The sequence below is a fragment of the Vibrio sp. V23_P3S9T160 genome (genome assembly GCF_963886625.1).
GTDB classification, from domain to species: Bacteria; Pseudomonadota; Gammaproteobacteria; order Enterobacterales; family Vibrionaceae; genus Vibrio; species Vibrio anguillarum.
In genome coordinates this window covers 1-41,369 of sequence record NZ_CAWPDB010000142.1, presented here as the reverse complement: position 1 = coordinate 41,369, position 41,369 = coordinate 1, and the positions used below count along the sequence as shown (strand labels likewise).

The following is a 41,369-nucleotide window of genomic DNA, read 5'->3' as shown; positions in this document are numbered from 1 at the left end:
TCATTATATAGAGCAAAACTCATGGTGCAACCAAAGAATTCCTCTATTTCACTACGAGATATAGAGGTGTTGGGCAATAAAAAAACGACTCACAATTGTGAGTCGTTCAGTCGAAACTATGTATGCCGGATGCTTAATTTGATTCTTTAAATGCCTTCATCGCTTGCAAATGCTGTGAGATTTTCTTGAACTTATGGTTCTGGGTTTCATCCCAAATGATATCGTAATAGTTTTCAAGCTCTGCTGCTGTTTTGCTGTTGTCATGAATTTCATCTTCTTTAGATAAAATCACTAAACAGCGTCCTTTATTTTTTACCCTGTATTGCTCAACACACTTAGTCGCAATATCTTCATACTCTTCAGGGCGATCGATGCGTCCAGTCATGTTTGTTTCCGGATGCAAGTTGGGATTAAACACCACTTGCTTAATTCCGCATAAGAATCCAATCCGCTCAGACCAGAAGCCGCCGAGGCCTACGCCACAAATAATCGGATGTGGGTCATCAGACAACTCAATCACTTTATGCACTTCTTTTAGAAGATGCTGCATATCGTGTTTGGGATGCTGTGTACTGTAGTTAATAAAACGGACATCGCTGTCAATAAATTGCAATTGCAGTACTTTTTCATGGTTTCCTGGGCTTGTTGAATCAAAACCGTGCAGATAAATAATCATAATAACTCCCCACTCCTTGAGGTTTTTAATCTACCACGAAGATTGTGGTTTCAAAGACTTTAACCTTAATTTACTGCAACAAAACGACGAAACAGTGATCCTAGCTACATAATGTGCGTTTTAGATGTTCGGCTTGTTGGCGATAATAGTCATCACCCCATAATTGATGTGCTAACAAATACCATAACATGGCCATCATTGTTGCTCTTGGATGCCAAGCCACCACACCTTCGACCCAATCATCGCCCCCCACAATCTCACGCAATTGACAATAACGGTAGACCGCCTCTAATGGTTTTTCTTCTGCAACATCAATGCTTAAAGCCAGGTCGAGTCGGGGGTCGGCAATTGAGGCGTATTCCCAATCAATCACGCGGTTACCTTCATCGGTTTTAACCATATTGTAGCCAGCTAAATCAAAGTGACACAAAGTCTGACCAACATCAGCAAGGTTAGGTACGGTGCGCCAACGTTGATATAAAGTCGACAAGTCCTCACTTTTATACTCAGCTTTGAGCTGTAGCCAATAATGATCAACCCGAGCGATAAAACTGAAAGGGGCAACTGGGATGCGTGCTGTACTGAGATTATGGATCTTTATCTGTGTTTTTAATAGAGAATCGAAAGGTAAACCACCAGTAAGGGATTGACCATCAATCCATTCAACCAATAATCCTTGATCATTAATGGAAAGTGGCTTGGGGCCTAAGTGAGAAGATTCGATAGCAGAGAGAATTTGATATTCTTGAAAACGCGAAATGGAAAAGGCTTGAGTGATCGGCGTATTAGGCCGCCAAACAAAGCTGCGTTCCTCCGTGACAATTTTCCAACATCGGTTTGTTAACCCCCCTGTCAGCGTTTGTGCGTAGTCAGGGGGAGCAGAGAAGAATCCTTCTAGCGACGTTAAGGTACGATCAAGCTGACAAGCTTCACGCCAAGACATTCTCGCCATAAGGACCTCTTCTCTCAATTACTCAATTTTGTGATTAAAAACCGAGTAAACTTTTTGACTGCTGTTTACGAATTTCGGTTTCATCTGCCCATTCAATAAGGCCGCTTTGAAGATCCATTAAACGCATCGTCATTTTGTAATATACATCTTTATCACTGCTTGCGTTTTTCACAATACTCGACAAGTTGCCATACAGCATATATTGTGCGCCAACCATTTTGCCAAACTGAACGGCAGTACTTTGGTTGACCAACTCATCATTATTTTGGAAATTGAGCTGTTCGCGCACGGCCTCAACACGATCCATGTCGACGAAGCGGAACTTACCTGAATTCAACATCTTAGTACTGATGGTGTCAGTGATAGATTCAGTATCAATGTGCTCACTGGTTTTATTTTTGATTCGCTCAACAAACACGATAGGACGAGAATCACGGGTAATCGCTGCTACCGAACCTGACATCATCATGCTATCAACCATTTCCCCCGCGATTTTTTGTAAATCTGTTGAACCAAAATCAACTGTCGTCGTTTCAACGGATTGTGCATCTCCGTAGCTGACTTTATTTGAACAGCCGCCCAAAATGACAGCGAGTCCTAGCAATGCGATAATACTTTTGTTCATATTGGTTCCTTACTTTCCCAATTTAATTATTTGACCCACGGATCTGTACGCGAAACTGTTTTCCATTTGGATTGACAGAAATCTCCGACAACGACACCGTCTCCATCCCACTGATGATCTTTTGTTTCCAAGGACTTTGTCTGTTATTGACTTCAAGCCCATCATCGTCATACCAAGAAAAACGGTACTCGATAATTTGGTCACCTTGGTAATGACTCACTAAACGCACAAGTCCCCTCGTATGACCATCCACTTGGTTAGTTGCAATGTCTTCAACAACCAAGCGATTACCTAATACATTGTCGCCAAATAGCACTTTTTGCGAAGCGCCATCAACTCTTAATCCTGCGGTATTTTCAGCACATCCAATCAATGAGAATGTGACTAACAGTCCCAATATCCACTTTTTCATTACAATCTTCCTAGTTGTTTATGCCAGATGGTTGAATGACGTCCCTGACGAGAAACCCACACCAAAGTGGTGCCTTTTTCCGGTACAGAAAACTGATATTCTTGCTCTCCCACCCTTATCTGTTGCTCGCCTGCATTGACTTGCAGACTGGCCGTTTGCACCAGCCCTGGCAGCGTTAGCCAACTGCGCGTATCGGGCTGCTCTGTCAGCAGATTCCAAACGTTGAAGACTAAATTACCAACATTGTCATCTTTGGCCGCTTCCTTGCGCAATTGATCTTTCGCCAGCACTCTCAACACTTGCCTTATTACTATAGAGGGCATTTTCTCAGACAAGTTTCGACTTGCCATTAAATTCACATCCGTCAGAAAATGAGAAGTCAGTACTTTGTCATTCATCGTCAGTGATGAAAATGATTCAACGGGTGTATTCGGATAATAAGGTAAGGCGAGAGAATACAATGCGCCATTTCCTCTGCTGTCATACAAGGGTAAAGATTGACGCCAGCTATCTAAGGCTTTCACCACACTCTGCTCTTCTATTATAAGCACACGACCTTGAGAAGCAGTCAGTGAATGAGATTTCCCGTAGCGTTTCTCTAATTGGATTAGGTCTTCTCTCATCCCTAATCGTTTCGCAACGCGTAATGTCCCCTCTATAACCTCAATATTATCGGGAGTGACGGCCAAAGCGCGTCGATAGTCGACATAGGCACTGTTAACATCACCAGAGGCTTCATAAAGCAAAGCAGAAAGGTAAAAAAGGTAACCATTCTGCACCGCCTGCAAAGCTTTTCCTGCATCAGGGTAGTTTGCTAGTACGCTGCCTAAGTTTGGTGTCACACCTTGTGATTTTAGCTCTTTTTGCGCCTTTTCAAGTTCCGCTTCTCTAGCCTGCCTTGCTTGCTCTTGTACCTGATTCGCTCGCCGAACTTCAACCAGAGCTCCATCCAAATCATTCTGTTGTAAATAATTCAAACCGAGATAAAGATGTAAAAAACCGAGTTCATAATCCGCAGGAACGTATTCCATCAAGTTATCATTCACAGCCAACGCACCGACACTTGTCGCCGTATCACTTAGTGAAATCAATGCCTTATCTTGTTGAATTTTAACCGCAGAATCACTCAATTCGAAACTACGCTTACTGTCTACATAATTCTGGTTAAGAAAATGGACTCGCCCTTTTTCCAGATTGTCCAGAATGTCACCCGCGACAAATTCCGCAAGTTCATTCTCCGCATCTTGATACTGCCCAGATTTAACTGACTGATAGACAGCGCCATTTTGAGCACTGTAATGACTAAACAAGTTCCCCGCAGAAAAATTAGCACAGGCATTGAGAAAAAAAGGCGATAAAAAAACCGTAATATGTCGCACGTAACGCTTCACTCAATACTCCATATTTAACTCTAACCGTATCAATCGAGCGCCCAATAGTGACTGGGCAACCCATGCATTAGCTCATCAAAAGCGGACCCAACGGGCGACCGCCAACCAAGTGCATATGAATGTGGTAAACCTCTTGGCCACCATGAGCGTTACAATTCACTATCAAGCGATAGCCATCTTGTGTAATACCTTCTTGTTGAGCGATTTTTTTTGCCACTGTAAACATACGTCCCATAGCCGCTTCATGCTCAAGTTCAACATCGTTGGTCGTCGGAATAAACGCATTGGGAATGATAAGAATATGGCTAGGCGCTCTAGGGTTAATATCCCGAAAGGCGGTAACTAAATCATCTTGATAGAGGATATCTGCAGGAATTTCTTTACGGATAATTTTGCTAAAAATGGTTTCTTCAGCCATGAAATACTCCACTAGTAAATAGGCCTACGCAGTCACATCAAAGTACATTAGATCGAGATAAGTGGTTCAAGGCTAATACCTAAGTGGCCCACGACAACATATCGACAACCGATAGAACCGACACTAATTTGACCTTAATGCTACTGAATATAATAGGTGTGTAGTTGGATTTGAGTATGCGTGAACCCTGTCAAAAGCTCAATAAAAAACACCGTACGCGTAGCATAAATGACAGAACACTAATATAAAAAATGCGTTTTGCCAGGCCCGTCATAAAATGTACGTCTCACATTCAATACAATACTCATTATTTTGTTATTTTTTAAAACAAAACACTATTTTTCTAGGGAGAGGATTATGAAGGGTTCAGTGATTAGGCGAATGTACGCTGGTTTCACACTGATCATCATCATGTTTGCAGTAACGACCGCCATTATGATGGGAGGAATGAATCAAATTCATTCTAATTTCGAAAGTGTATCAACCACCGCCTTACCGCTCGTTTCTTTGTCAAACAAAACAAGTGTTCAACTGCTTTCTGCTGATAAATCTTTTAAGGACTTTTTGACGACACAAAACCAAGATCGCATGAATGTGATGCGTTCAGAATTTGCTAAAGCAAAACAAGATTTTGCTGACGTGCTAAACCAGCTCCAACAAGCAAGTGCAATGAACCCCTCTCTTGAAGAGCGGATAAGCCAACTTAAACAGATGGAACTCCGCTACTTTTCAGAAGCAGAACAAGCCATGAATAATTATCAGGCGATGTTTGAGGCGCAAGCTCAAGTGCAAAAATCAACTCGTGAATTTCAAAGACTTCATGCCGATTTAAGCACCGGAATGAAAGATTTTGTCGATGGGCAAAATAGTATTTCAGTTAAAGTCATGGCGAAAAGTTATTTCATTAAATTGAAAGATGCGGAATTAATCACTTCAGACGCTTTGTCCAGTTCGGATGTCGCCTTTGTTGACAAGGCCGTCACCATGAATAAAAAAGCGGTCACGCACCTCAACTACGCTTACCGAGGCTTATCGACCCAATTACCTGAACTGAAAAAAACATTTGACGATCTCGTCCAAAAATTCTCTCAAGATATTGGGCAAAAGGGTGGTGTGCTTGATCAACACAATAGTTACTTACTAGCGAAAACAGCCCTTTATGAAAACATTGCGAATTTGGCTATCGAGGTCGATAAAGCAATGACGATTTTAGACTCTTTTAACGATACTGCGACCGACGGTTTAAATGCCTCTCTGCGAGAAGCCGGGGAAGTCTATAAGCAAGGAGTTATTAAAGCGATCGTGATTGGTATTGCGGTTGTGCTAGTGGCTACGGGTATTGGTTACCACATTGCGCAAAGTGTTCGTGAGCCGTTAAATCGTATACTCAAAACGCTAGAAGGGCTGACAAAAGGAGATATGACACAACGCATTGAAATTCGTTACAACAACGAGTTTAGTCGCTTAAGTGGCCACATCAATTCGCTAGCAGATAATTTGCACCATATTTTGGTGCAGTTGAATGATGCTTCTGAAAATTTAACCAACACAGCTAACCATAACCAAACCACCTCTTCAAAAGCACAGTCACAGCTCAGCACCCAACGTGAGCAAACCGCGAGCGTGGCAACCGCAATGACAGAAATGGCTCATTCAGTACAAGAAGTAGCGCAAAGTGCTCAAAGTTCGCTAGAGATGGTGCAGAAAGTTGAATCGGCTTCTGAATCGGGCCGTAAAATTATGAGTGACAATATCACTACTATTAATCAATTGGAGACTCGCTTAAATCAATCGGTTGATGCTGTCGGTGAACTGCAAAAAATGAGCAGCCAAATTGGTTCTATCTTGGATGTGATTCGTAACATTGCAGAACAAACCAACTTATTGGCGCTCAATGCCGCGATTGAAGCTGCTCGTGCTGGAGAGCAAGGGCGCGGGTTTGCAGTCGTAGCTGACGAAGTTCGTGTTTTGGCAAAACGCACAACCGATTCGACGTCTGAAATTGAAAGTATGATCAGCAACTTGCAATCCAGCTCATCTTCTGCCAGTACTGTTATTGAAAGCTGCATGACTGATATGGAACTTTCTGTCGAGCAAGCATCAACGGCGAATAGCGCAATGGAAGAGATCCAAGCGTTAATTCTAGAAATCAGTCAGATGAGTACTCATATTACACAGGCGGCCGCCGAGCAAAGTGAAACAACTGGTGACATTGCACGCAGTATCGAGGATATTAATTTAATCGCAGATGGTAGCTATCAAGCCATGTCTCAAATTGCACAGGCAAGCGCCAACCTAACTCAGCTTGCTAATCAGCAGAATGAATTAGTCCATCGTTTTACATTATGAGTGACCGTTAACAAACTCAACCCCATTTGTAAGTTACATGTAAATTATGTCTCAAGGGCGGCTTTTAATCTAAAGTCGCCCTTGTTTTTTTGATGCCACATCGTTATATGATAACTATCGGCTTGCGCATTATTATCTACCTCCTACTCTTTGCAAGCCAAACATGAGGATGATCTATGGCTGTTCATGTTGGCATTATCGACCAAGACCCTATTCGCTTGGTTACTCCCCTGCTTGATAATCGAACGGTAAGTTCGCACATTGTCTTCATCGGTGATCAAGACCAAAAATCAATGTATTTACGTTTACACTCGGTATTGAGTCAGCGCGATATCACTTCTGAGTTTTTTGAAATCCCATCGGGTTCCAATACCTCAGCAATCAAACAAGCTATCCAGTTTTTAGCGGAAGATTTGAAAACCAGATACGACGAAGTCAAGCTGAACGCAAGTTGTGGTTTGAGACATCGTTTATTATCCGTTTATGAGGTGTTCCGTAGCTATCAATGGCCTATTTTTGTCGTCGAACCGAACAGTGATCAGCTGTGTTGGCTTTATCCCGATGGTCAAAATAATACCCAAGTGCAAGACCACATTACCATTTCAGACTACTTAACCATTTTTGGTGCACGGGGTGAATTTAGTGAGCATCATATTCCGCCACAACTTGACCAAAAACTTTACGAACTCGGCGAGCGCTGGGCAAGTAATGCATTAGAACTTGGTCCTGGTTTAGCCACATTAAACTATTTAGCGACGACGTGCCGCAAAGAGCAGCGGCTAGATGTTGCACTTTCAGAAAAACAACAAGGCTATCGTGAACTTCATATTCTGTTGACCGATCTGGTCGAAGCACAAATCGCCACCTATCAAAATGGCATTTTAACCTTCGCCAACGAAGATGCGCGCCGATTTTCCAATGGAGAATGGTTAGAAACATTAGTGCACAGTACAATAAGGCAGATCCAAGATGATATGCCAACCATTCAAGATCGCTCTTTGAATGTTCAAGTCTACCGTCAATTAGGTGAGCGAGAAGTCAGAAATGAACTCGATGTCGCTACAGTGGTGAATAACAAACTGCATATTATTGAATGTAAAACGAAAGGTATGCGTGATGACGGCGATGATACGCTTTATAAGCTAGAATCATTACGTGATTTGCTTGGTGGCCTACAAGCTCGCGCTATGCTCGTGAGCTTTCGCCCACTCCGCCATAATGACATTACTCGTGCAGAAGATTTAGGGTTGGCCTTAATCGGCCCAGATGAACTGAAAGATTTAAAATTACATTTAGCCGCTTGGTTTAAAGAAGCGGGTGGTAACGAAGATATCTAACCTACAAAAAAGCCCGTTTCATACGGGCTTTTTTTACAGTAAAACGAATTTTCTAATGATCATCTTCTGTAAAATTTGTCGGTAAAGTTGTTTTCATTTGATTCCATATGTGAGCGCTGTCAATGCCGTAATGACGGATCACAATCGGCAACTGCTCACGATTGCCACTTTCACATACTGCTAATAATTCACGGTAAAACCGCAAGGCTAACTCGCGTGCTTCTGGATTAGAGAAATAATAGCTGCCAACTCGGTCATATAATTTCTTTAGCCCATTAAAAATCAAACCATAAATTTGATTTCCTGAGTGAAACGCTAAACGCTGAAATAACATGTAATCGTAAAAGTTAAAGGTTTTCGCAATCAATATTTGCTGACGTTTATATTCGTCTTTTTCACCATCATCTTTAATATGCTGTTGGATTTTCTGTGCATAAGGAGATAACTCCATAAAAGAATCCCAAGATTTAGCACTTAATAGTGCTTCACAGCTTTCGATAACATTAGTAATAGTGCGTTCGGCAGGCTCTTTGTTCACCTTAAATGCATAACGCATAAATATGGGGCTAATATTTGTCCGAGCCGCAAGTAAGTCTTCCACAATACTGGTGGCATTTTCAGCATCGAGCGTCATTAATGTATCTAATATGTGTAAACCGGAAGTTTCCATAAATTGGTTTACTTTTGTTGGCTTACCATGCTGTATAGTCAACCAACCATCACGGGCTAAGCGTTGTAATACTTCTCGAAGCGTTGTACGTGTTACACCAATTAATTCTGAAAGTTCGCGCTCTGCAGGTAAGATAGAACCCGGTGCAAAGCGACCATTCCAAATGCTCTCAATTATGTATTTTTCAGCAAAACCTGCTGGGCTTTTTGCCTTAATGACCATTAAGTACTTATCCAGTTTTCTATTTATTTGGGTCGAATGGGACTCATCATACCACTAGTTGAACGTTATCGGAAACAAACCATCCGCGAAGTTATCACAAACAAAATAGAGCTTAAACTCTAATTTAATCATCTTGTTTATGAACAATACCGAGTCAATGAAATAGTAATTTCTAGCAGTTCTTCAAAAGGAAGAACCCATAAGAGTAGAAAAAATAAAGAGATATAACTCACATTAATAAACTTAAAATAATCAATTTAAGCTTGCAAAATTCGCTCTTTTTAGTCATTTAGATGCCTATTACCTTAACTCCACTTCAAAATACGGCTCGGCGTGAATTTTTCACAACTCTTATGCTATGCTTACCCAACTTTGATCGCGTTTTTGACCAAAATATCGGTAAGTGTTTTATCAATAACCTGATTATTATTGACTAAAAAAGCTTGCGGAGTAGAGTGACGGTCGAAGTAAGGATTGCTTGTCTCACTCAAGGAGTGTCTTGGTAAACCATAATCCCTAAACGGTTTGTTGTTTCGCTAGAACATTGCCGATAGATACTGTTTTCGTGTTTAACACGTTCTATTTGGCCACTTCACATAATGAATTAAAGATAAGCTGACAGCGTCTATCATCTCAACAGTAAGAGAACTACCCATGCCGATGTCCCTCGGAAGCGCTTTTCTCAAGAACTTTCTTGGTAAAGCCCCTGACTGGTACAAAGTTGCCATTATTGCTTTTCTCATTATCAACCCGATTGTTTTCTTTTTGGTCGACCCATTTATTGCTGGTTGGCTACTTGTGGTTGAATTCATTTTCACCCTAGCGATGGCGCTTAAATGCTATCCCCTGCAACCTGGTGGCTTACTGGCTATCGAAGCTATCGCCATTGGAATGACCAGTGCAGAGCAAGTAAAACATGAGCTTGTGAATAACATCGAAGTTCTGCTGCTACTGGTGTTTATGGTGGCTGGTATCTATTTCATGAAACAGCTATTGCTGTTCATCTTCACCAAAATACTACTTGGTATTCGTTCAAAAGCGATGCTTTCGGTCGCCTTTTGCATTACAGCTGCTTTCCTGTCTGCATTTTTGGATGCTTTAACAGTTATTGCTGTGGTCATCAGTGTCGCCGTCGGGTTTTACTCGATTTATCACAAAGTGGCATCGGGACAAGGGACAAGCTCCGCTCATGACCATACTCAAGATGAACATATCTCAGAACTAACACGTGATGACCTAGAAAACTATCGTGCGTTTTTGCGCTCACTACTGATGCATGCTGGCGTAGGTACCGCTTTAGGCGGGGTGATGACCATGGTTGGTGAACCACAAAACTTGATCATCGCCGATCAAGCCGGTTGGTTTTTTGGCGAGTTTATCATCCGTATGTCTCCGGTAACCGTACCTGTTTTTCTCTGTGGTATTTTGACCTGTGTATTGGTTGAAAAGCTGAAGCTATTTGGTTACGGCGCAGAATTACCCGCTAACGTTCGTCAAATTCTGGTCGATTTTGACACGGCTGAGCGCAAAAATCGAACCAATCAAGACGTCGCAAAACTTTGGATCCAAGGCGCTATTGCTGTCTGGCTGATTGTTGGATTGGCACTGCACTTAGCGGCAGTTGGATTGATTGGTCTTTCAGTTATTATTTTGGCGACAGCATTTACTGGTGTGATAGAAGAACATTCGCTAGGCAAAGCATTTGAAGAAGCCCTACCCTTTACGGCGCTGCTGGCGGTATTCTTCTCCATCGTAGCCGTAATTATCGATCAACAACTCTTTAAGCCAGTTATCGATGCTGTGTTGAATGTTGAAGATAAAGGGGCTCAGCTTGCTCTCTTCTATGTGGCTAACGGGCTTTTGTCGATGGTTTCGGATAACGTTTTCGTTGGCACTGTCTATATTAATGAAGTCAAAACAGCGCTACTAGAAGGTGTTATCACACGTGACCAATTCGATTTATTGGCTGTCGCGATTAACACAGGTACGAACTTACCGTCAGTAGCAACACCAAACGGTCAAGCCGCTTTCTTATTCTTATTAACATCAGCACTTGCACCATTGATCCGCCTTTCTTATGGCAAAATGGTCATCATGGCTCTGCCTTACACGATTGTATTGGCATTAGTTGGCCTGTTTGGTATTGTCTTCTTAGTTGAACCCATGACTGCGCATTTTTATGACTTAGGGTGGATTACGCACCATTCAGCCAAAGCAGTTCAAGCCATCTCTGCCGGGCATTAAAATATTCGGTTGATAATGAAACTTATCTAAGTTAAAAAGCTCTGAACTATCAGGGCTTTTTATTCTTTACAGGTATTGAATGTGACTTTTTTTTCTACTCTGAAACTGTTCTCTCAATCGAGAAAATCTTGGTTTTTATTACTTCTTTTTGTGGTTTTTTTTGAGGCTTGTGCGCTTTTTTTTCAGCACATCATGATGCTCGCACCGTGTGTGATGTGCATTTATGAACGTGTAGCGATGCTAGGAATTGGCGGAGCAGCTCTGCTTGGCTTAATCGCACCCAATAATCCGATTGTTCGTTGGATTGGACTCGTTACTTGGGGAGCCAGTGCTTATAAAGGTTTGACCTTAGCTCTGCAACATGTGGATTACCAATTCAACCCTTCTCCTTTTGCCACTTGTGATTTATTTGTCACTTTCCCAAGCTGGGCACCACTCAATCAATGGGCACCTTGGATGTTCGAAGCTTACGGTGACTGTTCGAAAGTGGTATGGCAATTTTTAACGCTTTCCATGCCACAGTGGCTAGTGGTCATCTATGCTGCTAACTTGCTGGTGCTCACTTTTGTTGTTTTAGCTCAGTTCGCGAAAACCCACGTCAATAAGCTGCGGTAATAACCTGCTTGATCAAAAAAGGCATCTCGCTAAGAGATGCCTTTGGGCTGATTCACATCGCTTACTCTGACGCAAGCAGCGGATCAACATTAATATACTTACCAATTTGTTGCCGTTTTACCGTTGGCACATAGGGTATTTCACCAAGCTTAGGCGCTGGAATGCGCGATTCCAACATTGCAATAATTTCAGCGTAATGCTCAGTTCCTGGGTTCACTCGGTTGGCTACCCAGCCAACAATCTTCAACCCGTCGGCAATAATACTTTCCGCTGTTAAAATTGCATGGCTTAAGCAACCTAGTTTAATCCCTACCACTAATACCACTGGTAGCTGTTCTTGTTTAACCCAAGTAGACAAGCAGTCCGTATCAGAGATCGGAACGCGCCAACCACCAGCACCTTCGATCAACACAATGTCAGCATTCGCTTTATGCTTAGCTAATTTGCTACTGAGTACGCCATAATCAATCTCGACCTGTTCATGTTTTGCGGCGATATGTGGTGATGTAGGGAGCGCTAAAGAATATGGATTCACATCACCATAGGGCATCTCTTTGGTTGCCGCTTTCATCAGATGTAATGCATCTGAGTTGCGTAAGCCAAATTCCGTTTTTTCGCTACCAGCGGCAACGGGTTTGTAGCCAATAGTCACCAAATCCTTGGCGGCTAATGCTTGTAGAATCGCTTTTGAAGCGACCGTTTTTCCAACGTCGGTGTCCGTACCCGCAATAAAAAATGCATCAATCATCGATGTATAACCCCTAAACAAACCTGATAAGTTGCAGGTAGAAGACCTTGATGGTTTTGAAATGTTTGGTATGCCTGCTCAACTTGCAGTAGAGCCTTGCGGCTTGTTAACCCTTGTGAGCGTCCACTTACGTGATTTGCACCAATTCCTTTAAGATCTCTCATCAAGGAAAAGGCTTTGTCATACCAAACTGTGATCGAAGCCAAGTCTAGTTGATGGTGGTAACAGTGAGATTGCGCTAACGCAATTTTTACCTGATTGAGTGTGATGAAATCATTGACGTGTTGATGTGTATCAATTTTTGTCCACGCTTGTTTCAGTTCAAACAGCGAACCGTCCAATAATGTCGAAAAATAAGCCGTCCCTTGTGGTTTCAATACGCGGTGAATTTGTCGCAGTGGTAGAACAAGGTCATCACACCACTGCAGCGCTAAGCTAGAAAAAACGTAATCAAAAGAGGCGTTGGCGAAAGGAAGCGCCTCAGCATCGGCTTGATAATAGGTGACGCCAACATCACCACAACGTATTTTAGCTTGTACTAGCATCTCACTGGAGAGGTCAGCACATACCACATACGCCCCTCTACGCCGCAGTTGCTCTGAAAAATAGCCCGTACCACAACCAAGATCGAGCACTCTTTTCCCTACTAGATTGCGCGGCATTTTGTCCAATAAACGTTGCCCTACGTCACGTTGAAAAGCGGCATGTACATCATAATGCTTTGCCGCGCGGCTAAAAGAGTGGGCAATGGCGGCTTTGTCATGCAGCGTATTTATCTCTATGGCATGAGTTTGTGACATATTCAGCTCTCCTCTAGCGCACGTTGCAGTTGTGTGGTTAGTTGCTCTATGTCAGCAATAGTGTGATTGGCGGTTAGAGTGATACGCAATCGGGCACGGCCTTGAGCCACCGTTGGTGGGCGAATCGCGGTCAACCAACACCCGCTATGTCGCAATTGATCGGCGATATTCAATGCTGTTTGCGCCTCACCAACAAGGTAGGGTTTGATTGGCGTTAGCGTTTCAACATAGCCATCGAAACCTTGCATGGATTCAGCGTAATAAGCTTGCAGCTCAGTCAGTTTTTCTCTGCGCCACGGCTGCTGAGTGACCATTGAAATAGCATGAGTTACTGCATAAGCTTGCGCTGGCGGCATGGCTGTAGAATAGACGTGGTGACGAGCAAACTGCGTAAGAAAGTCACCCACCTCTTGATTGCATAAGATAGCTGCACCCGATAACCCCAAGGCTTTGCCAAAGGTCACCACTAAGAGCTGTGGTTTTATTCCTGCCGCGCTGCAACTGCCTGCCCCACCCTCGCCCAAAACACCGATGCCGTGTGCATCATCGACTGCCAACCACGCTTCACCTTGCAGTGCATCCGTGATTTCGCACAGCGGTGCACAATCACCATCCATGCTAAAGACCCCTTCAGTCACCACTAACATATGACTATCGCGGTTAAACTGTTGCTTAAGATGAGTGACATCGTTGTGCCGAAAACGCTTCATACTGGCTGCGCAAAGCATTCCTGCTTCCATCAAAGAGGCGTGGTTAAGTTTATCTTGCAGTAGCAAATCGTCTTTATTGAGCAGGCTAAACAGCAGTGCCTGATTAGCACTAAAACCCGAGCCAAACAAAATGGCTCGCTCATAACCTAGCCACTCACACAAGTTAGATTCAAGGTTGCGATGGGCTGAGCTAAAGCCTGTGACCAAAGGAGATGCGCCACTACCGCAACCATACATACTCAGCCCTTGCTGCCAAGCGGCAATCAATTCTGAGTCATGTGCAAGGCCAAGGTAATCGTTACTGGAAAAGTTAAGATACTGGCGGCCATCTTTGCACAATCGAACCTGGTTGCCTCCCTCAAGCTCGATAAGAGAACGAGAAAGCCCAAGATCGTGACGAGCACTGAGGGCCGCTGAAATACGTGAATTAAACGCTGGCATCGTAGAAAAGATCATCTTTAGTAGGACGAGCTGCCACCCGTTTTACGACACGTTCAAGCAGCTCACTTTCTGCAACTTCATCCGGTTTTTGGCTCACTTGTTGGCTATTGATACCCAGTTTTTTAAATAACTGCATATCGCTATCTTCATCAGGATTAGGAGTCGTTAGCAACTTGCAACCGTAGAAAATGGAGTTTGCACCTGCCATAAAGCACAGCGCTTGCATCTGCTCATTCATATTTTCACGTCCAGCCGATAAACGCACCGCCGATTGTGGCATCATGATCCGAGCAACAGCAATCAGACGAATAAAATCAAACGCTTCGACATCTTCGGCTTGCTCTAACGGTGTGCCTTTCACTTTGACCAGCATATTAATCGGTACACTTTCAGGATGGGTTGGTAAGTTCGCTAATTCCACCAACAGGCCAGCGCGGTCATTAGCGCTCTCTCCCATACCGATAATTCCCCCAGAGCAGATCTTCATTCCTGCATCGCGCACGTGCGATAAAGTATCAAGGCGATCTTGATAGGTTCGAGTGGTGATAATGTTGCCATAGTATTCAGGTGAGGTATCTAGGTTGTGGTTATAGTAATCAAGCCCTGCACTGGCCAACTCACTTGCTTGATCAGGCGTTAGCATGCCCAGCGTCATACACGTTTCCAAGCCCATCTCTTTCACGCCACTGATCATCTCTTTCAAGAGAGGCATATCACGCGCTTTCGGGTTTTTCCACGCCGCTCCCATGCAAAAGCGGGTCGACCCAGAGCGCTTCGCTTTTTGCGCCGCGTCTAACACCCGCTCGACTTCCATCAACCGTTCTTTATCAACATCAGTCCGGTAATGCGCACTCTGCGGGCAATATTTACAATCTTCAGGACACGCCCCCGTCTTAATAGAAAGTAACGTGCTGACCTGAACATAATTTTTGGGATGGTATTGACGATGTACTTGCTGCGCTTCAAACAGTAGATCCATAAACGGCTTTTCGACCAGTGCGTTCACCTCAGCAACGGTCCAGTTATGACGAACTTCCACATCTCTTCCTTATTCAGTTTTATTATTTTGTTGCTTGGCTAGTCTACTGACAAGCGATAAACTGTCAACAATCAAAGAAAACACAAGTTTACGTTTGATTAATATTTAATCAAACTCAGCAATATGGACTGATCATGGATTTACTCTTCGACCGCCAACATATCTGGCATCCCTACACTTCAACGCTGACGCCATTGACTTGTTATCCCGTCACTCACGCTCAAGGTGTCCATCTTTATTTGGAAGATGGGCGACGCTTGATTGATGGAATGTCCTCTTGGTGGGCAACTATTCATGGTTATAACCATCCACACCTTAATTACGCTGCGCATCAGCAAATTGATAAAATGTCACACGTGATGTTTGGCGGTATCACACATCAACCCGCCATTACGCTTTGTAAAAAATTACTGGCATTAGCGCCAAGCAATCTTGAGCACGTATTTTTAGCCGATTCTGGCTCTGTCGCCGTGGAGGTCAGTTTAAAAATGGCGCTGCAATACTGGCATGCAAAAGGTCAACCGCGAGCGAAATTTCTCACTTTACGCCATGGCTATCACGGCGATACGTTTGCCGCGATGTCAGTCACTGATCCAGATAATTCAATGCATTCGCTCTACAAAGGTTTTTTGCCGCAGCATATTTTTGCCGATTCGCCAACTTGCGGTTTTTGGGATGAGTGGGATGAACGCGATCTCGATGATTTTCGAGATAAAATAATGCACTCTCATCAAGAGCTTGCGGCGGTGATTTTAGAACCAATTGTGCAGGGAGCTGGCGGTATGCGTATCTATCATCCTCAGTTTTTAAAAGGCGTGCGTGCACTTTGCGATCAATATGGTTTGCTACTGATTGCCGATGAGATTGCAACTGGGTTTGGCCGTACTGGAAAGCTCTTCGCCTGCGAGCACGCTAATATCGCGCCTGATATTTTATGTGTCGGTAAAGCCTTAACGGGTGGCTATATGACGCTTTCGGCCACACTGGCGACCAAGCAAGTCGCCGATACGGTTTGTGCTGGCGAAGCGGGCTGCTTTATGCATGGGCCAACCTTTATGGCTAACCCATTGGCGTGCGCCGTCGCCTGCGCTAGCTTAGAGCTCATCGAACAGGGCGATTGGCAACAGCAAACCCAGCGTATTGAAGCGCAATTTGCTCATTTACTGCCCATGCTTAACCGTTTTGAGATGGTAAAAGAGACGCGCTGGCTGGGCGCTATCGGCGTGATTGAAACGCATCGCCCTGTCAATATGGAAGTCATTCAAGCGCTATTTGTTGAGCAAGGGGTCTGGATCCGTCCTTTTGGCTGTTTAATCTATGTGATGCCACCGTTTATTAGCCAAGTAGATGACATTGAAAAACTGATCAACGCTGTAGCGGTGGCATTGCAAAATTCGCAATGCTTTCAAATCGATGGGGCTTAAATAGAACCGACACATACTATTGATGCATAAAAAAACCGACTCGCAAGTCGGTTTTTTTACTGTGTTTAAGGCATCATGATTAACCGATGTGCGTTGCGCCACCCATGTATGGTTGCAGTACGCTAGGAACGGCAATACGGCCATCGGCTTGTTGGTTGTTTTCCAAAATGGCTACCATAGTACGACCCACAGCAAGGCCTGAACCGTTCAGCGTGTGTACAAGCTCAGGTTTATTGCCGCCTTTGCGACGGAAACGGGCTTGCATACGACGCGCTTGGAAATCCCACATGTTTGAGCAAGAGGAGATCTCACGGTATGTACCTTGCGCAGGAACCCACACTTCTAGATCGTAAGTTTTGCGAGAGCCAAAGCCCATGTCACCTGCACACAACACCACTTTACGGTACGGCAGTTCAAGCAATTTCAGCACTTTTTCCGCATGACCGGTTAACTCTTCCAGCGCCGCCATTGAATCTTCTGGGCGCGTGATCTGAACCAATTCGACTTTATCAAATTGGTGCATACGGATAAGACCACGTGTATCGCGACCATACGATCCCGCCTCAGAACGGAAACAAGGTGTATGAGCCGTCATTTTCAGTGGCAGATCGGCTTCGTCAGAAATGGTGTCACGCACCAAGTTCGTTACCGGTACTTCAGCCGTTGGGATAAGAGACAGTTTACGTGGCTCTTCATCATTCACTTTTTCAGTTAGTGGCTCAGTATGGAATAGGTCTTGACCAAATTTAGGTAGCTGACCAGTACCAAACAGGCTGTCAGCGTTGACAAGATAAGGGACATACATTTCTGTATAACCATGTTCTTGTGTGTGCAAGTCCAGCATGAACTGAGCAATCGCACGGTGTAGGCGAGCAAATTGGCCTTTCATCACGATAAAGCGAGCGCCAGTAATTTTAGTCGCACTAGCAAAATCTAAACCACCGGCCATTTCACCAAGATCAACGTGATCTCTGAGCTCAAAATCGTAAGTTTTAGGTTCACCCCAACGAGAAACTTCTACGTTGTCATTTTCATCTTTACCATCAGGAACCGATTCATCTGGTACGTTGGGTACAGACATAGTAATCGCATCCAATTGTGCTTGGATGTCATTCAACTGCGCTTTTTTCGCGTCTAAGTCACTGCCTAGAGAGCCGATTTGTAGCTTGACTGCTTCTGCGCCCGCTTTGTCACCGGCGGCCATTTTTTGGCCAATTTCTTTGGAGATGGAGTTGCGCGAGGATTGTAAATTTTCAACTTCTACTTGAATGGACTTACGTTGTTCTTCAAGTTGACGAATTGTCTCAACGTCGAGTTTGAAACCGCGACGCGCTAATTTTGCAGCTGTTTCATCCAGCTCAGTGCGAAGTAATTTAGAATCCAGCATTGCTAATCCTATGCTTTTAGTTATGAAAAACGCGCCTGCATCCCTTTCTAATAAGAGCGACGCGTAGAGAAAATTGAACCCGACAAAGATAACGAAAAGAGACTATTTTTCATAGCGCTTTTGTGGGCTTTTTGCATCTAAACTAGCCAAGTAATCTAACTTTTCACCAATTTTGGTTTCTAAACCTCGATTTGTTGGCTGGTAGTAGCGTGTATCGCTCATTTCAGGCGGCAAATAACTTTCGCCAGCCGCGTAAGCTCCCGGTTCATCGTGGGCATAGCGATATTGTGCTCCATAACCAAGATCTTTCATCAAACTGGTTGGTGCATTACGCAAATGAGGCGGCACCTCATACTCTGGCAAATTATGCGCATCAGCTAAGGCTTGCTTCCACGCACTATACACGGCATTACTTTTGGGCGCGCACGCTAAATAGACAATCGCTTGTGCAATAGCACGTTCACCTTCCGCAGGACCAACGCGGGTAAAACAGTCCCAAGCGGCGAGCGCCACCTGCATGCCTCTTGGGTCGGCGTTGCCGACATCTTCCGAAGCTATCGCCAATAAACGGCGAGCGATATAAAGTGGATCGCAGCCTGCTGCGATCATTCTGGCCGACCAATACAGCGCCGCATCGGGATTGGAACCTCGAATCGATTTATGCACCGCAGAGATAAGGTCGTACCAAATATCGCCTTTATTATCAAAGCGCGACACTTTTTCGCCTGCCACTTCGGCCAACAGTTTGAGCGTAATGAGCTTTTCACCTTGCGCATTCTCTTCGGCCATGTCGTACAGCAGCTCAAGATAATTGAGTGACATGCGCGCATCACCATTGACCAATTCAGCCAAACGTTCGAGCACCTTATCCATAAACTGCGCTGCAACTTTACCTAAACCGCGATCAGCATCGTTGATTGCTTGATTGAGCGCCAGCAAAATTTCATCGCTAGCCAGCGAGGTTAATTTGTACACCCGAGCACGAGATAGCAAAGCGTTGTTGAGTTCAAAAGAGGGATTCTCTGTCGTGGCACCAATGAAAGTCACAGTGCCATCTTCAATGTGTGGCAAAAAGGCATCTTGTTGAGATTTATTAAAACGATGCACTTCGTCTACAAACAAAATAGTACGTCGACCCGCCATTTTATTTTCGCGTGCTTTTTCAATGGCAGCACGGATCTCTTTAACGCCAGAAGTCACCGCAGAAACACGTTCAACCTCTGCATTGGCGTAATTCGCCGCCACTTCAGCTAAGGTCGTTTTGCCCGTACCGGGCGGCCCCCACAAGATCATCGAATGAATATGACCAGCCTCTAATGCACGCCGCAAGGGTTTACCCACGCCTAAAATGTGCTGCTGGCCAATATACTGCTCAACCGTCTGAGGGCGCATTCTCGCGGCCAACGGACGGAAATCTTCATCACCCGAAAAATCTAAGCTGTAGTTACCCACACTGCTGTAGTTACCCACACTATAATTGCTCACGCCTTAGTCCCTATCTCAATTACGTTGATCATCAACCTCGACACCTTGCGGGATCTGGAACGTGAAACGCGCTTTAGCGGCCGGTGTTAGTTGTACATCGCTAAACGTAAACAGACTCTTCTGTCCATCTTGTTCAATCACGTTAAAACCTTTCACGATCCCTTTCTCATCAATCGCTATCTGAAACTGCCCTTGGTTTGAATCTACCGCGGTTGGCGTTAGGGTGAAATCATCACCGTTTTGTGCAACCTTGTAGTGATCCCAATCACTGGCGCGATTACGAGTCAGCAACACAAAAGGAGTTTGTTCCGTCGCTTGTTCTTGATTATAAATACTCACTTGTTCGATAAATGGGCTGTAATACCACAAGGTTTTACCATCAGACACCAGTAAGTTTTCATCAGGAGCGGTCGTTTGCCAACGGAAAAGGCTTGGCCGAACAATATCAACTTTCCCCTGACCTTCCATCACAATATCACCTTCAGGGCTGATCACTTGCTGGGCAAAGGTAGCGCTAAAACCAGCGTTCAGCGCGAGGCGTTGGCTCAACTCCTCTTTTGGCGCAGCCAAAACAGCGACAGAAAAACTACACAGCAACAGGGCTAACACTCTTTTCATGATTACCACACTCCATGGATAACAATTTTTTGTCTACAACGTTTTCTATAACGTCTATTGATAAGACCCCATTCTTTTAAGAAGCATTCGCTTATAAGAACAGCTCGTTTATAAGGGCTTATTGGCTTGGGTTTGTCAGCGTTTTGTTGAGATTAAACCTCAGGCGGCGTACTTTACTGGCCACAGCACTGTTTGAATTTTTTGCCACTGGCGCACGGACAAGGATCATTGCGTCCAATCTCTTTAAATGGGTTAACCCGCTGCGTTTTCATGCCGAGCATTAATTCATCAGCCATTAACGCCACTTCAGTGAGCATGACATCCAACTGCTCAGCAAAATCACTCAAACTGGGTGGTGTTGCAAAACCCGCTTCGCTCATCTGCTGCTGTGTTTGTGTTTCATCGATGGCTAACATGAAGGTGGTCAACAAAGCTTGCAGCATGCGCAGGCTGCCATCACCAATTTGAGTCTCTAACCATTGCGGTTCAACGACTGGCCAGACGCTCATAAACCCTTCAGCAAAATCAGCCCACTGAGTCGCATTATCTAGCAAGGCTAACGCCGAATATTCGCTACGTTTGAGCAAGTTATATTGCAGATTAATTTGCGCCATCACCGCTGGTTCAAGTGCTTTGACTTGCTCCCCCACTAAAGGTTCTAACCAAGTTGTGGGTTCTAACGGCTTAGTGGCGAAATTGGATGCCAAAATAGCCCCTTCAAAAAAATGAGCGGATTGAGGAGTTGATTGAGGAAGAGAGAGCAATGAGTAGGTCATGAAAATCTGTACAGTTAAAATGGTTGACCAGGGATTATATACCAACTCTTGCATTTAGTGACTTTTGATTCGGTAACCACTACAATCTCGCCTCGAATTTTTAAGGCGAAATGATGATGCGTGTAATTTTGGGCCCAATGGAGGGTGTGCTAGACCACTTGATGCGTGAACTGCTCACCCAGATGAATGATTACGATCTGTGCGTGACTGAATTTGTGCGTGTCGTTGACCAATTATTGCCTGACCACGTTTTTTATCGCCTTTGTCCTGAACTGAAAACAGGCTCAAAAACGCAAGCAGGTGTTCCCGTGCACGTTCAACTGCTCGGCCAAGAGCCACATTGGATGGCAGAAAATGCCGCACGAGTTGCTGAATTAGGCGCGCACGGCATTGACTTGAACTTTGGTTGCCCAGCGAAAACGGTCAACAAACACAAAGGCGGTGCGGCGCTGTTACAACATCCGGAATTGATTTATCAAGTGGTAAAATCATGCCGAGATGCGGTACCGAAAGCGATCCCTGTTTCGGCTAAAATCCGCTTAGGTTGGGAAGACCCTAACGACTGCTTTGAAATTGTCGATGCGATTGAACAAGCTGGAGCAAACGAGCTCACAGTTCATGCCCGAACAAAAGCGGGCGGTTATCGCGCCAGTGAAATTAAGTGGGATTACATTAATCAGATACGCCAGAAGACGTCTCTGCCTCTGATCGCTAATGGCGAAATTTGGAACTATGACGATGGTCAAGCCTGTATTAAAGCGACGGGCGTAGAGTCATTGATGGTTTGTCGAGGCGCATTCAACGTTCCCAATTTAGGCAATGTGGTGAAACATAACCATAAAGTGATGCCTTGGCATGAAGTGGTTGATCTGCTCCTGCGCTATTCGCAATTTGAAATTAGAGGCGATAAAGGCTTTTACTATCCCAACCGAGTCAAGCAATGGTTTACCTACTTGCGTCAAGAATATCCTCAAGCTAACGAGCTATTTCGCGAAATCAGGACCTTCACCAAATCGGAACCTATCGTGGAGCACATTCAGCGTTACCGTGATCGGTTACAAAACACGTTGTGATGCGTTTTCTTCAGGCTTTCTCAAACTCACGCCGAGAAAGCCTGTTGCTGCGTAGTCAACCACTGTGTTAACTAACCCTCTGTGATAACGAAATAAAACCATTAACTGAGTAGAAGGCTATCATCTGCCAGCTCTTCGCCTCGAACTTTCGAAAACATTTCCAGTAGATCAGGCACTTTCATATTGGCACGCTGCTCACCAGATACATCAAGAACAATTTCACCTTGGTGAAGCATTACAGTGCGATCACCACACGCTAAGGCATCTTTCATCGAGTGCGTTACCATCATCACCGTCAAGTTAAATTCTTTGACGATTGTTTTGGTCAAATCAATGATAAAGGCCGCCATTCTAGGGTCCAGAGCCGCAGTGTGCTCATCAAGCAGTAACAATTTACTGTCAGATAAGGTTGCCATCACTAAGCTAACCGCTTGACGCTGCCCACCAGACAGTAGGCCGATGTTATCGCCTAAACGATCTTCTAATCCCAAACCAAGGATAGCGATTCGCTCTTGAAACAACTTGCGACGTGATGAAGAAAGTGACAGCCCCCACCCTCGGCGCTTGCCGCGCATGTAGGCTAAAGCCATATTCTCTTCAATGGTTAAATCGCCACATGTACCGGCAAGTGGGTCTTGGAACACGCGAGCGCATAAACGTGCACGCTGATCCACGCTCTGGCGCGTGACATCGACTTCATCGATGAGTACTTTGCCTGCCATCATGGGCGTTTCGCCCGTTACAGCGCCTAATAAGGTCGATTTCCCTGCACCATTTGAGCCAATCACAGTTAAAAATTGATGTTCAGGTACTTCGAGGTGAACACCTCTTAACGCTCTATTTTCTAAAATTGTGCCAGGGTTAAACGTGACTTGAATATCTTCTAAACGAATCATAATGTTTCTCCTGACGCTTTATCCTGCTTAGCAACAACCGACTTCTGAGCAGGAGAATTACCCTTTTTTGCTTTGAAGTTCCTTTTCATTTTTGGCGCAATCAGTGCAATGGCCACCAGCACAGCAGTAACTAAGTTGAGATCAGACGCCTGCAAACCGAACATGCCCGAGCTCAAAGCAAAGGCGACCGCTAAACGGTACAGCACTGAACCGACGATGACCGCCAGCACTGCAACCCAGATCCGGCGACCAGGGATCAACGTCTGCCCCAAGATCACAGCAGCAAGGCCAACGACAATCGTCCCTACGCCCGAAGTTACATCAGCAAAACTGTTGGTTTGCGCAAACAGTGCCCCAGCAAAACCGACAAAACCATTCGATAACGCAAGAGCAAAATAGGTATAAAACGAGGTGCTTCCGCCTTGTGCTCTCACCATGCGGGCATTAACGCCCGTAGCACGCAGTCCAAGTCCAAAGTCACTGTTTAATAATCGCACCACAAACCAGGCCGAAATCAAGACCAATACACCCACGACCAGGGGGCGAATGTAAACCGAGTCACCCATGGCTTCAAAGGGCGTAAGAATGGTCTCCTCCCCAAGCAGAGCAATATTGGGGCGTCCCATAATACGAATATTGATGGAGAAGGCGGCAATCATGGTGAGAATCGACGCCAATAGATGCAAAATACCGCAGCGAACCGCAAGAAATGCAGTCACCCAACCGGTAAAGGCACCCGCAAGTATTGCCATTCCTGTAGCAACCCAAGGGTTAATACCTGCCACAATCGCCGTTGCGGCCACCGCAGCGCCCATCGGGAAACTGCCGTCAACGCTTAAATCGGGGAAATCAAGGACACGGAAAGTGAGGTAAACACCCAATGCCACTAATCCGTACAGCAGCCCTATCTCTAGAGCGCCAAAAAAAGCAAAAGCAGACATAACAACTCCTTTCTCTGCTTAAACAGAGCTAAAGCCTTCGCTCTAGCTCTGAATGGTCTTTATTTTACGCTCGTAGCACGATCAAGTACTGACTGAGGAATCGTTACGCCCAGTTTTTCCGCTGCGGTTTTGTTGATCATTAAATCAGACCCTTTGGCCACTTTAACATCCAGTTTACCCGGTGCTTGGCCTTCCAAGATAGCGACAACATAGTCCGCGGTTTGTACGCCAATTTGGTAATAATCAAAGCCAAGGCTAGCAATCGCTCCGCGTTCAACATAAGAGGTTGCTGCGCCAAATACTGGGGTCTTAGCTTGGTTTGCCGAAACAATCATCCCTTCAATCGCACTGGCGACGGTATTATCAATCAAGGCATAGATAATGTCTGATTTTGAGGCAATCGCCTGTGTCGCAGTTTGTACGTCTGCGCTTTTTAAGGCTGTCGCTTCAATAAGTTTAATGCCATGTTTTTGAGTGCTCGATTTAAGCAGTTCCATCAAGCTCACTGCATTGGCCTCACCGGGGTTATACACTACACCGATAGATTTCACGTTTGGCATGATCTCTTTGATCAGCTCAATGTGCTGTTCAACTGGCGATAGATCAGAAAGCCCGGTCACGTTCTTACCCGGTTGCTCAAGTTTTTTCACCAATTTAGCACCGACAGGATCGGTCACCGCCGTGAACACGACAGGAATAGTTTTGGTTGCAGAGACGAGCGCTTGCGCCGTGGGGGTTGCGATGCCGACTAACACATCAGGATTTTCCCCGACAAATTGGCGCGCAATTTGAACAGCAATAGCTGGGTTGCCTTGCGCGGTTTTAAAATCAAAATCTAGATTTTTGCCTTGTTCATAACCTTTTGCTTTTAAACCATCAAGTAAACCTTGTCTGGTTGCGTCTAAAGCTGGGTGCTCAACAATTTGCGATACGGCGACTTTCGCTGTTTTGGCCATGATGCTTGTGGAAGAGAGTAATACTGCTCCTGCAAAAACGGCGGTAACAATGGCTTTGCCTGCTTTCATCTTAACTCCTTGATTTAAGCATTATACCCTTCCTACTTAAAGCGGTAGCAGTGCTAGCAAATGCGCTCATCCCGTTAAACACAGTTAACCTGTGCCACATTAGGATTCATCCCATTGCAGATTGCTTACAACTTCATATTGTTTGGGTATACATGTTGGATGTTGTGTTTTTAATATTTTTATGTACGCGCACTGAGCGTCGCTGACAACATTATTACCAGTAACTCAGGCTAAAGGGAAGTGAGCTTTAACAGTAAAGTAACAAAAAGAGAGATAAGAATAAGGCGAAAGTTGAATAACAAAGAGGAGTTCACTGCGGAAGTCCTCTTTGCCTTTTATTCACATGCTAACTGGGTGGCTAGAACCAGCGTTCTAACGCGGCGTCATCTAACTGACGGAATGCTCGGTTGAGGATAGCAGCCAGCTCTTTGTATCTCGGCTTCGCTTTGATTGGCTCTAAAGCAAAACCAGTATCGACAATCTTCTGGTACAGCTCTCGGTACCACCCAGCAAGCGAAGGTGGAAGTTGGGTATTGGCGCGGTTTCCCAGCCACCACATACCTTGTAGCGGTAAGCTTATGGCAAAAAGTGCCACTACCACTGCTTGGGGCATCGCCTGTGTATTTTCAAAAACCATCTGTGTCAGTACACTGATTGCGGCGATAGCTGGCATAGCCTTCACGCCAAAACGCGTGGCTTTAATGATCCGTTGCTCAGGAAAAATGAGGCCTAGTTCTTTACGCACAGGCCAAACATCCATATATTTCTGACCATCTTTCAGGCTGTGAACGATTCCAACTTTGTTATTCATAGCGCGCCCTCACTCTCGATGCTGCCCATTCAACTAAAAAATAGTTTAATGATTCAACTAATCTAGTAAAAAATTGATAGAAGTTAATATTATTTCAATTTTTTTTTGTTATATTGGCCCATTATCGCTATTCTTTGCGAGCCCTCAATCTCATTGTTGCCGTTATTTACAATTTAGGCAACTCCGAGATGAAATCTGCAAGGAATGCATCGACGACTTTACGTTAAAAGCCCCGTCTCATTATACGGAAATTCAAGTTTTATTGACCAAGATTAGTAGCGCTCCACAACGGTTCTACTATTCTTGTGAATGATTTTTATCCTAACCGATTATTACAGGTAGTCACACATGTCTAAGCTAGTTTTAGTTTTAAACTGCGGTAGTTCTTCTCTTAAATTTGCTGTTGTCGATGCAGAAACAGGTGCTGAGCACCTATCAGGTCTTGCTGAATGTCTTCACCTTCCTGAAGCACGTATCAAGTGGAAACTTGACGGTAAACACGAAGCGCAACTAGGCGAAGGTGCAGCGCACGAAGAAGCACTCGCGTTTATGGTTGAAACTATTCTTGCTTCTAAGCCAGAGCTTAAAGCTAACCTTGGCGCTATCGGTCACCGTATCGTACACGGTGGTGAGCAGTTCACTCAATCTGCACTTATCTCTGATGATGTACTGAAAGGTATCCAAGACGCTGCAACCTTTGCACCGCTTCATAACCCAGCACACATCATCGGTATCGAAGCCGCTAAGAAAAACTTCCCTGAGCTTCAAAACGTAGCTGTGTTTGATACTGCGTTCCATCAAACTATGCCTGAAGAGTCTTTCCTATATGCTCTTCCGTACAATCTATACAAAGAGCATGGTATCCGTCGTTATGGCATGCATGGTACTTCACACTTATTCATCACTCGTGAAGTTGCAGGCCTACTCAACAAGCCAGTTGAAGAAGTTAACATCATCAACTGTCACCTAGGCAATGGTGCTTCTGTTTGTGCGATCAAAAACGGTCAATCAGTTGATACTTCAATGGGTCTAACGCCGCTTGAAGGTTTGGTGATGGGCACACGTTGTGGTGACATCGACCCTGCAATCATCTTCCACCTGCACGATGCACTGGGTTACTCTGTTGATCAAATCAACACTATGCTAACCAAAGAGTCTGGCCTACAAGGCTTAACTCAAGTGACTTCGGATTGCCGTTTTGTTGAAGATAACTACGGTGAGAAAGAAGAAGCGACTCGTGCAATGGACGTGTTCTGCCACCGCCTAGCAAAATACGTGGCTGGCTACACAGCAAGCCTTGACGGTCGCCTAGACGCTATCGTCTTCACTGGTGGTATCGGTGAGAACTCAGGCCCTATCCGTGAAATGGTACTAAACCGTTTGGCTATCTTCGGTATCGAAGTCGACAGCGCAGCAAACCTAAAAGCACGTTTTGGCGGCGAAGGTGTGATCACAACGGCAAACAGCCGTATTCCAGCTATGGTTATCTCGACCAATGAAGAGCTAGTGATTGCTGAAGATACTGCTCGTCTGGCAGGTCTTTAATTGACTTTCTGGCTAACTCTCTGAGTTAGCCAGTTTTTTACCGGGGCTCAACCCTTAGTTTCTAGCGATTTAGGTCAGTAGGCTTATTTCCGAAGAAGGTCATGTTGGGCTTTGTTCCTTTTTCAATCTAGTTTCGGTTAGATTGATTTCAATAGTTTGAGGTACTCTACTCATGTCCCGTACTATTATGCTTATCCCTATCAGCGCTGGTGTTGGTCTTACTAGCGTGAGCATGGGTGTCCTTCGCGCCATGGAGCGTAAAGGTGTTAGCGTTTCTTTTTATAAGCCTATTGCACAACCTCGCTCGGGTGGCGATCAACCTGATCTCACTTCAACGATTATCGGTCGCAACAGCGACATCAGCATTGCAGAACCGATGATGATGTCAGCGGCAGAAACGTTGATCGGTAGCGAAAAGATGGATGTGTTGCTTGAAACCGTCGTTGAGCGTTACAACCACATCAATAAAGATTCTGAAGTAACACTGATTGAAGGCCTTGTGCCAACACGCAAACACCCATTCGCGAACCAAGTGAACGCAGAAATTGCCAAAACACTGGGCGCAGAAATTGTGTTTGTCGCGACACCGGGAACGGACAACCCAACTCAGTTGAAAGAGCGTATTGAAGTTGCGTGCTCAAACTTTGGTGGAACAAAAAATAAAAACATTTCAGGTGTTATTATCAACAAGCTTAATGCCCCTGTTGATGAAGCAGGCCGTACTCGCCCTGACTTATCAGAAATTTTTGATGATGCAGATAGCGCGAAACAAGCCAATTTAGAAGTGATGCAGATCTTCAACACTAGCCCAATTCGTGTGTTAGGTTGCGTGCCTTGGAGTATCGATCTTATCGCGACTCGTGCTATTGATATGGCCAAACACCTGAAAGCTGAAATCATTAATGAAGGTGAAATTAAGTCTCGCCGTATTAAGAGCATCACTTTCTGTGCGCGTTCTTTGCCACACATGATTGAGCACTTTAAGCCAGGGTCACTCTTAGTGACATCGGCCGATCGTCCTGACGTGATTGTTGCCGCCTCTCTGGCCGCAATGAATGGCGTTGAAATTGGTGCGGTACTGCTGACTGGCGGTTACGATATGCCACAAGAGATTGTGAACCTATGTAAACCAGCCTTTGAAAGCGGCTTGCCTATTTTTAAAGCACAAGGTAACACTTGGCAAACGTCACTCAACCTACAAAGCTTTAGCCTAGAAGTTCCAGCTGACGATAAAGAACGTATCGAGTTCATCAGCGATCATGTTGCTAGCCACATCGATGGCCCTTGGATTAATTCGCTCACTGAGGGCACGCAAGGTATTCGTCGCCTTAGCCCGCCAGCATTCCGTTACCAGTTAACTGAGTATGCTCGTCGTGCAGGTAAACGTATTGTGCTTCCTGAAGGGGATGAACCACGCACGGTAAAAGCGGCATCTATTTGTGCTGAGCGCGGTATTGCGACTTGTGTTCTACTTGGTAACCCTGATGAAATCCGCCGTGTTGCTGCGCAGCAAGGTGTTGAGTTAGGTGCTGGCGTTGAAATTATCGATGCTGACTCAGTGCGCGAAAACTACGTTGCTCGCTTGGTTGAGCTGCGTGGTTCAAAAGGCATGACGGAAGTTGTGGCTCGTGAAAAACTGCAAGATTCAGTATTCCTTGGCACAATGATGCTTGAAGCGGATGAAGTTGACGGTTTGGTTTCTGGTGCGGTTCATACCACAGCCAACACCATTGTTCCTCCATTCCAAATCATTAAGACCGCGCCAAATGCCTCGATTGTATCCTCTATCTTCTTCATGCTATTGCCTGATCAAGTGTTGGTATACGGCGACTGCGCCATCAACCCAGATCCAAATGCTGAACAGCTCGCTGAAATCGCGATTCAATCGGCCGATTCTGCAGCAGCATTCGGCATTGACCCGCGCGTGGCGATGATCTCTTACTCGACGGGTGAATCAGGTAAAGGTGCTGATGTTGATAAAGTGCGTGAAGCGACGCGCATTGCTCAAGAGAAACGTCCAGATCTTATTATCGACGGTCCTTTGCAATACGATGCTGCAATCATGGAAAACGTGGCGGCTTCTAAAGCACCAAACTCTCCAGTCGCTGGTAAAGCAACGGTATTTGTCTTCCCTGACCTAAACACAGGTAATACAACTTACAAAGCGGTACAACGCTCAGCAGACCTTGTTTCTATCGGTCCAATGCTGCAAGGCATGCGTAAACCAGTAAACGATTTGTCTCGTGGTGCATTGGTTGACGACATTGTTTACACAATCGCGTTGACGGCGATTCAAGCAAGCCAAGAAACAAAATAAAATTCTTAGCCTAACTTGCTGATTAAAAGGCTCTTATGTATCACATAAGAGCCTTTTTTATAGCACACTTCCACCCTCGTTATAACCCAATAAAGCCGCGCTCATGGGGCGAATCAAGATCAAGATCCGGCCCCTTAGGTACCACTTGCGTTGGGTTAATACCGATATGGCTGAAATAATAGTGGCGTTTGATGTGGTAAAAATCGGTCGTTTGTTTGATACCGTCGATTTGGTAAAGCTCTTTTAAGTAACCGCTTAAGTTCTCATAATCGGCGATACGCTGTTTATTGCATTTAAAATGACCGACGTAAACAGCATCAAAACGGATAAGTGTAGTGAATAAACGCCAATCCGCCTCGGTGATCTGGTTACCGACCAAGTAGCGATACGTCGCTAAATGATTGTTGACCTTATCTAATGCCGTAAAGAGTGCATCATATGCATCGTCATAGGCCTCTTGCGTGGTCGCAAACCCACATCGATAGACGCCATTATTAATATTGGGGTAGATATACGCATTCCATTCATCGATAGCTTTGCTGAGTGCTTGCGGATAGTAGTCGTACTGGTTACCCGTTAACTCATTAAATGCACTGTTAAACATGCGAATAATCTCAGAAGATTCATTGCTAACAATGGTATTAGTCTTCTTATCCCACAACACAGGTACAGTTACTCGCCCTGAATAATCTACCTTTGCTTTGGTGTAGATTTGATGGAGCTTGGTATAGCCGAACAGAGGTTCAGGAATACCAAAAGACCAGCCTTCACTTAGCATGTCAGGACAAACGACCGTAACATTAATGTGTTCGGTGAGTGATTTGAGTTGGCGAAAAATCAATGTACGGTGAGCCCAAGGGCATGCCAAAGAGACATACAAATGATAACGGCCCGATTCTGGTTGAAATCGTGCGTCTGGCTGGCTGTCGACCCAGTGTCTGAATCCTGCGTCTTCGCGAACAAAACGCCCAGCGCTGCTTTTGGTGTCATACCAAACATCGTGCCAGAAGCCTTCAACTAATTTTCCCATGATCTCCACTCCTCATTCCGATGACTTTTTTATTATAAGTAGGAGAGAAAATGGTAAAACCGGAGGAAGTTGTCCTTGTTATTCAGAAATTTTGAACAGTGCGATTTATCTATACCCGATTTGTCTATACCTAAGCGCACAGATAAAAAAAGCGCGACCCAGAAATGCGTCGCGCTTAAGCCTGTCACAGGCTAAATTTAGAGCTCGACATGCAAACAAGACACAGCATGTTCATCACTACCTTTAATCTGCGGTTTTTGCTGTGCACAGATTTCCGTCGCTTGAGGACAGCGGGTACGGAAAACACATCCAGAAGGCGGGTTGATTGGCGAGGGTAAATCCCCTTCTAGCATCTGAATTTTCTTAGCACGCTCCAGTTTCGGATCTGGAATTGGCACAGCCGACATCAAAGCTTTGGTGTAAGGGTGTGATGGATTCGCAAACAACGCCTCAGAGGTGCCAAGCTCGACCGCATTGCCTAAATACATCACGAGTACACGATCAGAGATGTGTTTCACTACCGATAAATCATGGGCAATAAAAACCAAACTTAAACCAAGCTCATTTTGCAGCTCTTTGAGCAGGTTAACCACCTGCGCTTGGATTGAAACATCCAAAGCAGAAACTGGCTCATCACAGATGATCATTTTCGGTTTTAAAATGAGCGCACGGGCAATACCAATACGTTGACACTGACCACCAGAGAATTCATGGGGATAGCGGTTAATGACGTTCGGCAATAAACCGACTTTTGTCATCATCTCTTTTACACGATCCTTCACTTCTTGCTTCGAAAGTTCTGGATAAAAGGTTTGAAGTGGCTCTGCAATAATATCGCCAACCGACATTCTTGGGTTCAATGACGCCAGTGGGTCTTGGAAAATCATCTGAATTTGCTTACGGGTTTTGCGACGCTCAACCTCATGCATTTTCGTCAAATCATTTCCTAGCCACACCACTTCACCCTCGGTGGCTTCGACTAAACCAATGATCGCTCGCGCAAAAGTAGATTTTCCGCAACCTGATTCGCCTACTACACCGAGAGTTTCACCCTCATATAGGCGCACATTAACGCCATCTACGGCTTTTAGGTTGGATGGTTTAGACCACGGCCACGCGGATTTAGAGGCAATGTTGAAGTGAACTTTGAGGTTCTTTACATCCAATAATAATGGTTTTTGTTCGCTCATTTAACCCAAGCCTCCCAATCAGAAAAACAGGCACGTTGGCGACCATCGGCAAATGGCAATAAAATAGGTGCTTCACGTTTACAGCGTTCTGTCACTCGGTGGCAGCGCTCTTGATAAGGGCAACCCGGTGGCAATCGTAGCAAGTTAGGTGGGTTTCCAGGAATTGTTGGTAATATTTCACCTTCCGTATCCAAACGAGGAATGGCTTTTAATAAACCTTCAGCGTAAGGGTGACTCGGGTTGTAGAAAATTTCATCCACAGAGCCATATTCCATCGTACGCCCAGCATACATTACCAATACTTTGTCACATGAACCCGCAACCACACCCAGATCATGGGTGATCATGATAATGGCGGTATTGAATTCGCTTTTGAGTTCATTTAACAAATCCATAATTTGGGCTTGCACCGTTACGTCCAATGCGGTGGTGGGCTCATCGGCAATCAGTAACTTAGGCCGGCATAACAACGCCATTGCAATCATAACGCGTTGACGCATACCGCCAGAAAACTCATGCGGATACATGGTAATTCGCTTACGCGCTTCGGGGATTTTAACCGCCTCTAGCATACGTACCGACTCTTCAAACGCAGCCGACTTGCTCATTCCTTTGTGCAGCATCAGCACTTCCATCAACTGATCGCTGACCTTCATATAAGGATTCAGTGACGTCATTGGGTCTTGGAAGATCATCGCAATTTGTTCAGCACGCACTTTGTTCAAGGCTTTTTCTGGCAAATTGAGGATCTCTTTCCCTTCAAATTTTGCGCTGCCCGTGATAATACCGTTTTTGGCAAGTAGGCCCATAATAGCGAACACGGTTTGCGATTTACCAGAGCCAGACTCCCCTACGATACCGAGGGTTTCGCCTTGCTCCAGTGAAAAAGTTAAATCGTTAACAGCAGTGACAATACCATCTTGAGTGGTAAATTCGACCCGCAGATCTTTGACATCTAATAAGCTCATTATTGCTTCCTTAATCTTTTAATTATCGGTCTTTAGGATCAAGCGCATCACGCAGACCATCACCGACATAGTTAAAGCAAAACAGGGTGACCACCATGAACGCGGCTGGGAAAGCAAGTTGCCAAATAGCGACTTCCATTGTTTGTGAACCTTCTTGTAGAAGTGCTCCCCAGCTTGTCATCGGCTCTTGAACACCAAGACCAAGGAAAGATAAAAATGACTCTGTCAAAATCATACTTGGGATCAACAGCGTCGAATAGACCGCTACAATACCCAACACGTTTGGCACAATATGACGTGTAATAATTTTCCAGTTGCTGACGCCACACACATGCGCCGCTTCAATAAACTCTTTGCTGCGTAGGCTCAAGGTTTGGCCACGCACAATTCGCGCCATATCAAGCCATGCAATTGCACCGATAGCGACGAAGATAAGTACGATATTGCGGCCAAAAAACGTGACCAACACAATCACAAGGAACATGAAAGGAACAGCGTATAGAATCTCCAAAATACGCATCATAATGCGGTCTACTTTACCGCCAATGAAGCCCGACGCCGCACCATAAAGTGTGCCGATCAGAACAGCAACCAGAGCGCCCATTACGCCAACCATCAGCGAAATTCGCCCACCAACTAAGGTACGCACATACAAATCACGCCCAAGGCTATCGGTGCCGAACCAATGATCCGCATTGGGCCCAACGTGCATTGAATACCAGTCCGTATTGTCATAGGTATACGGGGCCATCATCGGTAGTACGATCACCGCAAGGGTCATCATCGTCAGAATACACAAGCTGACCATTGCCGCTCTGTTACGCATAAAGCGAATTCGCGCATCTTGCCATAAGCTGCGGCCAGCTATTTCTAAGTTTTCAGAAAACTTCTCAACCGCGGCTAGGTTTTCTCTTTTCGTTAACATAACCATACGTCCCTGTTAGTAGCGAATTTTCGGGTCAATGACCGCAAGCAAAATATCAACAATGGCGTTGAAAAGAATAAATAGGAAACCAATTAAAATGGTTACACCCATCACCAATGAGTAATCGCGGTTAAATGCAGCGTTAACAAACAGCTTACCGATACCCGGTAGACCGAAAATCGTTTCAATCACCACAGACCCCGTAATAATACCGACAAACGCAGGCCCCATGTACGATACAACAGGCAGTAAAGCAGGCTTCAAAGCATGGTTAACAACGATATAGGGATAACTCAATCCTTTCGCGCGTGCCGTGCGAATAAAGTTACTGTTGAGTGTTTCTATCATTGAGCCACGGGTGATACGGGCAAAAGTGGCAATATAGAGCATCGACATACCCAGCACTGGCAGCACTAAATATTGGAAACTTCCATCTAACCAACCACCAGCCGGGAATATTTTCCAATGCAAGGAGAAGAGATAAATTAAAGCTGGGGCGAGAACAAACGACGGCATCACCACGCCAATCATTGCCGTCGACATGATGGTGTAGTCAATCCAAGTGTTGTGTTTTAATGCGGCAATCGTACCGATGGAAACACCCGCGATAACAGTAAAAATAAAAGCGATAAAGCCGACTTTTGCCGAGACAGGCAAGGCAACGGCGATCAATTCATTCACCGTATAATCTTGGTATTTGAATGATGGGCCAAAATCACCTTGCAAAATATTGGTCAAGTAGGTGAAGTATTGCTCAGAGACGGGTTTGTCTAAGCCATATTTAGCCTCAATGTTGGCCATCACTTCCGGTGGTAAAGGACGCTCGCTTGAGAATGGGTTACCCGGAGCGAAACGCATGAGAAAGAAAGATACTGTGATCAACACCAACATGGTTGGTATCGCTTCCAATATCCTTTTTGCGATGAATTTAAGCATAAACTCACTCTTTCAGTCTGTGACAATGAAAATTAGAAAGACGCTGCATGTAAATTACTATCTGAAGATGGCTACATGCAGTGTCTAAGTCGTTATATTTTTATCAGCGTAAGTGGACTTACTTTGCTGTGATATAAAGATCTTTTGAGTAGATCTTCTCTTCCGCGTTATTCATCGGGAAGCCGCCTACATTAGGAGATAATAAACGAGATTTAACATACTGATAGATAGGGGCAATCGGCATATCTTTGGTTAATAGTTTTTCAGCATCCAGATATAGCTTAGTGCGCTCCTCTTCAGAGGTTGATTTTAACGCTTTATCAATAATTGCATCGTATTCAGCGCTTTGGTAGTGCAAACCACCCGTGGTGTTATTGCTCACCATCAAGGTCAAGAATGAAGACGCTTCATTATAGTCACCACACCAACCAGCACGTGCCACTTCAAAGTTACCTTGATCTTTAGAATCTAGATAGGTTTTCCACTCTTGGTTCTCTAATACGACATTAATACCGAGCGTTTTTTTCCACATAGAACCCAGTGCTACAGCGATTTTCTTGTGGTTTTCCGATGTATTGTAGAGGAGGCTGAATTTCAGAGGGTTGTCTTTATTAAAGCCCGCTTCAGCCAACAATTTTGCCGCTTCTGCATCGCGCTCTTTTTGCGTCATCTTGCCATATGCTGGCATTTGAGGATTAAAGCCTGCCGTAATTTCAGGTGTTAAGAAATAAGCTGGTTTTTGGCCTTGACCTAAAATCGCATCACTCACAATGTTACGGTCGATAGCGTAAGAAATCGCTTTACGCACGCGAACGTCGTCAAATGGTGCCTTTTTGGTATTGAACAGATAGTAATAAGTACACAAGTTACCCTGAATCGATACTGATTCCGGGTGTTCTTTCTTCAGACGCTTGAAGTGCTCGGTGGGTAATTCATAAGAGATATCGATTTCGCCTGCTAGGAAACGGTTCATTTCTGATACTTGGTTTTCTATGGGCAAGAAGGTGACTTTGTTAATAACTGTTTTGTCATTGTCCCAATATTGCTCGTTACGTTTTAATACTAAACGCTCATTGACAACCCATTGATCAACAACGTAGGCACCGTTGCCAACAAAATGCTCAGGCTTGGTCCATTGGTCACCAAACTTTTCAACCGTCGCTTTATGGACTGGTTTCACTGTTGTGTGGCCCATCATCATGACGAAATAAGGCACAGCATCTTCAAGTTCAACAACGAGTGTATGGTCATCTTTAGCTTTAACGCCAAGTTCACTTTTGTCTTTCGTTCCTGCAATAATCTCTTTGGCATTTTTCATCTTGGTATATTCCATATACCAAGAGTAAGGAGAAGCCGTTACAGGATCGACTGCACGTTGGAAGCTGAAAACAAAATCACCAGCCGTGACAGGATCACCATTTGACCATTTTGCATTTTTGCGCAAATGGAAAATGAATGTTTTGTTGTCTGCCGTTTCCCAACTTTCTGCAACCCCAGGAATGGTTTTACCATCCGCGTCTTGGTTCACAAGCCCTTCCAATAAGTCACGAATTACGTGCGACTCAGGAACACCTTGGGATTTGTGAGGATCGAGTGTGGCGACTTCAGTACCGTTACCACGAACGATTTCCTGAACTTTGGCCAATTTGGTGCCGGCTGGAACATCAGCCGCGATAGAAAAAGTAGAAGTGGCAGCCACTGCCATACCCGCCCCTAGAAGAAGGGCTTGGGTGATTTTATTTTTATACATGCATAAACTCCAAGTTTTTATTTTTGCATCCATGACTTCCTTGAGAGCTCTCTAGCATCGCTAGAACTTTAGATTTATTTAGCGCAAAAACTAAGCAGAAAAATCTAAAAACTCCTAAGGATAGCGGCACACATTAGCAACCATTGAAGTAATTTGCCATAAAATCGTAGCAAAAAAATGCATAATTCCATGGTTTACCTAATGGAATAGATAAATAGCCCAACAATTAACTCAAACTCAGTGAATTAAAGTTACCAAGCGCTATCTGGTCAGACCATAGTGCTAAATCATCTAGTGTTGAGTACATTTTCAGCACGTTTCACTGGAAAATCAGCTTTTTTTAACATCTTAGTTACGTTAGATCTAACTTAAAGGGATAATCCTGCCATCTAAAAATAAAATCCGTGAAGAGTGTCACTAAAATTGATTAACAATAAATTAACAACGTGTTGATTGGTAATAATAAATAAACACTTTCACCGAAAAGTGTAATCTAATGCTTACGCAAATCGACATTCAGTTTACGCGATGCTCAAACTGGCACTAAGATGATCGAGCTCAATGTAACGAATCAACTCCATGGCCGAACGAATGCCCAATTTACTTTGAATTCTCGCTTTGTAAGTACTGACTGTTTTCTGATTAATATCCAGTTGATTAGCTATCTGCTTATTGGTCAAACCTTGAATCAACAAATTTGCCACACTCAACTCTCTGCTGGATAGTCTTTCATTGAGTCGAAAACTAGGTTGAAAATTAACTGTTCGCCCAACCTCCCCCATTATGCTCTGAATGGTGTCAGTCAATGCAGCTGATTTCACAATGTGGCGCGCATGTGCAAGTTCTGCAGATATTGCTTCATGATATTCATTGAGAAAAATAAGTCTTCCCTTAAAATTCATCGATTCAATATGCTGATGCAACTGCAAACTAGCGTCTTTACTGCAGTAGCTATCCACAACCACTAAATTAAAAGGTAAATCACGCAATCTCTTTACAGCGCAAGCGAGATCACTGGCAACGACCACCTGCGTAACGCGTTTTTCTCTCATCAACATTTTTCTTAGGGCATTAGCGCTAGTCGAATTTTCTCCAACTAATAAGCAATACACACCATCTTCAATACTTTGATGGCTTAACTGCTTGCTGATATTTTTGCTATACAGTTCAGCGAGATCGCCAATCGGCATGGGCATCGCCGAATAATAACCTTGACAAGTATCCACGCCTAAATGACGTAAATATTGCCAAGTATCTTCGTCCTCCACACCTTCGACAACACAATGCAGACCTAAGGATTGCGCTAGCAATAAGCACATGTTGGTGAGTTGCTGGTTTTTATAATTGGTGGAGAGATCGCGGACAAAGCTTTGATCTACTTTAAGTTCTGTAAAGGGTAATTTCGAAAGCTGACTTAGAGAGGCGTAGCCTGTGCCAAAATCATCAATGGATAAACCAACACCATGCATTCTTAAACGCGCAAGATTAGCCAGTGATGCTGTCGTACCGTTATAGACATGATCTTCCGTCAGCTCGAGCGTGAGTTTATCAGTAGGAAACGCGTATTTGTGACAGAGAGTAAGAATAGGGTCACAGATCAGCTGTTGTAAATTACTCTGGGAGATATTGATTGATAACTGAAGATCGGCTGACAAACTGCCTAAAGCCGATAATGCTTTATCCAAAACAATTAAAAACAGCTTATCCATCAAATTCAGCTCTTCAATAAGAGGCAGAAAATGCGCAGGGCTTAATACACCATGAACTGGGTGATCGAGTCGGACAAGTGCCTCGACTCCAACCATGACACCCGTTTTAAAATCAAACTGAGGTTGATAGTAATTGAATAACCAATCTTCACTGAATGCTGTTTCTATCTCTTTGTACCCTAATGAGATAGGCGTAATGCTTGCAGCCTGTTGTTCACACGTCACATGAAACGCATGAATCACGGTTTCAAGTTGCTCAATAGAATAGGGTTTTCGTAAAACATCGACAAAATTAAAGCTCGCTAAACAGCACATGTTATAAGTAAGGTCTAACACGGCATCGTCAACAGCACTCAATATAATAATTCCGAGTGAAGGATGTTTATCCCCAAGCATCGACAAAAGCGTAACTCCGTCCATTTCCGGCATATGAATATCACAAAAAACCAGCGATATCTCTTTGCGCAAGCATAAAGCCAACGCTTGGTGTCCATTTGCTGCAATATCGACATTATTCAATCCAAGTTGTCTGAGTTTCAGTTTCAAACTCGTGGCTTGAATTCGATCATCTTCGACAATCAAAATGTTCATTCGTCATCTACTCGTTGCTGTTTATCTAACCATTCTTGTGCTTGTGTAATCACGATTTTCATTTCCATTATCAGTCGTTGTTTTGCAGATACAACAGCTTGTGGTTCTAATTCGCGCTCCAAGCTAACCGCAAGACTCGCGAGATAATCCAGTTGAAGCGCTCCGGCAGAGCCTTTAACACGATGGGCTATCATTTTGTAATCAGAATCATGCTTTTCGAGTCTATCGACCTCGGCCGCTAAAGATTCTGCCACAACAGAAGCAATTTCACTTTTTTCACTCGGTAAAAAGCTCTCAAGCCAGCTTTTTGAGTCAACATTTACTAAAGGATACATAGAAAGATAACCACTCAACATAGTATGCAGCGACGCCAACGAGTAGGGTTTATACAACACGTGTTCCATACCAGACTGGTAAGCCTTCTCTGCGATCAACCGTGAGTCTTCTGCCGTACAACCGATAACCACCTTATATCTCTCTTGCGGAATATAATTTTTAACAAATCTTGCCAAAGCGAAACCATCCATTTTAGGCATATGGCAATCTGTTAGTAGTAAATCAAACTGGCTGTCTTCGCTTTGTAAAAGATGGCATGCCTCTTCTCCATCACCAACAATGGTTGCTTGTACACCAAGTTCATGCAGCTGTTTTTTTAATAACAAACGGTTAATAGCGTCATCATCAACCACCAAAACATGCCCGCAAAGTTTCATTTTTTTTGGTTGAACCAGCACTTGCTCACTATCTTTTATCTTATCAATAAGCAGGTCAGGATAGAGATGTTTTTTGGTCATTATCGCGTCAAAATCGACCAAGGATACACCACCTTGACTTACCGAAACCTGCCAACACTTCAGCCACTCGATAATGCGTTCGTTAGTGCAACGGTAGTTACGTTGACTCAACGGTTCAGACAGCGGCTCACCACAAATGGGAAGCACTATCGTTACTTGAGTCCCCTCATTCAGCGTACTGGAAACCGTGATATGACCATCCATTAGATTGACTAAATTCGATACTATTGACATACCAAGCCCAGTACCCCCATATTGGCGAGTAATGGTTTTATCCGCTTGCATGAATGGCTTAAATAACGAATCCAAGTGCGCTTCATTCATTCCGCACCCCGTATCTTTTACGGCAAAGACTATCTGTTCTTCCGTCAATTCAACGTGGATGGAAACCGTACCTGCCGTAGTGAATTTAACAGCATTGGCTAATACATTGGTAAGAACCTGATTTAAGCGTAATGCATCAAACTTTGCGTAAATAATAGCTGTCGGCACCCAATCAACAACGAACTCAACGCCTTTCAACTTAGCACTCGCTTCAAAGCTTCTAATGGTGGGACATAACTCTTCTAAAATATTATGCTGGCGTATATCTAATTGTAATTGCTGAGCTTCCATTTTTGAAAAATCTAAAATCTCATGGACATGGTGCTTAATTCTCTCGGCAGAACGAATTGCATTCGTCAATAACAAACGGCTCTCATCGTTTTTAATTCGAGTTGATAAAATCTCCATCAACCCTAGCATGGCCGCAATTGGCGTTCTAAGCTCATGACTCATTACAGCTAAAAAATGATTCCTCGCATCTACAGCTTCTAGTGCCTTATTATTAGAATCACGTAATGCTAATTCTGAGAGCTTGAGTTCTGTGATATCACTGCAAACGGTCAAGTAATGAGTATCCCCACTCTTGGGATGCGCAATCGATTCATGATTAATGACATAATATTTCTCATCAATCTGATAGTGTTTATTCGACAGATCGACAGATCCGATGCCAGTACATATGAGGCAATTCACATCATCACTAATTAGAGAAGCCTTGCTACATTGCTTATATGAACGGTTAGATAACACTACTTTCCCATTCACATCTGAAATAAAGATCATGCTGGGTATTTTATCGAGCAAATCCGTCAGCCATTGCACTTGAACTTCTGAAAGTTTTGAACTGATTTGACTGTATTTTAAGGAACTTTTTAACTTATAAAATATAATTATTCCAAATAATAATAAAAACAAAAAAATACACATTGCAATCAAAGAATAGATTATAACTTGCTGCTTATCATAACCATAATTCACATTCACTTTCTTATGGAGTGATTTTAGTGCATTAATCTCAGACTCAGTTACCATAGTTAAAGATCGGCTGAGCATTTCAAACAATATCGACTCATCCTTTCGAAAGACCATACCGATATTAATAGAGTAACCTTCATTATCTATTGCTGGAAGTATCAAAAACTTATCACCAAGGTATGCCATTTGCTGATTTATAATATCTTGATTCATTAAGGCATGAGTTATCT

35 protein-coding genes are annotated in these 41,369 nt (G+C 44.2%); 8 read left to right on the top strand and 27 right to left on the bottom strand.

Annotated features, from left to right (window positions below):
• Positions 1-133: 133 nt before the first annotated feature.
• The 6 genes from ycfP to hinT all read right to left on the bottom strand — a co-directional run bounded on the left by ycfP (position 134) and on the right by hinT (position 4,474).
• Positions 134-676 carry an alpha/beta hydrolase YcfP gene (ycfP, locus tag AACU59_RS12805; protein WP_013856523.1) on the bottom strand — a complete coding sequence of 181 codons (543 nt, stop codon included), beginning with the start codon at positions 674-676 and terminating at the stop codon, positions 134-136.
• A 100-nt stretch (positions 677-776) separates the two neighbouring features.
• Complete coding sequence (locus AACU59_RS12800) at positions 777-1,628, bottom strand: phosphotransferase (protein WP_237666575.1); 852 nt, start codon at positions 1,626-1,628, stop codon at positions 777-779.
• Between the two features lie 34 nt (positions 1,629-1,662).
• Entirely contained in the window at positions 1,663-2,253 is a 591-nt protein-coding gene (lpoB, locus tag AACU59_RS12795; RefSeq protein ID WP_094124893.1) for a penicillin-binding protein activator LpoB, read from the bottom strand.
• Between the two features lie 22 nt (positions 2,254-2,275).
• Complete coding sequence (locus AACU59_RS12790; protein WP_013856520.1) at positions 2,276-2,665, bottom strand: YcfL family protein; 390 nt, start codon at positions 2,663-2,665, stop codon at positions 2,276-2,278.
• Positions 2,665-4,056: a COG3014 family protein gene (locus AACU59_RS12785; protein WP_094144496.1), complete on the bottom strand. Its 1,392-nt coding sequence runs from the start codon at positions 4,054-4,056 to the stop codon at positions 2,665-2,667. The genes AACU59_RS12790 and AACU59_RS12785 overlap by 1 nt, the downstream gene beginning before the upstream one ends.
• 67 nt (positions 4,057-4,123) lie before the next feature.
• The gene (gene hinT, locus AACU59_RS12780; RefSeq protein WP_094144495.1) at positions 4,124-4,474 is read right to left on the bottom strand and encodes a purine nucleoside phosphoramidase; all 351 of its coding nucleotides are present in this window, start codon (positions 4,472-4,474) and stop codon (positions 4,124-4,126) included.
• Between the two features lie 357 nt (positions 4,475-4,831).
• On the opposite strand from hinT, the gene AACU59_RS12775 reads away from it, so the two are divergent.
• Together AACU59_RS12775 and AACU59_RS12770 are read left to right on the top strand one after the other, a co-directional pair.
• Positions 4,832-6,823 carry a methyl-accepting chemotaxis protein gene (locus AACU59_RS12775; RefSeq protein WP_161437596.1) on the top strand — a complete coding sequence of 664 codons (1,992 nt, stop codon included), beginning with the start codon at positions 4,832-4,834 and terminating at the stop codon, positions 6,821-6,823.
• Positions 6,824-6,999: 176 nt separating this feature from the next.
• The gene (locus AACU59_RS12770; RefSeq protein WP_013856516.1) at positions 7,000-8,160 is read left to right on the top strand and encodes a DUF1887 family protein; all 1,161 of its coding nucleotides are present in this window, start codon (positions 7,000-7,002) and stop codon (positions 8,158-8,160) included.
• A gap of 52 nt (positions 8,161-8,212) precedes the next feature.
• Here the strand turns inward: AACU59_RS12770 and fadR are convergent, their stop codons facing one another.
• Entirely contained in the window at positions 8,213-9,052 is an 840-nt protein-coding gene (gene fadR / locus AACU59_RS12765; RefSeq protein WP_161437595.1) for a fatty acid metabolism transcriptional regulator FadR, read from the bottom strand.
• Positions 9,053-9,706: 654 nt separating this feature from the next.
• Here fadR and nhaB point away from each other — a divergent pair.
• Both nhaB and dsbB read left to right on the top strand, forming a co-directional pair.
• Positions 9,707-11,296 carry a Na(+)/H(+) antiporter NhaB gene (gene nhaB, locus AACU59_RS12760; protein WP_013856514.1) on the top strand — a complete coding sequence of 530 codons (1,590 nt, stop codon included), beginning with the start codon at positions 9,707-9,709 and terminating at the stop codon, positions 11,294-11,296.
• A 75-nt stretch (positions 11,297-11,371) separates the two neighbouring features.
• Entirely contained in the window at positions 11,372-11,911 is a 540-nt protein-coding gene (dsbB, locus tag AACU59_RS12755) for a disulfide bond formation protein DsbB (RefSeq protein WP_094145613.1), read from the top strand.
• A 61-nt stretch (positions 11,912-11,972) separates the two neighbouring features.
• Here the strand turns inward: dsbB and bioD are convergent, their stop codons facing one another.
• From bioD to bioB, 4 genes are read right to left on the bottom strand one after another with little or no spacing between them, the layout of a single operon-like run.
• Entirely contained in the window at positions 11,973-12,659 is a 687-nt protein-coding gene (gene bioD, locus AACU59_RS12750) for a dethiobiotin synthase (protein ID WP_170898594.1), read from the bottom strand.
• Positions 12,656-13,459, bottom strand: a complete 804-nt coding sequence (gene bioC, locus AACU59_RS12745; RefSeq protein ID WP_094145611.1) for a malonyl-ACP O-methyltransferase BioC — start codon at positions 13,457-13,459, stop codon at positions 12,656-12,658. Before bioC ends, bioD begins: the two co-directional genes overlap by 4 nt.
• Before the next feature lie 2 nt (positions 13,460-13,461).
• Positions 13,462-14,625: an 8-amino-7-oxononanoate synthase gene (gene bioF, locus AACU59_RS12740; protein WP_094132234.1), complete on the bottom strand. Its 1,164-nt coding sequence runs from the start codon at positions 14,623-14,625 to the stop codon at positions 13,462-13,464.
• The gene (gene bioB, locus AACU59_RS12735; RefSeq protein ID WP_013856509.1) at positions 14,597-15,649 is read right to left on the bottom strand and encodes a biotin synthase BioB; all 1,053 of its coding nucleotides are present in this window, start codon (positions 15,647-15,649) and stop codon (positions 14,597-14,599) included. Before bioB ends, bioF begins: the two co-directional genes overlap by 29 nt.
• Positions 15,650-15,783: 134 nt before the next feature.
• Here bioB and bioA point away from each other — a divergent pair, with 134 nt between their 5' ends.
• Positions 15,784-17,073, top strand: a complete 1,290-nt coding sequence (gene bioA / locus AACU59_RS12730; RefSeq protein WP_064625586.1) for an adenosylmethionine--8-amino-7-oxononanoate transaminase — start codon at positions 15,784-15,786, stop codon at positions 17,071-17,073.
• 79 nt (positions 17,074-17,152) lie between these two features.
• On the opposite strand, the gene serS is transcribed toward bioA, so the two are convergent.
• The 4 genes from serS to AACU59_RS12710 form a co-directional block, all read right to left on the bottom strand.
• Positions 17,153-18,460: a serine--tRNA ligase gene (serS, locus tag AACU59_RS12725; protein ID WP_013856507.1), complete on the bottom strand. Its 1,308-nt coding sequence runs from the start codon at positions 18,458-18,460 to the stop codon at positions 17,153-17,155.
• A 102-nt stretch (positions 18,461-18,562) separates the two neighbouring features.
• A complete protein-coding gene (locus tag AACU59_RS12720; RefSeq protein WP_094145614.1) occupies positions 18,563-19,912 on the bottom strand; it encodes a replication-associated recombination protein A in 1,350 nt (449 codons plus the stop codon).
• Between the two features lie 48 nt (positions 19,913-19,960).
• Positions 19,961-20,563 carry an outer membrane lipoprotein chaperone LolA gene (lolA, locus tag AACU59_RS12715; protein WP_026027187.1) on the bottom strand — a complete coding sequence of 201 codons (603 nt, stop codon included), beginning with the start codon at positions 20,561-20,563 and terminating at the stop codon, positions 19,961-19,963.
• 173 nt (positions 20,564-20,736) lie between these two features.
• Entirely contained in the window at positions 20,737-21,393 is a 657-nt protein-coding gene (locus AACU59_RS12710; RefSeq protein WP_052190313.1) for a YecA family protein, read from the bottom strand.
• 62 nt (positions 21,394-21,455) lie between these two features.
• Here AACU59_RS12710 and dusC point away from each other — a divergent pair, with 62 nt between their 5' ends.
• A complete protein-coding gene (gene dusC, locus AACU59_RS12705) occupies positions 21,456-22,412 on the top strand; it encodes a tRNA dihydrouridine(16) synthase DusC (RefSeq protein ID WP_088718024.1) in 957 nt (318 codons plus the stop codon).
• 101 nt (positions 22,413-22,513) lie between these two features.
• Here dusC and AACU59_RS12700 read toward each other — a convergent pair whose 3' ends face one another.
• The 4 genes from AACU59_RS12700 to yfbV form a co-directional block, all read right to left on the bottom strand.
• Positions 22,514-23,308, bottom strand: a complete 795-nt coding sequence (locus AACU59_RS12700) for an ABC transporter ATP-binding protein (RefSeq protein WP_010319725.1) — start codon at positions 23,306-23,308, stop codon at positions 22,514-22,516.
• Positions 23,305-24,249: an ABC transporter permease gene (locus AACU59_RS12695; protein ID WP_013856502.1), complete on the bottom strand. Its 945-nt coding sequence runs from the start codon at positions 24,247-24,249 to the stop codon at positions 23,305-23,307. Before AACU59_RS12695 ends, AACU59_RS12700 begins: the two co-directional genes overlap by 4 nt.
• Before the next feature lie 59 nt (positions 24,250-24,308).
• Positions 24,309-25,274 (bottom strand): ABC transporter substrate-binding protein, encoded by a 966-nt coding sequence (locus AACU59_RS12690; protein ID WP_017048094.1) that lies wholly within the window; start codon positions 25,272-25,274, stop codon positions 24,309-24,311.
• Positions 25,275-25,632: 358 nt separating this feature from the next.
• Positions 25,633-26,085 (bottom strand): terminus macrodomain insulation protein YfbV, encoded by a 453-nt coding sequence (yfbV, locus tag AACU59_RS12685; protein ID WP_013856500.1) that lies wholly within the window; start codon positions 26,083-26,085, stop codon positions 25,633-25,635.
• A 348-nt stretch (positions 26,086-26,433) separates the two neighbouring features.
• Between yfbV and AACU59_RS12680 the strand changes: the two genes are divergently transcribed.
• The gene (locus AACU59_RS12680) at positions 26,434-27,630 is read left to right on the top strand and encodes an acetate kinase (RefSeq protein WP_013856499.1); all 1,197 of its coding nucleotides are present in this window, start codon (positions 26,434-26,436) and stop codon (positions 27,628-27,630) included.
• Between the two features lie 172 nt (positions 27,631-27,802).
• The gene (pta, locus tag AACU59_RS12675; protein WP_013856498.1) at positions 27,803-29,947 is read left to right on the top strand and encodes a phosphate acetyltransferase; all 2,145 of its coding nucleotides are present in this window, start codon (positions 27,803-27,805) and stop codon (positions 29,945-29,947) included.
• 79 nt (positions 29,948-30,026) lie between these two features.
• On the opposite strand, the gene AACU59_RS12670 is transcribed toward pta, so the two are convergent.
• The 8 genes from AACU59_RS12670 to AACU59_RS12635 form a co-directional block, all read right to left on the bottom strand.
• Positions 30,027-30,977, bottom strand: coding sequence for a glutathione S-transferase family protein (locus AACU59_RS12670; RefSeq protein ID WP_094145610.1), 951 nt, complete (start codon positions 30,975-30,977; stop codon positions 30,027-30,029).
• Between the two features lie 197 nt (positions 30,978-31,174).
• Positions 31,175-32,167: a murein tripeptide/oligopeptide ABC transporter ATP binding protein OppF gene (gene oppF, locus AACU59_RS12665; RefSeq protein ID WP_010319732.1), complete on the bottom strand. Its 993-nt coding sequence runs from the start codon at positions 32,165-32,167 to the stop codon at positions 31,175-31,177.
• On the bottom strand, positions 32,164-33,135 hold the full coding sequence (locus AACU59_RS12660; protein WP_094145609.1) for an ABC transporter ATP-binding protein: 972 nt from the start codon (positions 33,133-33,135) through the stop codon (positions 32,164-32,166). Before AACU59_RS12660 ends, oppF begins: the two co-directional genes overlap by 4 nt.
• A gap of 22 nt (positions 33,136-33,157) precedes the next feature.
• On the bottom strand, positions 33,158-34,060 hold the full coding sequence (oppC, locus tag AACU59_RS12655; protein WP_026028150.1) for an oligopeptide ABC transporter permease OppC: 903 nt from the start codon (positions 34,058-34,060) through the stop codon (positions 33,158-33,160).
• Positions 34,061-34,075: 15 nt separating this feature from the next.
• The gene (oppB, locus tag AACU59_RS12650; RefSeq protein WP_013856495.1) at positions 34,076-34,996 is read right to left on the bottom strand and encodes an oligopeptide ABC transporter permease OppB; all 921 of its coding nucleotides are present in this window, start codon (positions 34,994-34,996) and stop codon (positions 34,076-34,078) included.
• A gap of 118 nt (positions 34,997-35,114) precedes the next feature.
• Positions 35,115-36,746, bottom strand: coding sequence for an ABC transporter substrate-binding protein (locus AACU59_RS12645; RefSeq protein ID WP_141195622.1), 1,632 nt, complete (start codon positions 36,744-36,746; stop codon positions 35,115-35,117).
• 521 nt (positions 36,747-37,267) lie between these two features.
• Positions 37,268-39,046: an EAL domain-containing protein gene (locus AACU59_RS12640; RefSeq protein ID WP_094145683.1), complete on the bottom strand. Its 1,779-nt coding sequence runs from the start codon at positions 39,044-39,046 to the stop codon at positions 37,268-37,270.
• A partial coding sequence (locus AACU59_RS12635; RefSeq protein WP_161437594.1) for a hybrid sensor histidine kinase/response regulator occupies positions 39,043-41,369 on the bottom strand: 2,327 nt, incomplete at its 5' end. The genes AACU59_RS12635 and AACU59_RS12640, both read right to left, overlap by 4 nt.

Excerpts from the sequence above, each read along its gene's own strand:
- dusC (WP_088718024.1), top strand. The coding sequence starts at position 21,456 with ATGCGTGTAATTTTGGGCCCAATGGAGGGTGTGCTAGACCACTTGATG.
- ycfP (WP_013856523.1), bottom strand. The coding sequence starts at position 676 with ATGATTATTTATCTGCACGGTTTTGATTCAACAAGCCCAGGAAACCAT.
- pta (WP_013856498.1), top strand. The coding sequence starts at position 27,803 with ATGTCCCGTACTATTATGCTTATCCCTATCAGCGCTGGTGTTGGTCTT.
- yfbV (WP_013856500.1), bottom strand. The coding sequence starts at position 26,085 with ATGAATAACAAAGTTGGAATCGTTCACAGCCTGAAAGATGGTCAGAAA.
- AACU59_RS12690 (WP_017048094.1), bottom strand. The coding sequence starts at position 25,274 with ATGAAAGCAGGCAAAGCCATTGTTACCGCCGTTTTTGCAGGAGCAGTA.
- bioA (WP_064625586.1), top strand. The coding sequence starts at position 15,784 with ATGGATTTACTCTTCGACCGCCAACATATCTGGCATCCCTACACTTCA.
- oppC (WP_026028150.1), bottom strand. The coding sequence starts at position 34,060 with ATGTTAACGAAAAGAGAAAACCTAGCCGCGGTTGAGAAGTTTTCTGAA.
- AACU59_RS12790 (WP_013856520.1), bottom strand. The coding sequence starts at position 2,665 with ATGAAAAAGTGGATATTGGGACTGTTAGTCACATTCTCATTGATTGGA.
- AACU59_RS12660 (WP_094145609.1), bottom strand. The coding sequence starts at position 33,135 with ATGAGCTTATTAGATGTCAAAGATCTGCGGGTCGAATTTACCACTCAA.
- hinT (WP_094144495.1), bottom strand. The coding sequence starts at position 4,474 with ATGGCTGAAGAAACCATTTTTAGCAAAATTATCCGTAAAGAAATTCCT.
- AACU59_RS12645 (WP_141195622.1), bottom strand. The coding sequence starts at position 36,746 with ATGTATAAAAATAAAATCACCCAAGCCCTTCTTCTAGGGGCGGGTATG.
- AACU59_RS12670 (WP_094145610.1), bottom strand. The coding sequence starts at position 30,977 with ATGGGAAAATTAGTTGAAGGCTTCTGGCACGATGTTTGGTATGACACC.
- AACU59_RS12700 (WP_010319725.1), bottom strand. The coding sequence starts at position 23,308 with ATGATTCGTTTAGAAGATATTCAAGTCACGTTTAACCCTGGCACAATT.
- bioF (WP_094132234.1), bottom strand. The coding sequence starts at position 14,625 with ATGATCTTTTCTACGATGCCAGCGTTTAATTCACGTATTTCAGCGGCC.
- AACU59_RS12770 (WP_013856516.1), top strand. The coding sequence starts at position 7,000 with ATGGCTGTTCATGTTGGCATTATCGACCAAGACCCTATTCGCTTGGTT.
- AACU59_RS12710 (WP_052190313.1), bottom strand. The coding sequence starts at position 21,393 with ATGCAAGAGTTGGTATATAATCCCTGGTCAACCATTTTAACTGTACAG.
- AACU59_RS12775 (WP_161437596.1), top strand. The coding sequence starts at position 4,832 with ATGAAGGGTTCAGTGATTAGGCGAATGTACGCTGGTTTCACACTGATC.
- AACU59_RS12640 (WP_094145683.1), bottom strand. The coding sequence starts at position 39,046 with ATGAACATTTTGATTGTCGAAGATGATCGAATTCAAGCCACGAGTTTG.
- AACU59_RS12680 (WP_013856499.1), top strand. The coding sequence starts at position 26,434 with ATGTCTAAGCTAGTTTTAGTTTTAAACTGCGGTAGTTCTTCTCTTAAA.
- nhaB (WP_013856514.1), top strand. The coding sequence starts at position 9,707 with ATGCCGATGTCCCTCGGAAGCGCTTTTCTCAAGAACTTTCTTGGTAAA.
- lolA (WP_026027187.1), bottom strand. The coding sequence starts at position 20,563 with ATGAAAAGAGTGTTAGCCCTGTTGCTGTGTAGTTTTTCTGTCGCTGTT.
- lpoB (WP_094124893.1), bottom strand. The coding sequence starts at position 2,253 with ATGAACAAAAGTATTATCGCATTGCTAGGACTCGCTGTCATTTTGGGC.
- fadR (WP_161437595.1), bottom strand. The coding sequence starts at position 9,052 with ATGGTCATTAAGGCAAAAAGCCCAGCAGGTTTTGCTGAAAAATACATA.
- bioC (WP_094145611.1), bottom strand. The coding sequence starts at position 13,459 with ATGTCACAAACTCATGCCATAGAGATAAATACGCTGCATGACAAAGCC.
- oppF (WP_010319732.1), bottom strand. The coding sequence starts at position 32,167 with ATGAGCGAACAAAAACCATTATTATTGGATGTAAAGAACCTCAAAGTT.
- bioD (WP_170898594.1), bottom strand. The coding sequence starts at position 12,659 with ATGATTGATGCATTTTTTATTGCGGGTACGGACACCGACGTTGGAAAA.
- AACU59_RS12800 (WP_237666575.1), bottom strand. The coding sequence starts at position 1,628 with ATGGCGAGAATGTCTTGGCGTGAAGCTTGTCAGCTTGATCGTACCTTA.
- serS (WP_013856507.1), bottom strand. The coding sequence starts at position 18,460 with ATGCTGGATTCTAAATTACTTCGCACTGAGCTGGATGAAACAGCTGCA.
- AACU59_RS12695 (WP_013856502.1), bottom strand. The coding sequence starts at position 24,249 with ATGTCTGCTTTTGCTTTTTTTGGCGCTCTAGAGATAGGGCTGCTGTAC.
- oppB (WP_013856495.1), bottom strand. The coding sequence starts at position 34,996 with ATGCTTAAATTCATCGCAAAAAGGATATTGGAAGCGATACCAACCATG.